General features: G+C 74.0%; 47 protein-coding genes and 2 pseudogenes. 21 read left to right on the plus strand and 28 right to left on the minus strand.

What is annotated here, in order from left to right; all coding sequences use genetic code 11:
* Nucleotides 1-57: 57 nt before the first annotated feature.
* Nucleotides 58-939 carry a manganese catalase family protein gene (locus ACUJ8O_RS09930; protein ID WP_036339510.1) on the minus strand — a complete coding sequence of 294 codons (882 nt, stop codon included), beginning with the start codon at nt 937-939 and terminating at the stop codon, nt 58-60.
* A 1,206-nt stretch (nt 940-2,145) separates the two neighbouring features.
* Here ACUJ8O_RS09930 and ACUJ8O_RS09935 point away from each other — a divergent pair.
* Nucleotides 2,146-3,216 carry a GNAT family N-acetyltransferase gene (locus ACUJ8O_RS09935; protein WP_010080043.1) on the plus strand — a complete coding sequence of 357 codons (1,071 nt, stop codon included), beginning with the start codon at nt 2,146-2,148 and terminating at the stop codon, nt 3,214-3,216.
* Nucleotides 3,217-3,240: 24 nt separating this feature from the next.
* On the opposite strand, the gene ACUJ8O_RS09940 is transcribed toward ACUJ8O_RS09935, so the two are convergent.
* The gene (locus ACUJ8O_RS09940; protein ID WP_012751104.1) at nt 3,241-4,116 is read right to left on the minus strand and encodes an ArgP/LysG family DNA-binding transcriptional regulator; all 876 of its coding nucleotides are present in this window, start codon (nt 4,114-4,116) and stop codon (nt 3,241-3,243) included.
* A gap of 71 nt (nt 4,117-4,187) precedes the next feature.
* On the opposite strand from ACUJ8O_RS09940, the gene lysE reads away from it, so the two are divergent.
* Nucleotides 4,188-4,802, plus strand: coding sequence for an L-lysine exporter (lysE, locus tag ACUJ8O_RS09945; RefSeq protein ID WP_036339513.1), 615 nt, complete (start codon nt 4,188-4,190; stop codon nt 4,800-4,802).
* 37 nt (nt 4,803-4,839) lie between these two features.
* Here lysE and ACUJ8O_RS09950 read toward each other — a convergent pair whose 3' ends face one another.
* From ACUJ8O_RS09950 to ACUJ8O_RS09975, 6 genes are all read right to left on the minus strand, one after another.
* Entirely contained in the window at nt 4,840-5,352 is a 513-nt protein-coding gene (locus tag ACUJ8O_RS09950) for a helix-turn-helix domain-containing protein (protein WP_012751105.1), read from the minus strand.
* Nucleotides 5,353-5,427: 75 nt separating this feature from the next.
* Nucleotides 5,428-5,769, minus strand: coding sequence for a luciferase domain-containing protein (locus ACUJ8O_RS09955; RefSeq protein ID WP_010080039.1), 342 nt, complete (start codon nt 5,767-5,769; stop codon nt 5,428-5,430).
* A gap of 195 nt (nt 5,770-5,964) precedes the next feature.
* Nucleotides 5,965-6,996 carry a methionine synthase gene (locus tag ACUJ8O_RS09960; protein ID WP_036339515.1) on the minus strand — a complete coding sequence of 344 codons (1,032 nt, stop codon included), beginning with the start codon at nt 6,994-6,996 and terminating at the stop codon, nt 5,965-5,967.
* On the minus strand, nt 6,993-8,039 hold the full coding sequence (locus ACUJ8O_RS09965) for a DUF1852 domain-containing protein (protein WP_012751106.1): 1,047 nt from the start codon (nt 8,037-8,039) through the stop codon (nt 6,993-6,995). Before ACUJ8O_RS09965 ends, ACUJ8O_RS09960 begins: the two co-directional genes overlap by 4 nt.
* Complete coding sequence (locus ACUJ8O_RS09970; protein ID WP_036339517.1) at nt 8,036-9,340, minus strand: cystathionine gamma-synthase; 1,305 nt, start codon at nt 9,338-9,340, stop codon at nt 8,036-8,038. The genes ACUJ8O_RS09965 and ACUJ8O_RS09970 overlap by 4 nt, the downstream gene beginning before the upstream one ends.
* Before the next feature lies 1 nt (nt 9,341).
* Nucleotides 9,342-10,691: an O-acetylhomoserine aminocarboxypropyltransferase/cysteine synthase family protein gene (locus tag ACUJ8O_RS09975; protein ID WP_036339520.1), complete on the minus strand. Its 1,350-nt coding sequence runs from the start codon at nt 10,689-10,691 to the stop codon at nt 9,342-9,344.
* Nucleotides 10,692-10,986: 295 nt separating this feature from the next.
* Between ACUJ8O_RS09975 and ACUJ8O_RS09980 the strand changes: the two genes are divergently transcribed.
* The 8 genes and pseudogenes from ACUJ8O_RS09980 to ACUJ8O_RS10015 all read left to right on the plus strand — a co-directional run bounded on the left by ACUJ8O_RS09980 (nt 10,987) and on the right by ACUJ8O_RS10015 (nt 15,643).
* Nucleotides 10,987-11,715 (plus strand): class I SAM-dependent methyltransferase, encoded by a 729-nt coding sequence (locus tag ACUJ8O_RS09980; protein WP_036339527.1) that lies wholly within the window; start codon nt 10,987-10,989, stop codon nt 11,713-11,715.
* A complete protein-coding gene (locus ACUJ8O_RS09985) occupies nt 11,712-13,037 on the plus strand; it encodes an MFS transporter (RefSeq protein WP_445373348.1) in 1,326 nt (441 codons plus the stop codon). Before ACUJ8O_RS09980 ends, ACUJ8O_RS09985 begins: the two co-directional genes overlap by 4 nt.
* Nucleotides 13,038-13,082: 45 nt before the next feature.
* Nucleotides 13,083-13,496 (plus strand): VOC family protein, encoded by a 414-nt coding sequence (locus ACUJ8O_RS09990; RefSeq protein ID WP_073117271.1) that lies wholly within the window; start codon nt 13,083-13,085, stop codon nt 13,494-13,496.
* A gap of 79 nt (nt 13,497-13,575) precedes the next feature.
* A pseudogene (locus ACUJ8O_RS09995) lies at nt 13,576-13,710 on the plus strand (GNAT family N-acetyltransferase); the annotation flags it as partial.
* 286 nt (nt 13,711-13,996) lie between these two features.
* Nucleotides 13,997-14,158 carry a hypothetical protein gene (locus ACUJ8O_RS10000; RefSeq protein ID WP_153239435.1) on the plus strand — a complete coding sequence of 54 codons (162 nt, stop codon included), beginning with the start codon at nt 13,997-13,999 and terminating at the stop codon, nt 14,156-14,158.
* Nucleotides 14,159-14,281: 123 nt separating this feature from the next.
* A complete protein-coding gene (locus ACUJ8O_RS10005) occupies nt 14,282-14,461 on the plus strand; it encodes a hypothetical protein (RefSeq protein WP_158184041.1) in 180 nt (59 codons plus the stop codon).
* A 61-nt stretch (nt 14,462-14,522) separates the two neighbouring features.
* On the plus strand, nt 14,523-15,095 hold the full coding sequence (locus tag ACUJ8O_RS10010; protein WP_049145701.1) for a DUF2812 domain-containing protein: 573 nt from the start codon (nt 14,523-14,525) through the stop codon (nt 15,093-15,095).
* The gene (locus tag ACUJ8O_RS10015; RefSeq protein ID WP_225348748.1) at nt 15,092-15,643 is read left to right on the plus strand and encodes a hypothetical protein; all 552 of its coding nucleotides are present in this window, start codon (nt 15,092-15,094) and stop codon (nt 15,641-15,643) included. Before ACUJ8O_RS10010 ends, ACUJ8O_RS10015 begins: the two co-directional genes overlap by 4 nt.
* A 52-nt stretch (nt 15,644-15,695) precedes the next feature.
* Here the strand turns inward: ACUJ8O_RS10015 and ACUJ8O_RS10020 are convergent, their stop codons facing one another.
* The 3 genes from ACUJ8O_RS10020 to ACUJ8O_RS10030 all read right to left on the minus strand — a co-directional run bounded on the left by ACUJ8O_RS10020 (nt 15,696) and on the right by ACUJ8O_RS10030 (nt 17,486).
* On the minus strand, nt 15,696-16,211 hold the full coding sequence (locus ACUJ8O_RS10020) for a GNAT family N-acetyltransferase (protein WP_049145708.1): 516 nt from the start codon (nt 16,209-16,211) through the stop codon (nt 15,696-15,698).
* Between the two features lie 140 nt (nt 16,212-16,351).
* On the minus strand, nt 16,352-16,792 hold the full coding sequence (locus ACUJ8O_RS10025) for a hypothetical protein (RefSeq protein ID WP_010080019.1): 441 nt from the start codon (nt 16,790-16,792) through the stop codon (nt 16,352-16,354).
* A gap of 124 nt (nt 16,793-16,916) precedes the next feature.
* Nucleotides 16,917-17,486 (minus strand): adenylate kinase, encoded by a 570-nt coding sequence (locus ACUJ8O_RS10030; protein WP_049145716.1) that lies wholly within the window; start codon nt 17,484-17,486, stop codon nt 16,917-16,919.
* Between the two features lie 59 nt (nt 17,487-17,545).
* Here ACUJ8O_RS10030 and ACUJ8O_RS10035 point away from each other — a divergent pair, with 59 nt between their 5' ends.
* Both ACUJ8O_RS10035 and ACUJ8O_RS10040 read left to right on the plus strand, forming a co-directional pair.
* Nucleotides 17,546-18,163 (plus strand): hypothetical protein, encoded by a 618-nt coding sequence (locus ACUJ8O_RS10035; protein ID WP_036341240.1) that lies wholly within the window; start codon nt 17,546-17,548, stop codon nt 18,161-18,163.
* Entirely contained in the window at nt 18,160-18,933 is a 774-nt protein-coding gene (locus tag ACUJ8O_RS10040) for a class I SAM-dependent methyltransferase (protein WP_010080016.1), read from the plus strand. The genes ACUJ8O_RS10035 and ACUJ8O_RS10040 overlap by 4 nt, the downstream gene beginning before the upstream one ends.
* Before the next feature lie 31 nt (nt 18,934-18,964).
* Here the strand turns inward: ACUJ8O_RS10040 and ACUJ8O_RS10045 are convergent, their stop codons facing one another.
* Nucleotides 18,965-19,429, minus strand: a complete 465-nt coding sequence (locus ACUJ8O_RS10045; protein ID WP_036341256.1) for an NUDIX hydrolase — start codon at nt 19,427-19,429, stop codon at nt 18,965-18,967.
* 99 nt (nt 19,430-19,528) lie between these two features.
* Here ACUJ8O_RS10045 and ACUJ8O_RS10050 point away from each other — a divergent pair, with 99 nt between their 5' ends.
* On the plus strand, nt 19,529-20,065 hold the full coding sequence (locus ACUJ8O_RS10050) for a DUF2243 domain-containing protein (protein WP_010080014.1): 537 nt from the start codon (nt 19,529-19,531) through the stop codon (nt 20,063-20,065).
* Nucleotides 20,058-20,891, plus strand: coding sequence for a cytochrome c oxidase assembly protein (locus tag ACUJ8O_RS10055; RefSeq protein WP_010080013.1), 834 nt, complete (start codon nt 20,058-20,060; stop codon nt 20,889-20,891). The genes ACUJ8O_RS10050 and ACUJ8O_RS10055 overlap by 8 nt, the downstream gene beginning before the upstream one ends.
* 97 nt (nt 20,892-20,988) lie before the next feature.
* Here the strand turns inward: ACUJ8O_RS10055 and ACUJ8O_RS10060 are convergent, their stop codons facing one another.
* Complete coding sequence (locus tag ACUJ8O_RS10060; protein WP_012751108.1) at nt 20,989-21,420, minus strand: MarR family winged helix-turn-helix transcriptional regulator; 432 nt, start codon at nt 21,418-21,420, stop codon at nt 20,989-20,991.
* Nucleotides 21,421-21,541: 121 nt separating this feature from the next.
* Here ACUJ8O_RS10060 and ACUJ8O_RS10065 point away from each other — a divergent pair, with 121 nt between their 5' ends.
* Complete coding sequence (locus tag ACUJ8O_RS10065) at nt 21,542-21,970, plus strand: organic hydroperoxide resistance protein (RefSeq protein ID WP_095347396.1); 429 nt, start codon at nt 21,542-21,544, stop codon at nt 21,968-21,970.
* On the opposite strand, the gene ACUJ8O_RS10070 is transcribed toward ACUJ8O_RS10065, so the two are convergent.
* On the minus strand, nt 21,952-22,413 hold the full coding sequence (locus ACUJ8O_RS10070) for a DUF805 domain-containing protein (protein WP_036341245.1): 462 nt from the start codon (nt 22,411-22,413) through the stop codon (nt 21,952-21,954). The two genes, ACUJ8O_RS10065 and ACUJ8O_RS10070, sit on opposite strands and share 19 nt — an antisense overlap.
* Nucleotides 22,414-22,495: 82 nt before the next feature.
* On the opposite strand from ACUJ8O_RS10070, the gene ACUJ8O_RS10075 reads away from it, so the two are divergent.
* From ACUJ8O_RS10075 to ACUJ8O_RS10085, 3 genes are all read left to right on the plus strand, one after another.
* Nucleotides 22,496-23,167 carry an SGNH/GDSL hydrolase family protein gene (locus tag ACUJ8O_RS10075; protein ID WP_036341247.1) on the plus strand — a complete coding sequence of 224 codons (672 nt, stop codon included), beginning with the start codon at nt 22,496-22,498 and terminating at the stop codon, nt 23,165-23,167.
* 160 nt (nt 23,168-23,327) lie between these two features.
* Nucleotides 23,328-23,897, plus strand: coding sequence for a hypothetical protein (locus ACUJ8O_RS10080; protein WP_233263221.1), 570 nt, complete (start codon nt 23,328-23,330; stop codon nt 23,895-23,897).
* A complete protein-coding gene (locus tag ACUJ8O_RS10085) occupies nt 23,897-24,121 on the plus strand; it encodes a hypothetical protein (RefSeq protein ID WP_233263222.1) in 225 nt (74 codons plus the stop codon). The genes ACUJ8O_RS10080 and ACUJ8O_RS10085 overlap by 1 nt, the downstream gene beginning before the upstream one ends.
* 238 nt (nt 24,122-24,359) lie before the next feature.
* Here ACUJ8O_RS10085 and ACUJ8O_RS10090 read toward each other — a convergent pair whose 3' ends face one another.
* The gene (locus tag ACUJ8O_RS10090) at nt 24,360-25,841 is read right to left on the minus strand and encodes a PQQ-binding-like beta-propeller repeat protein (RefSeq protein WP_036341253.1); all 1,482 of its coding nucleotides are present in this window, start codon (nt 25,839-25,841) and stop codon (nt 24,360-24,362) included.
* Nucleotides 25,842-25,983: 142 nt separating this feature from the next.
* Here ACUJ8O_RS10090 and ACUJ8O_RS10095 point away from each other — a divergent pair.
* Nucleotides 25,984-26,157: pseudogene (locus ACUJ8O_RS10095) on the plus strand (acyl-CoA dehydrogenase family protein); the annotation flags it as partial.
* A 40-nt stretch (nt 26,158-26,197) separates the two neighbouring features.
* Here the strand turns inward: ACUJ8O_RS10095 and ACUJ8O_RS10100 are convergent.
* Both ACUJ8O_RS10100 and ACUJ8O_RS10105 read right to left on the minus strand, forming a co-directional pair.
* Nucleotides 26,198-27,466, minus strand: a complete 1,269-nt coding sequence (locus ACUJ8O_RS10100; RefSeq protein ID WP_445373349.1) for an aminotransferase class I/II-fold pyridoxal phosphate-dependent enzyme — start codon at nt 27,464-27,466, stop codon at nt 26,198-26,200.
* A gap of 156 nt (nt 27,467-27,622) precedes the next feature.
* On the minus strand, nt 27,623-31,054 hold the full coding sequence (locus tag ACUJ8O_RS10105) for a DEAD/DEAH box helicase (RefSeq protein WP_170748169.1): 3,432 nt from the start codon (nt 31,052-31,054) through the stop codon (nt 27,623-27,625).
* 134 nt (nt 31,055-31,188) lie between these two features.
* Here ACUJ8O_RS10105 and ACUJ8O_RS10110 point away from each other — a divergent pair, with 134 nt between their 5' ends.
* Entirely contained in the window at nt 31,189-32,874 is a 1,686-nt protein-coding gene (locus ACUJ8O_RS10110) for an SDR family oxidoreductase (RefSeq protein WP_123243936.1), read from the plus strand.
* On the opposite strand, the gene crtX is transcribed toward ACUJ8O_RS10110, so the two are convergent.
* From crtX to ACUJ8O_RS10155, 9 genes are all read right to left on the minus strand, one after another.
* The gene (crtX, locus tag ACUJ8O_RS10115) at nt 32,859-33,668 is read right to left on the minus strand and encodes a C50 carotenoid glucosyltransferase CrtX (protein WP_123243937.1); all 810 of its coding nucleotides are present in this window, start codon (nt 33,666-33,668) and stop codon (nt 32,859-32,861) included. The two genes, ACUJ8O_RS10110 and crtX, sit on opposite strands and share 16 nt — an antisense overlap.
* The gene (locus ACUJ8O_RS10120; RefSeq protein WP_199727618.1) at nt 33,647-34,198 is read right to left on the minus strand and encodes a hypothetical protein; all 552 of its coding nucleotides are present in this window, start codon (nt 34,196-34,198) and stop codon (nt 33,647-33,649) included. Before ACUJ8O_RS10120 ends, crtX begins: the two co-directional genes overlap by 22 nt.
* Before the next feature lies 1 nt (nt 34,199).
* On the minus strand, nt 34,200-34,556 hold the full coding sequence (gene crtYh / locus ACUJ8O_RS10125; RefSeq protein ID WP_445373350.1) for a C50 carotenoid gamma-cyclase subunit beta CrtYh: 357 nt from the start codon (nt 34,554-34,556) through the stop codon (nt 34,200-34,202).
* Nucleotides 34,553-34,942 (minus strand): C50 carotenoid gamma-cyclase subunit alpha CrtYg, encoded by a 390-nt coding sequence (gene crtYg, locus ACUJ8O_RS10130; protein WP_049158405.1) that lies wholly within the window; start codon nt 34,940-34,942, stop codon nt 34,553-34,555. The genes crtYh and crtYg overlap by 4 nt, the downstream gene beginning before the upstream one ends.
* Nucleotides 34,912-35,796 carry a prenyltransferase gene (locus tag ACUJ8O_RS10135; RefSeq protein WP_036314900.1) on the minus strand — a complete coding sequence of 295 codons (885 nt, stop codon included), beginning with the start codon at nt 35,794-35,796 and terminating at the stop codon, nt 34,912-34,914. Before ACUJ8O_RS10135 ends, crtYg begins: the two co-directional genes overlap by 31 nt.
* Complete coding sequence (crtI, locus tag ACUJ8O_RS10140; RefSeq protein ID WP_063189945.1) at nt 35,793-37,493, minus strand: phytoene desaturase family protein; 1,701 nt, start codon at nt 37,491-37,493, stop codon at nt 35,793-35,795. Before crtI ends, ACUJ8O_RS10135 begins: the two co-directional genes overlap by 4 nt.
* Nucleotides 37,490-38,386: a phytoene/squalene synthase family protein gene (locus ACUJ8O_RS10145; RefSeq protein WP_063189943.1), complete on the minus strand. Its 897-nt coding sequence runs from the start codon at nt 38,384-38,386 to the stop codon at nt 37,490-37,492. Before ACUJ8O_RS10145 ends, crtI begins: the two co-directional genes overlap by 4 nt.
* A 1-nt stretch (nt 38,387) precedes the next feature.
* Nucleotides 38,388-39,464, minus strand: a complete 1,077-nt coding sequence (locus ACUJ8O_RS10150; RefSeq protein WP_445373351.1) for a polyprenyl synthetase family protein — start codon at nt 39,462-39,464, stop codon at nt 38,388-38,390.
* 161 nt (nt 39,465-39,625) lie between these two features.
* Entirely contained in the window at nt 39,626-40,174 is a 549-nt protein-coding gene (locus ACUJ8O_RS10155; RefSeq protein WP_063189941.1) for a hypothetical protein, read from the minus strand.
* A gap of 146 nt (nt 40,175-40,320) precedes the next feature.
* On the opposite strand from ACUJ8O_RS10155, the gene idi reads away from it, so the two are divergent.
* Nucleotides 40,321-40,950: an isopentenyl-diphosphate Delta-isomerase gene (idi, locus tag ACUJ8O_RS10160; RefSeq protein WP_036384334.1), complete on the plus strand. Its 630-nt coding sequence runs from the start codon at nt 40,321-40,323 to the stop codon at nt 40,948-40,950.
* A 30-nt stretch (nt 40,951-40,980) separates the two neighbouring features.
* Here idi and trxA read toward each other — a convergent pair whose 3' ends face one another.
* Together trxA and ACUJ8O_RS10170 are read right to left on the minus strand one after the other, a co-directional pair.
* On the minus strand, nt 40,981-41,421 hold the full coding sequence (gene trxA, locus ACUJ8O_RS10165) for a thioredoxin (protein WP_080772554.1): 441 nt from the start codon (nt 41,419-41,421) through the stop codon (nt 40,981-40,983).
* 199 nt (nt 41,422-41,620) lie between these two features.
* Nucleotides 41,621-41,792: integrase core domain-containing protein (locus tag ACUJ8O_RS10170; protein ID WP_445373352.1), on the minus strand; the 172-nt coding region annotated here is incomplete at its 5' end.

Raw genomic sequence — 41,792 nt, forward strand, 5'->3', positions numbered from 1 at the left:
ACGGGCCCGCCTGCCGGAGCAGACGGGCCCGTGCACTCCCTCATCGGGAAGGTCGGGTCACTCGCGGTGCAGCTTGTCCTGCACCGTGCCCGCCAGCTTCTCGACGCGGTTGGGCACCTCCGTGGTCCCGTAGAAACGGGAGTCCGGGTGGGTGGGCGGGGGCATGGGGACCCCCGCCGGCGGCTCGGACGAGTAGGAGAACTCGCCCTTGCCGTCCGGGGTGGGGCCTGCAGCCCACGAACCCTCCGCAGTGGCCTGACCGTCAGAGAACTCATAGTGCGTGTACGAGTGCTCCGTGGCCTCCTTCTTCTGCGGGAAGTTGCTCGGCACCGGCATCTCCTCCAGGCCGTCCTCCTGCAGCTCCTTCACAGCCGCCGCCCACTGGTTCTGGTGCATCGTGTCCCGGGCCAGCAAGAAGGAGAGCAACTCCCGGATGCCCGGGTCATCGGTCATGTGATAGAGCCGGGCCACCTGGGTCCGCCCCTGCATCTCCGCGTTGAGGTTGGCGGTCATGTCGGCCAGCAGGTTGCCGCTGGCCGTGACATACGCTCCGGTCCACGGATTCCCCATGCTGTCCACGGGGCGAGCACCGGCACCGGCCACGATGGCCTGCTGCAGATCGGTGCCCCCGATGACGGCGGCCACGGCCGGGTCATCCTGGATGGCGTCGGTGGTGATCCCCACCGGGGCCTTCTCCAGCAGCTGGGCCACCATCGTTGCCAGCATCTCGACGTGACCGAACTCCTCGGCCGCCGTGCTGAAGAGCAGGTCCCGGTACTTGCCCGGAATGTGGGCGTTCCATGCCTGGAAGCTGTACTGCATGGCCACGGTGATCTCGCCGTACTGCCCGCCGATCACCTCCTGCAGCTTGCGGGCGTAGACCGCGTCAGGCTTCTCAGGACTGGAGACGTGCTGGAGCTTCTGCTTGTGGATGTACATGAGAGGACTCCCCTCGATCAAGTCGGATGCGTGAAGGCCCGAGGGGCTCCACGCCGGACAGCATCGACGCTACGCGGGTCTGACCGACCCGTGTAGTGCTGACCCACGCCGGAACTGCATCGGTCACCACCCGCGCCATGGACGCCAGCCCCACTCGGGGGGTGAGCGCTTTCGCCATCCTCCGCGTGCGGATGCGGCGGGTAGGTGACTCTCAGAGGCACGCGGCTTAAACGGTCGTTTGTGGCACGCGCCCCAGATGTCTCCGGCAGTCTCCCCACGTCGCCTGCTAGGCGGTGTGACTTGCGCCGATGAATGTCCGGTATCTCGCACAGATCGCTGTCCGGCATAACCTCAGCTGGAGAAGTTGGGGCGGGTGAGTTGTTGCCCTCCGCCCTGGTGTCGGAACCGCATCATGCCGGATCGTGGGCGCATGAGAGTGACAGTCCGTGGAAACCGCTTGGTGAGCCTAGGGGCTCGAATCACTGTCGACGTCCCTGAGGGTCCGACGCCAGAGGTGCGGATTCACGCGCCGTTCTGCAGGCGAGCGATTCCCGTCTCGGAGATCTCCGACATCACTTCAGCCAGTGATGACGGCATGAACCACGGACTCCTCAACTGGTTCGTCACGGGCCGCGCTTCAGCCCCCGGCGGGGTCCGCATCAACAACGGCGGTCGGGCCCGCGTCACGATCCGGACCCGTGACGGGTCGCTCTTCAACGTCGTAGTGGACGATCACGACCAGGCGAGCCGCCTGGTTGAGGATGTCCGGTCGATCAGAGCACGCTCATCCGGCTAAATCGGTCGTTAGTGACGAGGGGCCCCGCCATGCGCCGTGTGCGCCACCTCCGGCCCTGCCCGCCCGCCGCACGGCTCGCCACAACCAACCCGCTAGAGCGGCAGCCGTCCGTACGTTTCGAGCGAGCCCTGGGGTGCGCGGGGGCGCCCACCTGGACACCCAGTGTCACGCCGACCGGATCCCGCCCGATACGCGAAGAGTCCACCGCGCGTCGTGTGGAACCTTGCCTGCATCTCGACAGCAAAGGCCCTTGCCCACCGATCCGCATCGTGACACAGTTCACCCCATGATGCAGCAGCAGTGACGCCGTGGGTCCGACGACCCACCACCGGCCTCCCCGCGCGCCCGTCTCGAGCACGGCTCGACGGGTGCCTCTGCGCCCACCCCTTTCTTCAGAAAGCAGTCACCGCATGCCTGACATCATCGAATTCCCCCTGCCCGTCTCGTCGGACGACCCCCACTGGCGGGCCTACTGCCAGCTCGGAGACGAGTACAACCACGAACTGATCGGCACGACCGAGTGGGACGAGACCCCCACGGACGCGCTCATCCAGGCCGCCGCCGAGACCGACCACACGCTGCGCCGCTACCTGGCGTACGTCGACGGCGAGGCGGTCGGCTACGCCCGCGTCCTGATCAACCAGGTCGACGACCCTGACGCGGCCGCCCTCAACGTCTACGTCCACCCGCGGCACCGCGGACGCGGCCACGGCCGGGCACTGGCCGAGCGGCTCGTCCTGGACACCGCCGGCCTCACCCGTTTCGAGACCTGGCCGCTGACGCCGCGGCCGGTGGCCGGGCAACGGACGCTCACCCCGCCCAACGGCGCCGGCGCGGTGTCCGCCGAACATCCGGGTGTGCGTCTCGCCCAGTCCTACGGCTTCGCGCTCGTCCAGATCGAGCGGGTGAGCCGGTATGACTTCGCCGATCCGGGGATCGACCCCGCCGTCGCCCTGGCCGAGGCCGAACGCGTCTCGTCGGACTACGAGCTCCACGCCTGGGAGGGCGCGGCCGACGCGTCCCTGCAGGACGACCTTGCCGTCCTCAAGGCCCGCATGGCCACGGACGTGCCCTCCGGGGAACGCACCGTGGTGGAGCAGGTGTGGGACGCGGCCCGCGTGCGTCGCATGGACGAGCAGATCCTCACGACCGGGCGCCTCTTCCGCGCGGTGGCGCGGCACCGCGCCACCGGTCGGATCGTTGCCCTGAGCGAGCTGGTGGCGCCCCGCTCGCGCCCGGACGGGCTCATCGACCAGTGGGACACCATCGTGCTGCCCGAGCACCGCGGCCACCGCCTCGGCATGCGCGTGAAGGCGGCGAACCTCATCGCCGTGCGCGACGCGCTGCCCGGGGCCCGCGCGATCATCACGTGGAACGCCGAGGAGAACCGGCACATGCTCGACGTCAACGAGGCGCTGGGCTTCCGGCCCGTGCTGGCCGAGGCGTCCATGGAAGCGCCGGCACCGCTGCGACGTCGCTGACGGCCCGCGACCCGCGGCGCCGCCTCACCCCCGCTCGAGCGTCCGCTGGGCCGCCTCCCGCACCGCCCGCGTGAGCCGCACCAGGCGCGTCACGGGCAGTGTGGCCGCCTGCCAGTACAGGGGCACGAGGACGTCGTCGAGCCCGGGCACGCGGACCAGCCGGCCGGCGCGCACGTCCTCGACGGCCTGGGCGTCCACGAGCATCCCCCACCCCAGGCCGGCCCGGACGGACCGGTGGAACCCGTCGAACGACGGCGCCAGGTGCGTGGGCGGGGCGACGTCCAGCCCGGCGCCGCTCAGCGCGAGGCGCTGCAGGTCGTCCTTCGCGTTGTAGCGCATCATGGGCATCGCGCCGAGGTCGACGACGTCGCCCGCCGCGTGCCGGGCGAGCAGGGCGGGCGAGGCGAGCGGGACGTAGCGCATGCTCCCCAGCGGCTCCGCCGCACACCCCTGCACCGGCTGCGGCTCCGTGGTGACGGCGGCCAGCACCTCGCCCCGGCGCAGCAGCCGGGCGCTGTGGTCCTGGTCCTCGACGTGCAGGTCCAGGACCGTGTCGTCCCAGTCGGCGGCCTCGGCCAGGACGGGCCCGAACCACGTGCCCAGCACGTCGGCGGGCACGGCCAGGGAGGTGACGCTGCGCCCGGCCGCCGTGCGGCCCAGCCCGGCCCACGCCTCCTGTTCGAGCACCCGCATGTGCCGGGCCACGCGCACCAGGCCGATGCCGGCCTCGGTCGGCTCGCAGGGTGTGCCGCGCCGGAGCAGCACCTGGCCCACCTCCCGCTCCAGGGCGCGGATGCGCTGGCTGACCGCGGAGGCGCTGACGCCGAGCTCGTACGCGGCCGCTTCGAACGAGCCCTCGTCGGCGATCGCACGTAGCGCCTGCAGCTGATCCAGGTTCATGAAGTAGAGCTTAGGCACCTGCAGTTCTCTTCGTTTGGCTCAGGCCCGGCCGGGCTCTAGCGTCCTCACCCATGTGGACCCTCGCCGGCACCGGCCTGCTCACCGGACTCGCCCTCATCGTCGCCATCGGCGCCCAGAACGCCTTCGTGCTCCGCCAGGGCGTGCGCCGAGAGCATGTGGGCGCCGTCGTGCTGGTGTGCATGGCCTCGGACGCCGTGCTGATCCTGGCCGGCACCGCCGGGGTGGGCGCGCTCGTGCAGGCCGTGCCGTGGCTGCTCGAGGTGCTGCGCTGGGGCGGTGCCCTGTACCTGCTCTGGTTCGCGGTCTCCTCCCTGCGTGCCGCGCTGCGCCCGCAGGGGCTCATGGCCGAGCAGGCGCCGCGCACCGCGGGTTCGGTCATCGCCACCACGCTCGCGCTGACCTGGCTCAACCCGCACGTCTACCTGGACACCGTGGTGCTGCTGGGCAGCCTCGCCAACCAGCACGGCCCCGACGCGCGGTGGGTCTTCGCCGCCGGCGCCGTCGCCGCCTCGGTCCTGTGGTTCACCGCGCTCGGCTACGGCGCGCGCCTGCTGGCCCGGGTGCTCGCCGACCCGAAGGCGTGGCGCGTGGTGGACGTGGTGATCGCGGTGGTCATGGCGGTGCTCGCGGTCCGGCTCATCGCCGGTTCCGACGTGTGGGACTGAGCCGGCAGACGCCGGAGCGCGCCTCCGGCACGAGCCACTACCCGCGCTCACCCCGGAGGTCGGCGCGAGCCTGACGCAACGCTTCGCGGTAGGACTCCGCCTTCTGGTCGTAGAGCCCCGCAGGCGAGGCCTCCCCTACGAGGTCGCTCAGCGAGGCACGCCGCTCCCCGCGTTTCCGCTGCTGATAGGACACGACGTCTTGGAGCCGGATGCGTCGGTGCCGACCACCGGTCGTCCTCTCGTACGGCAACGCGCCCTCCTCGAGCAGCCTCACCAGCGTGGGACGACTGATGCCGAGGAAGTTCGCCGCCTCCTGTGTCGTGAGCAGCTGGTCGACGGGTGCCACCGTGATGGCCTTGCCCACCCGCATCGCCTCGACGACGTCCCGCAGGACGTTGAAAGCCTCTGGCGGCAGGGGGACCTTCTGCCCATCAGGGCCGACCAGGGCGGCCGGCTGCGTCAGGCCGTCGAGGAACCTGCCGACGTCGAGCATCTCCTCGAGGTCCGTCGGCGGCAGCACCGTGTGCTTGTCATTCACCGTCGCAGTCATGGAACAAGACTACCCGCGAAAACGAAAAATTCGCAGTTTCCTCTCGCGTCCGCTTCCCCGCTCCGGGGCGCTGCGTCAACCGCGCGCGTAGGCGAGCGACTCCTCGATGATCCCGACGACGACTGCCAGCTCTGCCTCGTCCCGCGGACCGTAGAGCATCCACTCCGTGCCGAAGTCCGCGTAGCCATGCGGTTCGAGCCATCCGAGCTCGGCCAGACGGACGCCGCGCTCGGGCGCCAGGACGAGGTGCACTGACGTGTCGTCCACCCCATGCAGGTGCACCGGCTCCCAGCGCCGGCCTGGTGAGAGGTTGACCTCCGGGGTGCGCTCCTCCGGCCGGCCTGTCAGGTGGACGGCGCGCGACGTTGCTGGCGAGACGGTGCTGTGGCCCTCCTCGACGCCGTCGAGGGCGAACACCGCAGCGACCAGACGGCCCCACAGCTCCGGCGATGATCGCTGATCAAGCTGTCGGTGGGGCCCCTCGGTCGACGTCGCGGGACGACCGCCCGGCCGGGGATCGTCAGCGGTGAGCCGGACACGGGGGCTCGCATCAGGATCCATGCAGACGATCCAGACGGGGCCCCGCCGGCCAGGCAAGGCCACCAGGCCCCCTCACTCCCCGCCCAGCTCCTCCCGGAGGAGCCGGGCACCGGCCACGAGCGCCGCCGTCTTGTCCCGCGCCACCGAGCGAGCCAGCGGCGCCATGCCGCAGTTGGTGCTCGCGATCAGCTTGTCCGCGTCCACGAACTCGAGGGTCTCCCGGAGGGTCGCCGCGACCTCCTCGGGCGTCTCGATCTCGTCGCTCGCCACGTCGATCGCGCCGACCATCACCTTCTTGCCGCGCAGCAGGCCGATGAGCTCCGCCGGCACCCGGGAGTGGTGCCGCTCCAGGGCGATCGTGTCGATCGTGGACTCGCGCAGCAGGGGGAACGACGTCTCGTACTGGCGCCACTCCTCCCCGAGCGTGGCCTTCCAGTCGTTGTTCGCCTTGATCCCGTAGCCGTAGCAGATGTGCACGGCCGTCTCACACGTCAGGCTCTCGGCCGCACGCTCGAGCGTCGCCACGCCCCAGTCGCGGACGTCGTCGAAGAACACGTTGAACGCGGGCTCGTCGAACTGCACGACGTCGACGCCCACCGCCGCCAGCTCCCGCGCCTCCTCGTTGAGGATGCGCGCGAACTCCCACGCGAGCTTCTCGCGGCTGCCGTAGTGGCGGTCGGCGAGGGTGTCGATCATGGTCATCGGCCCGGGCAGGGTCCACTTGATGGGCCGGTCCGTCCGCGCGCGCAGGGCCTTCGCGTCGTCCACGAACACCGGCGCCGGTCGGCCCACCTCCCCGACGACGGTCGGCACGCTCGCGTCGTACCGGTCGCGGATCCGCACCGTCTCACGCCGGTCGAAGTCCACGCCGCCGAGGTGCTCGATGAACGTGGTGACGAAGTGCTGGCGGGTCTGCTCGCCGTCGCAGACGATGTCGACGCCCGCGCGCTCCTGGTCGGCCACGGCGAGGGCGAGCGCGTCGAGCTGGCCCTCGCGCAGCTGCTCCCCCTCGAGCTTCCAGGGCGACCAGAGCGTCTCCTCCTCGGCGAGCCAGCCGGGCTTCGGCAGGCTGCCGACGAGGGCGGTGGGGATCAGGGTGGTCATCGGGTCTCCTCGGTGTCTCGTGCGGCGTGGGCGGCGGCCCAGCGCTCCAGCAGGTCGCGGTGCGGGCCCACGAAGTGCTCCTGCGTGTACTCCCCCTGCTCCCGGCCGAGGCGGGCCCGCTCCTCGCGGTCGTAGGCGATCCGGGTCTGCGAGAAGTCGCCGTGGTCCAGGCGCGGCCGGTACACCTCGCCGGCCCCGGCGTTCGCGTTGTAGATCTCCGGCCGGTAGATCCGCTGGAAGGTCTCCATGGTGGCGATCAGCCCGGCCAGGGAGAGGTTCGCGTGGTCGTTGAGCAGGTCGCCCCGCGAGTAGAACGCCAGCGGCGCCACGGCCCCGCGCGGCAGGAAGCACCGGATCCCCAGGCCCATCCGGCCGAAGTAGCGGTCCGTGCGGGAGGCTTCGTCCTGGCGGTATTCGACCCCGAGCACCGGGTGCTCGTTCGTCAGCCGCCGGTAGGTGCGGCTCGTGGACACGCTGATGCAGATCACGGGCGGCTGCGGGAACCGATCCCGGTACGCCTGCGAGTCGAGCAGGTGCCGGAACAGCCGCCCGTGCAGGTCGCCGAAGCCGTCGGGCTCCTCGGTCCCCGGCGACGTCGCCGCGTGCGCGGGCAGCACCACGGAGAAGTCGTGGTCGCGGACGTAGGAGGAGAAGTTGTTCCCCACACTGCGGCCGAGCACGGCGCCCGTCGCGCGCTCGACCACCCGCACGTCGAGCATCTCCATGAGCGGGAAGTCGACGTCTGCGCCGTCGTCGGCGGTGAAGTGCACGTCGATCGAGACGATCTCGATCCGTGCCGTGTAGCGGTCCCGCTCCGGGTTGTCCCAGGGGGCGAGGTCGTTGAGGCGCCCGTCGATCATGGCCAGGGCGGCGCGCAGGTTCTCCCGCCGGTCCGCGCCGCGGGCGAGGTTCGCGAAGTTCGTGGTGGCGCGCGTGCTGGCGGCGGGCGTGTAGTCCTCGTCGAACGGCGTGGTGTGGATGCTGAACGTCAGGTCGTCCACGCGGGTGGGCACGGTGCTCGGGACAAGGGTGGCGTGGCTCATCGGGTCCTCTCCGGAGTGCGGGCGCGGGTGGTGCGGTGGTGGGCGGGACGGGGCACCGTGGACGACGACGGCGCCCCGCGGCCGGCGGCGACGCGTGCGGCGCACTCGAGGCCCGCCTCGAGGTCCGCCTGCAGGTCGGCCACGTCCTCGATGCCGACGGAGAGCCGGACCAGGTCCGTGGGGACGGCCAGGGGCGTGCCCCGCACGGAGGCGTGGGTCATCTCGGAGGAGTAGCAGAGCAGCGATTCGACCCCGCCGAGGCTGACCGAGAGCGCGAACAGCTCGGTGGCCTCGGCGAAGGCGCGGGCCGCGGCCTCTCCCCCGGCCAACCGGATGGAGACGATCCCGCCGAAGCCGTCCATCTGCCGCGCGGCGAGTGCATGGCCCGGGTGGTCGGGCAGCCCGGGGTAGAAGACCTGGGCGACCTCGGGGCGGCCCTGCAGCCAGTCCGCGAGCGCGGCGGCGTTGGCGCCGTGCCGGTCCATGCGCAGGCCGAGCGTCTTGAGGCCGCGGGCGGCGAGGTAGGAGTCCTGCGGGCCGGCGACCGCACCGGCGGCGAACTGCTGGTAGGCCACCGCCTCGGCCAGCGCCCGGCCGCGGAACTCGCGGTCGGCCACCACCACGGCGCCGCCGAGCACGTCCGAGTGCCCGCCGATGTACTTGGTGGTGGAGTGCACCACCACGTCCGCGCCGAGGTCGAGGGGCCGCTGGAGGTAGGGCGAAGCGAACGTGTTGTCCACGACCAGCAGCGCGCCGGCGTCGTGGGCGATCTGCGCCCAGGCGGCCAGGTCCGCGATGCCGAGCAGCGGGTTGGAGGGCGTCTCCACCCACAGCAGCGCGGTGCGGCCGGGACGGACGGCCGCGGCGACCGCCGTCGGGTCGGTGATGTCCACGGGGGTGTTGGACACACCCCACGGCTCGAGGACGGTGGTGATGAGGCGGTGGGTGCCGCCGTAGCCGTCGCCGCCCAGCACGATGTGGTCACCGGGGCGCAGCACGGCCCGCAGGAGGGCGTCCTCGGCGGCGAGCCCGGAGGCGAACGCGAACGCCCGGTCGCCGTGCTCGAGGGCGGCGAGCTGGGTCTCGAAGCCGTTCCGGGTCGGGTTGGAGCCGCGGCTGTACTCATGCCCGGCGCGCAGCACGTTGATGCCGTCCTGCACGAAGGTGCTGGTCTGGTAGATCGGCGGCACCACGGCGCCGGTCAGCGGGTCGGGCTCCTGCCCGGCGTGCACGGCGGTGGTGGTGAAGCCGCGGACGGCGGGACGGGACACGGAGCGGGTGGTGTGGTGGACGGCGGTCATCTCAGCGCACCTCCTGGGTGACGGCGGCGGTCTCGGGGACGGCGGGCGTGGTGGCGGGGACGGCCGGCCCGGCGGCGGTCACCACGGCTAGGGCACGGTCCAGGTCTGCGATCAGGTCGTCGGGACACTCCAGCCCGATGGAGAGCCGGACGGTGGTCTCGGCGATCCCGGCGTCCTCGCGCTGCTGCTGCGTCAGGCGACAGTGCGTCATGGTCGCCGGGTGGGAGACGAGGGACCGGGCGTCGCCGACGTTGACCACCAGCTGGAACAGCTCGAGCGCGTCGAGGAACGGGGCCACGGCCTCGGGGCCGCAGGCCAGGTCGAAGGAGAACACCGAGCCGACGCCGTCCGGGAAGTCGCGGGCGGCCAGCACCGCGCTGGGATGCCCGGCCACGCCGGGGTGGTGCACCCGCGCGACGGCGGGGTGCCCGGCCAGGTGTTCGGCCACGGCGAGGGCGGTGGCGGTGTGGCGGGCCACGCGCAGGTCGAGCGTCTCGAGCCCCTGGATGAACTGCGCCGCGCTCGCGGGGGCGAGGGTGGGGCCGAGGTCGTGCAGGAACTTGCTGCGGGCCAGCGTCAGGTAGGCGCCGCGGCCGTGCCGCTCGACCAGCGTCTGCCCGCCGTAGCGGGCCTTGGGCCGGGCCAGCTGCGGCCACCGGTCCGGCGCCGCGCCGTAGTCGAACGTGCCGCCGTCCACGATCGCGCCGCCGAGCACCGCGCCGTGCCCGCCGAGGAACTTGGTGGCCGAGTGCACGACGACGTCGGCGCCGTGCTCCAGCGGCCGGTAGAGGGCCGGCGTCGCGAGGGTGCTGTCCACCACCACGGGCACACCGGCCGCGTGGGCGAGGTCCGCGAGCGCCGGCAGGTCCGGGAGGGTGGCGAGCGGGTTGGTGATGGCCTCGAGGAAGAACGCGCGCGTGTCGGGCCGGACCGCGGCGGCCCACGCGGGCGGGTCCGCCGGGTCCGCGAAGGTGACCTCGATGCCGAAGTCCGCGAACGTGTCCGTCAGCAGGTCGACGGTGCCCCCGTAGAGCTGGCTGGAGGCGACCAGGTGCTTGTCGCCCTGCAGCAGCGCCAGCAGGGACAGCGCGACGGCGGCCTGGCCGGTGGCCGTGGCGATCGCGCCGATGCCGCCCTCCAGTGCGGCGAGGCGGTTCTCGAACACCGCGACGGTCGGGTTGCCCGTGCGGCTGTAGGTGAAGCCGGGGGTCTCGAGCCGGAACATCGATGCCGCCGTGGCGTGGTCCGGGAAACGGAACGCCGTGGTCTGGTGGATGGGCGGGACGACCGGCCGGTGGGGTGCGGCGGGCTCGTAGCCGGCGTGGACTTGCTGTGTGGCGTGACGGGGCATCTGCTCTCCTCCATCGGTCCTGGCGGTAGCACCGGGCCTGCCGTTCCCGGGGGTCCGGGTCCGGCGGGCGGGTTGCTGCGGCGTCGTCGAGCCAGATCTCTCGGCCGCTCTGGATGGGTGGTGAGCCCATCCCACGCGGTGGGCCGCCGCGAGTCCAGCGGGCGGCCGGCTCGCGCGTCACATGAGCCGCCACCGCGCCATCCAGGACCGGCCGGAGCCTCTCCGGGGCGCGGCGGGCCGTGGCAGACCCGTGTGACGGACCGGCGTGGAGGGGGGGTGTGTCAGACTCCCGGGCATGACGCAGAGCACACCGGGCGGACCGGCCACGGGCCTGCCCGACTTCCGTCCCTCGGGCAACCAGGGCGTGGACCCGGCGCTGTACGAGATAGAGAACGCGGCCATGGACCGTGAGGGCGCCCTCTGGGCGGCGCTGCAGGAGGCGGCGCCTTGGGCCGGGCGGACGCTGCTCGACCTCGGTGCGGGCACCGGCTTCTGGCTGCCCCGCTACGCCGACGCGGCCGAGACGATCGCCGTCGAGCCGGACGTGCGCCTGCTGGGGGCCGCCCGCGCCCGCCCCGGCGGGGCGCGCGTGCTGTACGGCTCGGCCGAGCAGATCCCGCTGCCGGAGGCGAGCGTCGACGTCGTGCATGCCCGGTTCGCGTACTTCTTCCCGCACCCGCGCTGGGACGTCCGACCCGGCCTGGACGAGGTCGCCCGGGTGCTGCGGCCCGGCGGCGCGCTCGTGGTGATCGACAACGACACCGAGCGCGGCCAGTTCGCCGAGCTGCTGCGGGCGAGCACGAACGCCGCGGCGCAGGGCCAGGACACGTACGCCCGCGAGTGGTGGGCCGGCGTCGGGGCCCAGACCCGCGAGGTCATGAGCTCGTGGACCTTCGACTCCCGCGCCGACCTCGAGGCCGTCCTGCGGCTGGAGTTCGAGCGAGGGGTCGCCGACGCGTGGCTCGCCGAGCACCCCGCAACGACGTCGCTGAGCTACGGCTACCTGCTCCACGTGTGGCGGTGAGCACGGACCCGCGTCGTCAGACGCCTGCCCCCCGCACCCCTGACGCTGAGACGCCCCCGCCGCCGGAAGGACGGGCGCGGTGGCTGGTCGCCTCCAACGCCCTCGACGCGGGTGGCCGGTCCGCCACGGACGTCGCCCTGGACGTCCTGGCGGTGCTCCTGCTCGGCGTGGGCGCCGACGGCATGGGCGTGCTGATGACGCTCTCCGGGTTGGGATTCCTCCTGCTCGGCGTGCCCATCGGCATCGTGGTGGACCGGCACCTCAGCCCGCGGCTGCTCGCGGCCACCGGCCTCGCCAAGGCGGCGGTGCTCGGCTCGCTCGTCGTGGCGTGGGCGTTCGACGCGCTCACGTTCGGTCACCTCGCCGCCGTCATGGCCCTGCTGGGCGTGCTCACGGTGCTGGCCGAGACCACCCAGACCGCGCTCGTGCCGCGCGTCGTGCCGGCCACCGCCGTCGCCCGCCTGACGGCGCGGCTCGAGTCCGCCGACGCCGCCCTCGTGTTGATCGTGCCCGCCGCGGCGGGCGTCCTCGTCGGGTCGCTGGGCGCGGGACCCGTGCTCGGCATCGCGACGGCGTTCCTCTTCGCGGCGGCGATCGTCGCGCTCCGGGTACGGCTGCGGCCCTCCGCCGCGGTGGACATTCCGGACGACGACGGGGACCCCGGCGTCGCGGACGTCCTGTCCCGCTGGGCCCGGTTCGGGAAGGACGCCGCGGAGGGGTGGACGGTGCTGCGGCGCACCCCGGTCCTGTGGCTGCTGACGATGGGGTCGGTGGCCGCCAACGTGGGCATGGCCCTCTTCGCCCCGGTCGAGGCGGTCTGGATCCTGACCGACCTGCGGCTCGGGCCGGAGTTCCTGGGCGTCCAGATCACCGCCGGTGCGGTCGGGGCACTGGCGGCCTCGTCCCTGGCGGGCCGGGCCATCGACCGCCTGGGCGAGCGCCGGTGCATCCTCCTCGGCTCGGTCGGCTGCGCCGTGGCCGTGGGGCTGCACCTGCTGGCCTACGCCGACCGCGCTCATGCCGGGCCGTGGCTGCTGGCCGGCGCCGCCCTCTGGGGGTTCATGGTCCTGCTCGGGAACATCACCCAGGCCGCCGTGACCGCCCGCGCCTGCCCCGAGGGCACACTCGGGCGGGTCACCGCGATGCGCCGCACCCTCACCCGGGGCTCCGTGCCGCTGGCGACCCTCGCGGGAGGTGCGCTCGGGGCGACGCTCGGGGTCGGCTGGGCGCTCGCGGGGTGGCAGGTCCTGGCGGTGGTCTCGCTGGCCGCCGTCGTGCTGGCCGCGCGGTGGGTGGATGCGGGGCGCGACGACGTCGACTGAGGCCGAGACGCTGACGCGGGCACCGAGGTTGCTTAATGTGTGGCCATGGTCACCCGCCCTGTGCTCCAGCAGCCGGTCGTCGACGCCGTCGACATCCGTTCCGTCGCGGAGTTCTACCGCGAGCTCCTCGGCCTCCACTACCGCACGGGCGACGAGCTCGCGGACGGCCGCGAGCCGGACAGCGCGGACTGGCTCGTGCTGCTGGACGACGACGGCCGCCGCGTCCTGACATTCCAGCGCACCGAGGAACTGAAGCCCAGCACGTGGCCGTCACCCGAGGTGCCGATGCAGCTGCACCTGGATTTCACCGTGCCGGACCGCGAGTCCCTCGACGCGGCCCACGACCACGCGCTGCGCCTGGGCGGGCGTCTCGTCCTGGACCGCTCCGACGACGAGGACGAGCCCCTCTACGTGTTCGCGGACCCGGCCGGCCACCCCTTCTGCGTCTTCGTGGGGTGAGCGCGGCAGACCGCGGGGGCGGTTTCACGCACATGTCGAAGACAAGAAGCCGGTTCAGTGCCGTCGGTAAGGTCGTCGGGTGATCCCGCAACCCACCGATCGACTCACGTTCCGGTGCATGACCGACGCTGACCTCGACGACATGTTCAGGCTCCTCGGAGACGCGGAGGTCATGCGCTACTACCCGCGAGCCAAGTCGCGCAACGAGGTGCAGCGGTGGACCCGACCCGGACGCGGCCGATCCGATGGGCCCGATGCCCCACGACCCCTCCTGGGCCGGCGGCGGGGACGACTCCCTGCTCCAGCGCGCCGCCGAGACCGCCCGCGACCTGCTGCCCGGCAAGGACTGACCCGGGGGCCTCCGGCAGGAGGGCCAGGGGTGGGCGTGTCGGCCTGACCCTTGGTTGACTTGCGACGACGTCGGCCCACCCCACCCCGGGCGCCGTCGGACAGGGGGCGCTCACCCGGCGCCCCTCCCACCACGCCTGAGGAGGGCACCCATGGCTGATCAGCAGATCCCCGAGACGAAGAACTCCGACGCCCCCGGCGACCAGGACCAGGCCGCGCAGCAGGCGCCCGCCGAGGTCGACGGCCTCGCGGCCAAGGCCGAGCAGTCCGAGAAGGAGACCGAGGAGAACGACGAGGGCGGCTACGGCCACTGACCGACCACCTCGTCCCACCGACGACGCCCCGGGTGCCGCGCGCATCCGGGGCGTCGTCGCGCCCGGGGGGGGGCGTCAAGGTCGGCATCCGATGCCCCATCCCCTTGCACCCACCGGCAGTCGATGACTGAGTGTCACTCAGAGATATATCCCTCAATGATTCTCGGGGAGTGGCGGGACCCCGATGATCCGCATCTCCACACCACGTTGAAGAAGCTCAGGGATGCCGGGTTCATCGAGGAGTTCGACGGCGACGACGCCCGACGCGTCCATCGCCTCACCCCCGGGGACGCGGCGTCCTGATGAGCGACATCGAGCGCCGGCGCGGAATCCTGGCGATGGCCGACCAGATCATGGAGACGACATGAGCACCACACGCATGAGCAGTGGGCCGGCCTTCACCCCGGAGAAGGACCTCGCGAGGTTCGAAGACACGGCCCGCCGCGGCCAGCGGCTGACCGGGTTCTCCCTGGCCGCCCACGGCTGGCGCTTCGAGGACGCCGAGCCCGAGGACGTCGTCTTCGACATGTCCTACGAGACCGACCCCGACGACCACCACTTCGACCTCTTCCGGGCCGCCGGCTGGACGCCCGCGCTCACCTACGGCCACATCCGCCTCTTCAAGGCCGCCCCCGGTACCACCCCCGTCCACACCGGCACGGAGTCACGACTCGAGGAGGCGCTCGGCAACCGCGCCCTGTTCCTGCGGTACACCGCAGTGACGATCGCCGCCGTGCTCCTGGTGGTGCTGGCGATGGCGGCCGCCGACTGGCCTCTTGCGGCGGTGCTCGCCACCGTCGCGGGCCTCTACGTCCTCTCCTTCACGGACCTCGAATGGCGAGGACTCATCGGCTGGGGGCTCTTGCTGCTGGGTCTGGCGTTCCACATCGTCCGGTTCGGGCTGAAGCCCCCGTCGGACCCGGACCGGCGCCGATGACCACCGCGCCGGCCGAGGCGGCGCGCACCGCCGTCGTCGAGCCGCCGCCCGGCTACGCGGTGCTGGGGTGGGCGTTGGTGTTCGTCACGGCGCTCCCCTTGGTCCTCTTGCTCGTGCTGGATCAGGCCCTACGGTCGGCGGGCATCCTCGTGATCGCCGCGGTGAGCCTCGGGCTGGTCGTGTGGCTGAGCCAGGTGGCGTTCCTGCGCGCCCGCATCGAGCTCGCGGCGGACCCCGCCGCCGGCGTACTCCGCCTCCGGGCCCCGCTGTACTCCCGCGAGCTGCCCCTGGACTCACTGGCCACGGTGGAGGTCCAGGACGACGTCGGCCCGGGCGTCGCCTACATCAACTGGCCGGTGACGGGGCGGGCCCGCTCCCGCCGCGGCGTGCGCCTGGACCTCGGCGGCCCCGCCGGGCTGGTCCTCACCACCCACGACGGACAGCGGTTCACTGTGGTGACCCCGGATCCAGAGACGGCCGCGGAGCTGCAGGCGACGGTGACCCAGGCGACGTCGAGCGGCGACGTCCGGAATCGACTGCAGAAGTGACCCCTCTGACGCCCGCTGACACCCCCAGAAGGGTCACTTCCGCAGTCGATTCTCAGGTGTGCGCGCGACGCCCGTCCGTCGCACCCGCCCCCGCCCGCCGCATCGGCACGTGCGGGATGCCGTCCTCGAGGAACTCCGGCCCGTCCGGCGCGTAGCCCCAGCGGGCGTACCAGTGCGCCAGGTGGGCCTGGGCGTCCAGCACGCTCGGCCGCCCGCCGATCCGGGCGACCGCCTCGTCCAGCAGCGCCCCGGCCAGGGCCCGGCCCCGCGCGTCGGGGTGGGTGACGACGCGGCCGATGCGGGCGACGTCGCCGTCGTCCAGCAGCCGCAGCGTGGCGACGGGCGTGCCCGCCTCGTCCTCGACCCACAGGTGGACGGTGGCCGGCTCGAGGTCGCGGCCGTCCAGGTCCAGGTAGGGGCAGTCCTGCTCGACGACGAACACCAGCGACCGCAGCTGCCAGAGGCGGTAGGCCGTCGTCCGGTCGAGCTCGTCGAAGCCCGCGGCATGGACGGCAGGGGCGGGGCCGGGTGTGGCGGCGGGCGGCGTGGGGGCGGGGCGCTCGGGCATGAGCCGATGGTGCCACGGGAGCGTCCGACGCCCGGCGCCCGACGTGCTCCTGAGTGCTCCGGCGTCGCCGAATCCACTGCGGAACTGACCCTTCTGGCGACCGCCACCGCCCTCAGAAGGGTCACTTCCGCAGCGGATTCTCAGCCGTCCTCGCGGCGCAACGGCACCGGGACCGGCTCGGGCTGCGGCTCCCCGGTGGTGGTGGCCGCGAGCACGCCGTGTGCCGCCGCGGTCAGCACGGCGGCGAAGAGTCCCACACCCAGCGCCGTGGCGGCCCCGTCCGCGAGCAGGGGGATCACCATGCCCGGCACGATCGCGACCCCCACCATCACCACCGCGAACCACGCCGTACTCCCCCGGCCGGCGTAGAACACCTGACGCCCCGCCTCCTCCTGGTCCACCCGGTGGTGCACGTCGCGCAGGGCGAGGGCCACGCCCAGGAGGCACGCCGTCAGCAGCCCGACCGCCCATCCCAGCCCCAGCTCGTGCCGCAGTCCGGACACGACGCCGGCGCATCCCACGAGCGCCGCCGCGACGGCGATCCGCACGTGCCAGACCTTCTCCCGCTCCATCCCGTCCATGGCCCCACCCTGTCAGAGCGCGGGACGAAGGGCGAGGCGGCCGCAGGACCTCCCCTTCTGCTCAGGACCGTGTCCTGAGGACGCGGTCCTGAGCACGACGTGAGGTCCGGAGGAGCAGCGTGCTTCAGGGAGCCTGCCGCCTGCCCTCCAGCCGGGCCAGCACCCACTCCCACTGCCGCGGCGTGCTCAGGCGCAGCACCGGCGCCCCCTCCGCCGCGGCCTCCCGCTCCCGGGCCCATGCCCGCTTGCGGTCGAACGTGGCGGCGTGCCAGCGCAGGATCGACTCCTCCCCGAGCACCCGACGCCAGGACTCGCGGTTGCCGTTGCACATCTCCCCCTGCCCCACCACCCGGCGGATCGTGCGCCGCACCAGGCGCGTGAAGGTCCGGGCCCGCGAGTAGTCCAGGGCGATGACGACGTCGGTCCGCTTCATGACCATCGGCCGGTAGAAGCCGTAGGCGGAGTCCAGCACCCAGGCCTCCCCCGCCGTGACCGAGTCCGCCAGGGCGGTCTGCTCGGCCTCCGGCCGCGGGACCCAGCCCGGCAGCCAGCCGAACTCCTCGTCCACGAGGGTGACCGGCAGGCCGAGCACAGCGCCGAGCCGCACGGCCGCGGTGGACTTCCCGGCCCCCGTGACCCCGTGGAACAGGACGCGGCGGGCCTGCCGCACGTGGTCGATCGAGGCGGAGGGCATGGGAGGAGGCTAACGGCCGTGACACGATGGCCCCGGTCGCACACAGCAGGAGGGGAACGATGACACAGGTGCACACAGGCAACGCTCACAGGCAGATCGTGGACGGCCAGCGCGTCCGCGGGATCAGCCGGGCGGGTCATCCGGTGGTCTTCGGCGGGCTGATCGGGGTGGTCGGCGGCATGGCCTTCCTGCTCGCCGGGATCGCCGGGTTGCCCGGCGACGCTCAGAGCATGCTCCGCAGTGCGGCGGTCGCCCTCGCCGTCTTCGCCCTCGCGGCGGTCCTGCTCCGCCGCCGGACCCTGCCCGCCCTGCCGCCCCCGGCGCCCGGGGCGCTGCGGGTGTACGGGGCCGCCGTCGTCGTGATGCTGCTGCTGTTCCCGGTGACCCGTCTGGTGGCCCGGGCCGCAGACGCGCCGACGGCGCAGATCGCCCTGGTGGCGGCCGTGGTGGGCGCGCACTTCCTGCCGTTCGCGCGCGCGTTCGGCGCGCCGGTGTTCCGGTGGATCGGCGGGTCGATGCTGGTCCTGGGCCTGGTCGGCGCCCTGGCGGCGATGCTCCGCGTGCCCGCCGCGGGACCGGCCGGGGCCGCGGCGGCCGGCGCGGCGATGCTGCTGATCGTGGCGGGGCAGGCCCTGCGGCAGGGGGCGCCCGCCCCGGGTGACAGACTGCGCGCATGACCGACGCCCCCTCCCGCGCCGAGGCCAACCGGCGCACCTACGACGACGCCCGCCTCGCCGCGATCTACGACGTGGACAACCCCGCGGGCGAGGACCACGCGTTCTTCCGCCGGGTCGCGGACGAGGTCTCGGCCGCGCGGGCCAGCACCCGCATCGTCGACCTCGGCTGCGGCACCGGCATCCTGACGGTGACGCTCGCGGGCCCGGGGCGGGACGTTGTCGGGATCGACCCGGCCGAGGCCATGCTCGCGGCGGCCCGCGCGCGCCCGGGCGGGGACGGCGTCGAGTGGCGACACGGGGATGCGGGGCTGATCGCGCCGGACTCCGCCGACCTGGTGGTGATGAGCGGCAACGTGGCCATGCACCTGGTCGACGACGACTGGCACGCGTCGCTGCGGCGCATCGGTGCGGGGCTCGTGCCCGGCGGCCGCCTGGTCTTCGAGACGCGCAACCCCGTCCGGCGCGCGTGGGAGGGCTGGCAGCAGGACCCCACGGAGCGCACGATGCCGGCCGGGCGGGTCCTCGAGTCGGAGCGCACCTCCGCCCCGGACCGGCACGGGGTGGTGACGATGCGCGTGCGCACCGAGTTCCTCGACTCCGGGGAGGTGTCCGAGGTGGACCAGCACCTGCAGTTCCGCTCCGCGGAGCAGGTGCGCGCGGACCTGGCCGCAGCGGGGCTGCGGGTGGAACGGCTCTCCGGAGACTGGCACCGCACGGCCTTCGACCCCGCCGAGCACCCGCTCATGGTGGTGGAGGCGGTGCGGGACTGACCGGGCGGTGGACGGCGAGCCCCTATGCCCCTCAGCCCCCGAACCCGACCGCCGTGTCCGGGGTGAGGTCGCCGTCGCGCAGGCCCTCCAGCACGAGCCGCTCGTAGTCCGGAATCGGGCTCGGCAACGAATCCAGGGGGAACCACTCCAGGTGGGGGGCCTTGCCGGGCTCGCAGATCCGCGGCTCACCCGCCCAGGACCGGCAGGCCCAGAACCAGTCCACGCGCTGCTCGCGCGGGGTGTCCGTGCCGTCCGTGCGCTGCATGACGGTCAGCAGCTCGAGGGCAGCAGGCTCGATCTCGACGCCGAGCTCCTCCGCCGTCTCCCGGACCGCCCCCTGCCGGGCCGCCTCCCCCGGCTCCACGTGCCCGGCGGCGCCCGCCACCCAGAACCCGTCCATGTACCCGGTGTGATGCCGGCGCTGCAGCAGCACCTCCCGTCCCCGCAGCAAGAGGACGTAGGAGGAGGGCACGAGGGCGAAGGAGTGGGCGGCCATGGGCACCATCATCGCCTCACGGGACCGCCACTGCGGCCGGTGCGTGGATGACGCCCGTGACCTGGGCATTCGCTGGGAACTGCCGCTAGCGTGGGCGCCATGGCCTCCCCCTCCGTCACGGCTCGGCCCGTCGGCCGCCCCGCCCCCGACCTCCACCGCCGCCTGCTGCTGTCCGGGATCCTCTTCGGGGTGGGCGTGGCCGCCTTCGTCGACGAGGTCGTCCTGCACCAGCTCCTGCACTGGCACCACTTCTACGACCTGTCCACCGCGGCCGTCGGCCTGGTCTCCGACGGACTCTTCCACGCCTTCGGCTGGTTCGCCGCCGTGGCCGGGCTGTTCCTCTTCGCGGACGTGCGACGCCGCGGCGGCCCCGGCGTCGGCCGGTGGTGGCCGGCGGTGCTGATCGGCGCGGGCGCGTTCCAGGCGTGGGACGGCACCGTCCAGCACAAGCTCATGAGGATCCACCAGATCCGGTACGAGGTCATCCCCACGGAGCTGCAGGGCACCGGCCCGTACGCGCCCGTGGACGACATCCTCGTGTACGACCTCGTGTGGATGGCCATTGCGATCGCCTTCCTCGTGATCGGCACCCTGGCGTGGCGGCGCGGCTCCCGCCGGGCGGCCGCCCGTGCATGAGCACCCCGGCGGGATCGGGGCGGAGCTCGGCGCCCAGGCGGCGAGCGCCCCGTTCCCGCTGGCCGGCGTCGTCATCGGCGGCGGACTCCTGCTGTTCCTGGTCGCCTATGCGGCGCTGGTCCGCGCCGGACGACGCCGGGGCCGCGCCTGGTCCGACGCGCGCACCCTGAGCGCGGCCGCGGGGGTGGTGGCCGGCGTCGTGGCGGTGGGACCGCTGGGGGTGCTCGGCCACCACGACTTCACGGCCCACATGTGGGGGCACCTGCTGCTGGGCATGCTCGCCCCGCTGCTGCTGGTGCTGTCCGCGCCGGTGACCGTGGCCCTGCGGGGCCTGCCCGTGGCGTGGGCGCGGCGGCTGTCCCGGGTGCTGTCCACGCCGTACGTGCGGGTGGTCTCGCACCCGGTGGTGGCGGGGCTGCTGAACATCGGCGGGCTGTGGCTGCTCTACACCACACCCCTGCACGCCTGGATGCATGCCTCCGCGGTGGGGCATCTGCTGGTGCACGTGCACGTGCTGCTGGCCGGGTGGGTGTTCACCGCCGCGATCCTGCAGGTGGACCCGGCACCGCACCCGCACGGACACCCGCTGCGGGCAGGTGTGCTCGTGGCGTTCCTCGCGCTGCACGCGATCCTCTCCAAGCACGTCTACGCGCATCCGCCGGCGGGCGTGGGCGTGGCGGAGGCCCAGGCCGGCGCCCAGCTCATGTACTACGGCGGCGACTGGATCGACCTCGTGCTGATCGCCGTCTTCTGCCTGGACTGGTACCGCCGCACCGCGCCAGTGCGGTCGGGGCGGGGCGGTGTGGTGGCCCGGGCGGCGTCCTGAGAAGACCGCTCGATGTGCTCAGGACCGCGTCCTCATGACGCGGTCCTGAGCACAGCAGGCGGTCGCGGGGATCCTGCGCCCCCGCCCGCGCCCCGGCTCAGTCGAGTCCCGCGGCCAGCTCGTCCAGGAAGGCCTTGAGCTCCTCCCGCTGTCCGGCCGGCCCGGGGTAGAGGTCGGCCATGCGTGCGGGGATGTCGGCGGCGGCCTCGCGCAGGTCCCGGCCGGCGGGGGCGAGGGAGATGAGGCGACGCCGCTCGTCGTCGGCGCTGCGGGCACGGGTGACCAGGCCGGCGTGGTCGAGGCGGCGCAGCAGCGGGGTGAGGGTGCCGCTGTCGAGTCCCAGGCGCGCGCCGATGTCGTTCACGCCCACCGGCCCGTCCTCCTGCCAGAGCACCAGCATCACGAGGTACTGGGGGTAGGTGAGGCCCAGCTCCTCGAGCAGGGGCCGGTAGGCGCGGGTCACCGCCCGGCTGGCGCGGTAGAGGGAGAAGCACAGCTGGCGGTCGAGGTCGAGGGGGGTGACGTCCACCCGGACAACCTACCCCGCAGACAACTGGATTGCACACAACCTGATCGCGGACTACCTTGGACCGTGGCCGCCGTCGAGCGGCCCCCGGCACCCCGGGCCAGACACCGTCAAGGAGCACACCGTGATCGAGATCGAGCCCCTCTACACCACCGAGGCCATCGCCACGGGCGGCGGCCGCAACGGCCACGTCCGGACCGCGGACGGCCGCGTCGACATGGACCTGGCGATCCCCGCCGAGATGGGCGGCAGCGGCGACGGCGCCAACCCCGAGCAGCTCTTCGCCGCCGGCTACGCCGCGTGCTTCCACTCCGCCCTGCAGAGCGTCGCCCGCCAGGCCAAGAAGAAGCTCGGCGACTCCTCCGTGGGCGCCCGCGTCTCGATCGGCAAGGCCTGCGAGGGCTTCGGCCTGGCCGTCACCCTCGAGGTCGTCATCCCGGACCTGCCCCAGGACGAGGCGCAGCAGCTCGCCGACGCCGCCCACCAGGTCTGCCCCTACTCCAACGCCACCCGCGGCAACATCCGCGTGGACGTTCAGGTCGTCGACGACTGACCGCTCGGCGCGGCGGCCTCCGCGGCCACCCGCGGATCCGAGGGCTGGAGCACCATCACCAGCAGGGCGATCGCACCGAGCACGGGCAGCAGCGCCAGGAGCAGCCAGGCGCGGCTGAGCCCGGCGTCGTGCAGGCGCCGGGCCGTCAGCGCCCAGGCGGGCACCAGATGGAGCAGGCCCCAGACCCCCGAGAAGGCCTGGTAGGCCTCGGTCATCGAGTCGACGGCGGGGACGCTGAGACCGCTGACCGCGAAGCCGGGGAACACGACGGCGGAGGGGGTGGCCGTCGTCGTGTCCGCCCCGAGGGCCCCGAACAGGAGGGTGATGCCGAGGGACGCGAGGGACAGGTACAGCACCACCCACCAGAACTCGGCGCGCCCGGCCCGGCCGCCGAACTGCGCGTAGCGTCCGTAGAAGCGGCCCACGGCCCGGAGGAACGTCATGGCCGGATCCTGGCCCATGAGGTGGCCCGAGTCGAGGCCCTCCCGCGTGTCCGCACGTCAGGGCGCCGGTAGCCTGGCGCGCATGCCCTCCCCCTCCGGCTGGCAGGCCCAGCACGACGCCGACTACCGCGCCCACTGGCACGCCCTCGCCGCCCGCGCGGACCCCGACGCGCTCACGTGGGTGGTGCTGGGCGACTCGGCCGCCGTCGGGATCGGGGCCGAGAGCGTGGAGCGCACGTACGTGGCCCAGGTGGCCGAGCGGGTGGCCGCCGAGACCGGCCGGCCCGTGCGGGTGGTGAACCTCGCCGTCAGCGGGGCCATGGCGAAGGACGTGCTCGCCGACCAGCTGCCCCTCATGCCGGCGAGCGGGGTGGACGCGGTGACGTGCGTCGTCGGCGGCAACGACGTCACCTGGGCTTGGCGGTTCCGCGAGGCCGCCTTCGAGGAGCCCCTCGAGGCGATCGCCCGCGCCCTGCCCGCCGGCGCCACGCTGGGCCTGGTCCCGACGTTCCGCATCCCGCCGTTCGAGGCTCGCGTGCGCCGGGCGAACACGGTGGTGCGGCGGGTGGCCGCCCGGCACGGCCTCGGCGTGGCGGACGTGCACGCGGCCACGTGGCGGCGGAATCTGAGGCACCAGGTCAACCGCCTGGCCCGGGACCTGTTCCACCCCAACGGCGCCGGCTACGAGGACTGGGCCGCGGCGGTCGCCCCCGAGGCGCTGCGGCAGGTGCGGGGTCAGGCACCGGCCGCCTGAGGACTCCTCCCCGCCGCGCGCGAAGCGCACATCCGGCGTCCCTCACACCGGGGGCTAGACGGGGACCCATGCGATGCATAGTCTCCCCTCACGCACTGCACGACGACCGGTCGGGCCGGCGTCCGGGAGCACGGGCTCCCCCGACCGACGGAGGTCCGCCATGACCCCCTCACCCCCTTCCTTCCGCTCCGCCCGCCATGCCCTCCCGGCCACGACGGCGGCCCTGACCCTGGCCCTCACGCTCGCCGGCTGCTCCGGCGGCGGGGGCCCAGCGACGGCGTCCGGCACCACACCCTCCCCTGCGGCGTCCTCCGACACGACGCCGTCCCCGTCGAGCACGTCCGAGACCACCACGCCGTCCGCGGGCGGGCCAGCCTCCGGCACCACGGCGCCGAGCACTCCGGCGCCGGCCTCCGGGAGCGCCACGCAGGGTTCGGGCGGCGGCTCCACCGCCGGTGCCGGGTTCGTGCCCGAGGGCGCCGATCCCGCCAGGAACGGGGCTCTGCCGTTGAGCGAGGGCTTCCTCGCCGCCCTCCCGGAGGCCGCCGTCACGCACCGGGCGGGCAGTCCGACGGAGGACCCCCTGGCCCGGGCCCTGGAGGGCGTCGAGCTGCCCGGCACGCCCACGACGGACGTCAACGTGATCGCCTCCGAGCTGCAGGGCCTCCAGACCCCCGGGGAGGGGGCGCGGCGATGGGCGGCGAACGCCCCGAGGGCACCCTGCGCCTGATGCTGCTGTGCGACGACCCGGACGCCGGCCCGTCCTCGGTGGGCATCCTCGGGGCGGACGGCTTCGCCGCCTACCAACCCCTGGGGTGGTCGGACCGCTGCGGCGGATACGTCGTCATGGTGCCGGAGTCGGACGCGGAGGACCTGGTGGTGAGCGCCGAGGTCCCCGAGGGCACCCGGTACCGCCTGAGCGTGATCACGGACCACGATCCGGTGGCCGACTGACCCCACCATCCCCGGGGCATCCTCTCCGGCAGGCCCTCCTGGATCCGGCAGGCCCTCCCGGAGCGGGGCCTGCGGACAGGCGGGCGGGGCCGCGTCCCCACGACGCGACCCCGCCCTCCTCCATCCACGGGCCGGCGGCAGGTGCCGGCCCTGGCCGTCAGCGTCCCCACGACGCCCCCGGCCGCCGACCGGGCACCCCTCCCCACGAAGGGCGCCCGGCCGGAGTCTCGTCACACGATCAATGGTCGTGCCCCTCGTGGCCCTCCGAGGGCTCGGCGCCGTGGTCGTGGCCCTCGTGGCCGTCGTCGTCGTGGTCCTCGTCACCGTGCGCGCCCTCCTCGGGCTTCACGGACTCGGGCTCGCCGGTGACCACGGCCATCTCAACCGGGGCGAACTCCAGGTCCTTCTCCAGGACGGTCTCACCGGTCTCCAGGTCGACGGCCACGAGCTTCTGGGCCTCCGCGTCGGTGACGTAGGCGGTGTTCCCGGCGACCTTCAGGATCGGGCCGGGCTCCTGCCACTCGTCCTTCTCCTTCCACGGCTCGATCACCGGGTACTCGGCGGTGACCTCACCGGTCTCCTCGTCGATCACGTTGACCTCGCCGTCGTAGGTCAGCACGACCGCGGAGCCGTCCTCAGCGCGGCCGAGCGAGCGGAACCAGTAGGACGAGCCGAGGTCCACGGTGGTGAGCTCATCGGTGCGGGTGTCGATGAGGGCGATCCCCGTGGGCCGCTCGACGGCCTCCGTCGGCTCCTCCTCGACCTTGTGATCACCCAGGACGATGGGCGAGTCGTGCAGCCCGAACAGGTTCCCGGAGCGCTGGTACTCGGTCTCGACCTCCACCTTGTGGAACTCGCCGTCCCGGTACACGACGGGCCCGTTCTCGCATCCCATCACGACGACGTCGCCCGCCTCCGTCGGCTGGGCCGCGGCCTCGCCGTGGCTGCCGGGGCAGTCGTCGGTCTCGGCCGTGACCTCGCCGGTCTTCGGGTCGATCTCCTGGAGCGTGTTCCGGGAGTCCTCGGTGCCCTGCGTGGTGAAGAGGGTGCCGTCGGAGAGCTCGAGCGCCACGCCGTGGTGCGGGTCCTCGGTCTCGGCCTCCGTCATGACGGGCATGAGGTCCGGGGTCGCCTTGTCCAGGTGGGTCGAGTCGAAGGTCCGGATCGCGCCCGTGCCGTCCGCGAAGAGGGTGGTCCTGCCGTTGTGGGTGACGACGTGGCCGGGGTGCTCACCCGGGAACGTCACGCCGGTCATGCCGGGTGCGGACTCGTAGTTGTGGACGTGATCGCCGTGGGCCTTGGTCTGGATGCCGGTGGAGAACACCTCCCAGCCGTTCCCGGTGGTCACCAGGACGTCCTTGCCGTTGCCGGCGTTGCTCAGCCGCGTGAAGCCCGGGACGTCCTGCTCCCTCACCACCTCCCCGGACTCGGCGTCGAGCAGCGTGAGCCCGCCCTCGTGGGAGAGCAGGATGCGCGGGGTCACCGCGGAGACCTCGGTGGTCCGGGTCGGGTCGACGCGGTCCCCCTCGGAGACGGAGGAGGCCGCCCTCGCCTCACCCGACGGCGACTCGGCGCCGTCCGCGGCGGGGGCGGGGGCCGACGTCGGCCCGGACGGGGCGGCGTCCGCGCCGCACGCCGTGAGGGCGATGGCCGCGGCGGCGAGGGTGGCGGAGAGAGCGGCGGTGCGCGCGGAACGGCGCTGCGGGGCGGAGTGGGACACGGGGAGCCTTTCACGAGGGCGGAAAGATGCGACTGATTCACAATAAGGACTGTTGCGGATGGTTCGCAATACGGCGGGGGCGTCTGCCCGTCATCCCGGCGGCGCCGACGGCGCGCCCCCGTCGCGGGAACCGGCACGTGACGCCCTCGAGCGCGCGGCGACCCGCCTGTTCGAGGTGGGCGGGGCCTCCGCGACCCTGCGCACACGCGGGCTGGACCGGCATGGGCGCAATGCGCGGGTGCTGGTCAGCCACAACCCGCTGATCTACCGCGCCCGACTGCTCGGCGACCGGGCCGTCACGGACACGCCGGTCGGGCGGCTGAGGCGTCGGGCGGTGCGGCGCGCGGCGGAGCCCGTCAGGCCAGGCCGCGCGCCGCATGCCAGGCGGCGATCCGCTCGAGCGCCTCGTGGACGGCGTCCGGGCCGGCGGCGAAGGAGAGCCGGACGGACTCGGGCCCGTGGACGGCGTCGAAGTCGTCGCCGGGGGTCAGCGCGACGCCGGCCTCCTCCAGCAGGGCGGCGCAGTAGCCGACGGCGCTGCCGAACTCCGCCAGCATGCCCGGGGCGAGACGGGCCCAGAGGTAGAAGGCGCCGTCGGCGGGGGCGGCGTCGGCCCAGCCGAGCCGGGGCAGGGCGGCCAGCACGACGCCGCGCGTTGCCGTGAAGCCGTCGGCCTGCTCCGCGCAGAACGCGTAGGACTCGTCGCTGAACGCGTGGACGGCCGCCTCCTGGGCCGCGGCGGGCGGGCAGAGGGCGACCGAGCCGGCGAGGCCGTCGACCGCGGCGGCGAGGTCGTCCGGCATGAGCATCCAGCCCAGCCGCCAGCCGGGCATGCCCCAGTACTTGGAGAACGAGCTGACCACGAGCGCGGTGCGGGAGGTGCGCCATGCGCAGGCGCCGGGCCCCTGCGCGTCCGTGTGCACGATGCCGTGGTAGATCTCGTCCGAGACGAGCCGCACACCGTGTTCCTCACACCAGCGGGCGAGCTCGGCGAGCTCGTCGGCGCTGACCATCGTGCCCGTGGGATTGGCCGGGGAGGCGAGCACGAGCCCCGCGACCGGGCCCTCCGCGAGCGCCGCCTCCAGGTGGGCGACCGTGGGCTGGTAGCGGGTGCCGGCGTCGACGTCCACGTCCACCACCTCCACCCCGAGCGCCGTGAGGATGTTGCGGTACGCCGGATAGCCGGGGCGCGGCAGGAGCACGCGGTCCCCCGGGGGGAACGCCGCGAGGAAGCCGAGCATGAACGCCCCCGAGGAGCCCGTGGTGATCGCGACCTGCTCGGGGCGCACGTCGAGCCCGTACCAGCGGCGGTAGTGGCCGGCGACGGCGGCCCGCAGCTCCGGCAGGCCCAGCGCCGGGGTGTAGGTGAGGGCACGGCCGGAGGCGTGGACGGCGGCGGCCGCGGCGTCGACGGCGGGCGGGGCGCCCCCGCCCGGCTCCCCCGCGCACAGGCTGACGACGTCGTGGCCGGCGGCGCGCAGTGCGGCGACCCGGCCAAGGATGCTCATCACCGTGAACGGTGGCACCTGAGACCGGGCGGACGGCGCGAAGGCGGGGGTGGCGGTGGGGGCAGGGGCGGCGGTGCTGGCGGGGGCGGCGGTGCTGGGCCGGGACGGGCGACGCATGGCCCGAGGCTACCCCCCGCTTTCGTTCGGGAAACGGCGCCCCGGGGACGACTTTCGTTGACGAAACGGGCGGGCGGGCCGCCGTTTCCCGAACGAAAACGTCGCGACACGCCGCCGTTTCCCGAACGAAAACGTCCGGCGCGCCTCGCGCGGCCCTCACTCCTCGGCGCCGAGCATCTCCCGGATGTCCTCGGCGGTGAGGGAGTCGGTGAAGGCGCCGGCTCCGGAGTCGTCGGACTCGTCCATGAGCGCGCCGAACAGCTCGGCCTTGCGCCGCTGCAGCTCGAGCACCTTCTCCTCGATCGTCCCCTCGGACACGAGCCGGTAGACCATCACGGTCCGCTCCTGCCCGATCCGGTGCGCCCGGTCCACGGCCTGCGCCTCCGCAGCGGGGTTCCACCACGGATCCATGAGGAACACGTAGTCCGCCTCGGTCAGGGTCAGGCCGAAGCCGCCCGCCTTCAGGGAGATCAGGAACACCGGCGCCTCGCCCTCGCGGAAGCCGCGGATCACGTCGGCGCGCCCGCGCGTGGAGCCGTCGAGGTACGCGTGCTCGATCTCCAGGTGGTCCAGCTCCTCGGCGATCACCCGCAGGAAGCTCGTGAACTGGCTGAACACGATCACGCGGTGCCCCTCGCCGATCACCTCGGTGAGGTCGTCGAGGAACCGCTCGAGCTTCGAGCTGGGCACGGAGGCGTACTGGTCGTCGACGATCTGCGGCGCCAGCGCGAGCATCCGCAGCAGCGTGAGCGACGTGAAGATGGTGAACCGGTTGCCGTCCATGTCCCCGAGCAGGCCCAACACCTTGCGGCGCTCGCGCTGGAGCACACGGTCGTAGAGCTTGCGGTGGGCCGGCTCGAGCTCCACCTGGAGGATCTGCTCCTGCTTGGACGGCAGGTCCTTCGCCACGAGCTCCTTGGAGCGGCGCAGCATGAACGGGCGCACGCGGCGGCGCAGGGCCGCCATCCGCTCGGGGTCCCCCCCGGTCTCGATGGGGGTCACGTAGGTCTCGCGGAACCGGCGGTGGCTCGGGAACAGGCCCGGCACGACGACGCCCAGCAGCGCCCACAGGTCGCTGAGGGAGTTCTCCATCGGCGTGCCGGTGATGGCCAGCCGGAAGGGGGCGCGCAGGTCGCGGGCCACCGTGTGCACCTTCGCGGCGCGGTTCTTCAGGAACTGGGCCTCGTCGAAGACCACCCCGCCCCAGTCCAGTCCGCCGTACTGGCCGGCGTCGATCCTCAGGAGCGTGTAGCTGGTGACCACCACGTCCGCCCCCGCCACCTCGTCCGCCACGGCGGTGCCGCGCTTGCGGGTGGTGGTGTCCAGGACGCGCACGTCGAGGTCCGGGGTGAACTTCTCGGCCTCGGCCGCCCACACGGACACCACGGAGCTCGGCGCGACCACGAGGAACGGCGGCCGCTCGGGCCGTGCCTGGCGTGCGTGGGCGAAGAGCGCGAGGGTCTGGACGGTCTTGCCCAGGCCCATGTCGTCGGCCAGGATCCCGCCGAGGTCCTGCTCCCACAGGAACGCGAGCCAGCGCAGGCCCTCCTCCTGGTAGGGGCGCAGGTCGGCCTTCAGGCCGGCGGGGCGCGGGGCCTCGGGGAGGCGCTCGACGGCGGCCAGACGCCCGACGGCGGCGGTCCACTCCGGGTCCTCGTCCACCTCGTCCGCGAGCTCCTTGAGGTCCTCCCAGAAGCCGACCTGGTGCCGTGAGACGGGGGTGTGCTCCGGGGTCCACTCCTGCAGGGTGGCGGCCTCGGAGAGCAGGGCGCGCAGCCGGTCGAAGGCGGGGTGGTCGAGGCCCAGGTAGGAGCCGTCCGCGAGGATCAGCGTGGTCTTGCCCTGCACGAGCGCGGTGAACAGCTCCACGAACGGCAGCACGTGCCCGTCCACGGAGACCTGCACGCCGAGGTCGAACCAGTCGTTCTGCGTGGCCTTCGTGCCGACCTCGATGCGCGGGGCGGCCTTCAGCTCGCGGTAGTCGGGGCGGTCGCCGGTGACGTCCACGCGCACGTGGTCCGCGCGCTGCAGCAGCGGCAGCACCTGCTCGGAGAACCGGGCGGCGCCCACGCCCTCGAGGACCTGCTCCTCCGCACGGCCGGCGCGCGGCCAGAGCTCGGCCACGGCGCGCAGCACCGCGTCCTCGTGCCGGGTGTCCCGCAGGGGGTCGCCGCCGGCGTCGAGGCCGAGTTCGCGGGGCGGGTCGAAGTAGAGCCAGGACCAGCGCAGCACGAGCTCGTGGCCGGGTCGGAAGTCGGCGCGCAGCCGCAGCACGGGCGGCTCGAACTCGGGCAGCTCCACGGAGGCGTCGCCGCTGGTCACCGGCAGGGCGCCACGCAGCCGCGGGTAGATCCGGCCGAGGAACTCCTCGCGGTCCGCGGCGGGCACGCGCACGGGCCCGCCGGCGAGCACGAGCTGCTGCACGGCCTCGGGGACGGGGCGTGCGGCGGGGATCAGGTGGAGCACGGCCTCCTCGTCCGTGAGCTCCACGCGGTAGAAGCCGATGCCTCCCACGGCGTGCACACCGCTCAGCCCGGGGCCGGGCGGGGCCGGGTCCAGGGACGGGGCCACGTCCAGACCGCCGTCGGGGGCGCGGGTGACGTCCAGCCCGACGGCGACGGGCGCCTCCAGCACCACGTCCGTCAGCAGCCCCAGCGGCACGAGCTCCACCCCGACCTCGCGGGCCTCCGCGAGCAGCTGCCAGATCCGCGGGGAGTCGAAGACGTGCAGACCGAACCAGGCGTCGCCCGGGTAGGAGTCCTCGGCCTGGACCTGACGCCAGATCAGGCGCATCGCCCGCTCCTGGGCGGGGGCGAACTCGGCGCGCGGGAACTGGAACGCCTTCCACGTCAGCCCGCCCTTGATCCACGTCCCCTTGGCCCCGCGCTTGAGCGGGCGCACGGTCACGTACAGCGGGCGGCCCTCGCGCACCTGCTCCTCCCCGGCGGTCGCCGGGCCCCACTGCTGGAACGCGTTGCGGGAGGACTCGGCCACGAGCTCCACGCCGATCGCCAGCGCGGGCGGCGTGCCCACCCGGCGCGGGCCGTGGAGTCCGGCCAGCGGCTCCATGACCCGTCGCCAGTCCAGGCCGGCAGGGGGTGGGGGTGCCGCCCCGTCCGCGGCCGGGGCGTCGAGGCCGGCCGGGCCGCCGCCGTCGTGGCCCCGGCCGGCGGGCGCGGGCAGCGCGTCCGCCGTGGTGACCATCTCGGCGAGCTTGCGGCGGGCGTCGTCGAGGGCCTGGTCGGCGTCGAGGCGGACCACCTGGTAGAGCGCGGCGGCCACGTGCTTGCAGTCCGTCCCGACCGGGCACGTGCAGCGCCCGCCCACCGGCTCCATGAGGGCGCCGGCGCCGTCCTCGGCGGCGTCGTCGTAGGCCTCCTGCAGCTGCACCTGCACCCGGTAGGGGCTGGGCGCGGTGCCCTGGACGGAGGCGCTCAGACGGCCGGTGGCGGCGTCATAGCGCAGGCGCCCCACGGCACCCGACGCGGCCACGGCGAAGCCGCGGTCCGCACTGGTGGGCCCGACGACGGCGCGGATGGCCTCGGTGCGCAGGTGCGGCAGGACGTCTCCGGAATCTGCAGTGGCCATAGCGAGCAGTCTTTCACGGACCGTGCCGGGCCCGCTCCGACCGACGCAGGTCCGGCGGCGTGCCCACTCACGGGCCCCGGGTCCGCACACCTGAGACCTTCAGCCCGACCCGCCCCGGACCCTAGAGTGCGCCCATGGCGTCCACACAGCCCTCCCCCGTCCCCGCCGGTGCCACGCCGGCGTCCCACACCTCCCCCCTCGGCCTGTCCCTGCCGGACGGCCGGGGCCGTCGCGTCCTCGTCACCGGTGCCACCGGTTACGTGGGCGGGCGCCTCATCCCCGAGCTGCTCGCCGCCGGCTTCGACGTCCGGGCCGGCGCCCGGAACCCCTCCGTCCTCGCGGACCGACCGTGGTCGGACAGCATCGAGGCGGTGGAGCTCGACCTCACCGAGGCGGACCTCGTCGAAGCCGCCATGCAGGACGTGCACACCGTGCTCTACCTCGTGCACTCCATGGGCGGGGGCGGCGACTTCGTGGCCCAGGAGCAGCGGATCGCGGACATCGTGGGCACCGCCGCGGACACGGCCGGCGTGGCCCAGCTCGTCTATCTCTCCGGCCTGCACCCGGACACGGTCCCCGTCGCGGAGCTGTCCGACCACATGCGCTCCCGCGCCCTCGTGGCCGAGCGTCTCGAGCGGGCGGCGACCCCGGCGCTGACGTTCGAGGCCGGGGTGATCATCGGCTCGGGCTCCACCTCGTTCGAGATGATCCGCCATCTCGCCGAGCGGCTGCCCGTGATGCCCGGCCCGTCCTGGCTGAGGAACCGGGTGGAGCCGCTGGCCATCCGCGACGTCCTGTACTACCTCCTGCAGGCCTGCGCCCTCCCGGAGCCCGTGCAGCTGAGGGCCCAGATCGGCAACGGACACCCCCAGTCGTTCGCGAGCGTGCTGGTGGACTACGCCAAGGCCGCCGGCCTGTCCCGACGCATCGTGATCCCCACCCCGTTGCCCTTGAAGACCCTGGCGGGCTTCTGGATCGGCATGGTGACCCCCATCCCGGTCGCGGTGGCCCTGCCCCTGGCCGCATCCCTCGCCGAGGAGGCGGTCGTGGAGGACCGCTCGGTCCGCGACCTCATCCCGGACCCGCCGGGCGGGCTGACCTCCTACATGGACGCCGTGCGGCTGGCGCTGAAGCGGGAGAAGGAGGGTCCCCTGGACGTCACCTTCGACGCGGACCTCCAGAGCTCCGCGGACCCGGCCGCCCCCCTGCCCTCGGATCCCGAGTGGGCCGGCACCACGGTCTACACGGACGAGCGCGAGCGCGAGTCCGACCTGCCCGCGCAGGAGGTGTGGCCGGTGATCGAGTCGGTGGGCGGCGCCAACGGTTGGTATTCCACCCCGCTGCTGTGGAAGATCCGCGGGCTGATGGACAAGCTGGTCGGCGGGCCCGGCCTGACCCGCGGCCGGCGGGACCCGGACCACCTGCGACGCGGCGACGCCGTGGACTGGTGGCGGGTGGAGGACATGGAGCCGGGGCGGCGGCTGACGCTGCGGGCGGAGATGAAGGCCGGCGGGCGGGCCTGGCTGCAGCTGAGCACCGAACCGCGGGAGGGCGGCGGCTCCGTCTACCGCCAGCGGGCGGTCTTCATGCCGGACGGCCTGCTCGGACGCGCCTACTGGACCGCCATCCTGCCCTTCCACGCCGTGGTGTTCCCGGAGATGGCCGCGAACATCCTGGCCGAGGCCAGGCGCCGGCACGACGGCGGCGAGCGTCCCCGCACCCGCGGCCTGCTGCGGCCGCTGGTGGACCGGCTGCCCCTGCGTCGCAACCCGTTGGACAGGCGAGCCCGCGGCGCCGGCGGCGCTCAGTCCCGGGACTGACCGTCGGGGCCACGCCCCCAGTGGGGCCGGGGGCGTGACCGGGCCGCCCGGCGCAGCCACCGCCGCCCGGGGGACAGCCGGGCCCAGTTGACCTGCAGGGTGGTGACCGCCATCCGGCCCTGCCGCACCCGCTGGCGCAGGGAGTGGAAGATGCGCCCGGCGACCTCCACCCGCAGGTCCGGATCGAACCGGATCCGGCGGCCGGCCAAGGCCAGCTGGAAGGACAGGTCCAGGTCATCGTGCACGTCCCCGCGCTCGCGGTGGACGCGGGTCCGCACAGCCTGCCACGCCTCGGCGCGCAGGGCGCAGTTGGAGCCCCAGACGGGGGTGGCCGCCACCGCGGCGCCCGCCCCCCAGCGGTACGCGCCGGTGTAGAGCGCCGCCCGCACCTGTCCCCGGAGGCCGGGCTGGTCGTGGAAGGTCCCCGGCCCGGTGAGGGCGTCGAGCCCGGGGTCGGCGTCGAACCGGGCCACGATCCGTTCGAGCCAGTCCGCGGGCATCCGCGTGTCGGCGTCGCAGCGCACCAGCAGCTCCCCGACCGCGGCGTCCAGGCCGGCGGCCGCCGCGGCCGGGACCCCGCGGCGCGGCTCGTGCACCACCCGCGCGCCGGCGGCGCGGGCGAGCACCGCCGAGTCGTCCACGCAGCCGTTGTCCACCACCACCACCTCCAGCGCCGGCCGGCTCTGGGCGGCCAGCAGGGCGAGGCACACGCGCAGGTGCTCGGCGTCGTCGAGCACCGGGACGACCACGGAGACCGTGGGGCGGGCCGGGGTCACCGGATGCGCTCCCGGCACACGGCGAGGGCGGCGCCGACCCCGGCGCCGACGAGATCGGCGGCGAGGTCGCCGATGGTGTCCGTGTAGCCCACACCGATCTCGGGGGTCACCGCCGTGTGCCCCCACCATTCGGCCAGCTCCCACACCACGCCCAGGGCCACGGCGGCGGCCGCGATCCCCAGCCCGGCCAGGCCCGGGCCGAGCAGCGCCACGGCCTGCCCGGCCTCGGTCCCCCGACGCCGGAGCCACGCCCCCACCACCAGTGCCGTCAGACAGGCGACCCCGGCGGAGGCGGCGGCGTGCACGAGCAGGTCCAGCCACGGCACCCGTGGGTAGAGGCCGATGACGCTCAGCCACCCGGCCAGCAGCAGGACCGCCTGCGCGGCCCAGTCCAGGGCGCCGCCCGGGGCGAGCCAGCGGGTGAGCCACTGGGAGCCGAACACGAGCAGCATCGCCGCCGCGGACGGCCATCCGGCGTGCACCGCCGCGACCGGGACGAGGATCAGGCCGAGCGCGCGCAACAGGTCTGCGGGGATCAGCGGCAGCATGTCAGCGATCGTCCGGGTGGGGGCGGCGTCCCGGCCGAGGGCCGCGCCGACCGGCACGACCACGGCTCGTCAGCAGCAGCCAGAGCGCCGGCAGCAGCAGAGCGGAGCCGAGCGGGTAGGCGAAGTCCTCCACGGGCGCCTGGCCCACGTAGACACCCAGCAGCAGCTCATGGCCGTAGTCGAAGAGCCCCGCGGCGATCATCACGTTGTCGAAGACCGCCGTGAGCACCCACAGGGCCACCAGGGTGGCCGCCACGGCCCGCAGGTGCCCGCCGCGCACGCGGCCGACGAGGGCGGCGCCCACGAGCACGGCCAGGGCGAAGCCCACGAAGACGAGGACGAGGTCGAGGAAGGTCACCGGCTCCCCCCGTCGGTCGGATCGGCCGGCGTCGCGGCACGTCCGTCACGTCCCCGGCCGCGCAGCAGGCGCAGCGCCCCGGTGAACAGCACCATCGTGATCTGGCTGAGGAAGAGCAGGAAGAACCCCTCCTCCAGGGGCAGCTGGGGAGCGAGCATCACCCCGGTCATGTAGGGCGACTGCCGGTGCAGGAACACGCCTTCGGCGATCCCCCACAGGTCCCAGGCGAAGAAGTAGGCCACCCCGGCGGCCAGCACCAGCAGCGCCGGGAGCGGGCGATGCCACAGGAACAGCTCGAAGCGCCGGTCCACCAGCAGCATGCAGCCGATGACACCCAGCAGGGCCAGCAGGTAGATCATGCCGCCGCCCCCCGGGTCAGCGCCCACCCGATCAGCAGCAGGGTCACGAGGAAGCCGGTCACGTAGTTCAGCGGAAGGAACAGCTGCCAGCCGCGGTGGGCCGCGCCCGAGGTGGCGTCCGTGATGCGGCGGAAGCGCAGGGTGTTCACCACGTAGGGCACGGCCAGCAGCGCCGCGAGCGGGCCCGGCGGGTCGGTGGCCAGCAGCAGCAGGCCCGCCGCCGCGTACAGGCCGGCGGCGAGCAGGACGGTGCGCCGAGCGCCCAGCACGGTGGCCACCGAGGCCAGGCCCCCCTCCCGGTCCGGCACCACGTCCTGCACCGCCCCGAACATCTGCGAGGCCATGCCCCACAGGAAGAACGCCCCCAGCAGCGCCGCCAGGGCGGGCGTGGGGGTCGCCCCGGCCAGCGCGAGGCCGTAGACCGCGGGGGAGACGAAGTGGGTGGCGGAGGTCGCGGCGTCCAGGAAGGGCCGCTCCTTGAACCGCAGCCCCGCCCAGGAGTACGCCACCACCGCGAACAGGCTCACCGCGAGCACCAGCACGGCGGCCCACTCGCCCCGCACGGCGGACCAGCCCGCGAGCACGGCCACGAACGGCACGGGCAGCAGCACCGACCACGCCAGCACCCGGCGGCGCACCGCGGGGTCGCCCAGCACGGAGCCCTCCACACCCCCCTTGCGGGGGTTGCGCAGGTCCGAGGCGAAGTCGAACACGTCATTGATGCCGTACATGGCCAGGTTGTAGGGCACCAGGAAGAACACGACGCCCAGGACCACCAGCCACGCGGGCAGCCCCCCGGTCAGGATCGCGGCGGCGGCGAACGGGTAGGCCGTGTTCACCCAGCTGACCGGCCGGGACGCCCAGAAGAGGGTGCGGATCATATGCCGCTCCCCCCGGGGCCCGCGGGCCGGACCCTGCGCGCGTCGTGGCGCAGTTCGTCCCGGACCACTTCGGCGGAGATCAGGCACATGGGCACCCCGATTCCCGGGCGCACCGAGGAGCCCGCGTACATCAGGCCGGCCACGTCCGCGTCCCGCACCGAGGGACGGAACATGGCCGACTGCGCCAGCGTGTGCCCGGGGCCCAGCAGCGAACCCCGCCAGGCGTGCACGTCCGCGGCGAAGTCACCGGGCCCGTAGGTGCGCCGCACCACGATGCGCTCGGCCAGGTCGGGGATCCCGGCCCAGCGGGCCAGCTGGTCGAGGGCCCGGTCCGCCACGGCCTCCACCTGGGCGTCCCCGGCGCGGTCCACCCGCCAGCCCTGGCCGTCACGGACCCGGATGCCGCCGCGCCCCCACCCCGGCTCGGCGGGGGCCGGGACGAGGATGAAGAGGTTCTCGTCGCCCTCCGGGGCCACGCCCGGGTCCGTGGCGGAGGTGCGCGAGACGTAGATCGACGTGTCCGCGGCGAGGTCCTCTCCCCGTTCGATGCGCCCGAAGTTGTCCTCCCAGTCCGCCGTGAACAGCAGGGTGTGATGGGCCAGCTGGGGCAGGGATCCGCGCACCCCCACGCACACGAGCACGCCGGAGGGGCCGGGGTCGCGCCGGTCCCACGTGGACTCCGCGACGCGCCGGCCGGGAGGCAGCAGACGGGTCTGCACGTGGTGCAGGTCCGCGGCGGCCACCACCACATCGGCGTCGAGGCGTCCCGCGGCGCCGTCGTCGGACCGCCAGGCGACGCCGGTCACCCGGCCCGGGCGGCGACGTCGGCCCTCGTCCCCGCGGGCTGCTCCCGGCCTGGGCAGGCGGGCGGCCAGGCGTCCGAGGCGGCCGGCGGGGGCGGGACGGTCCACGACCTCCACGGCGGTCGCCTCGACCCCGGTGCGGATCTCCACGCCGGCCTCGCGCACGACCTCCGCCATGGCGTCCACCAGGGCCGCGAAACCGCCGAGGGGGTACTGCACGCCGTCGGCGAGGTCCAGATGGGACATCAGGTGGTACATGGCGGGGGCACGGTCGGGGGACGTGCCGAGGAAGACCGCCGGGTAGCCCAGGATCTGGCGCAGCCGGGGGTCCTGGAAGCGGGCCGCGACGTGGGAGCGCAGGCCCCCCAGCAGCTGGGGCCCGAGGGCCGGCAGGGCGCGCAGGACGTCCGGGTGGGCCAGGGCGGCCGGCCGGCGGAAGTCCGTGTAGAGGAAGTGCTCCTTGGCGAGCCCGTAGATCCGGGACGCGGAGTCGAGGTAGGCCCGCAGCCGGCGCCCGGCGCCGGGCTCGAGGGACTCGAACAGCGTCTCCGCGTGGCCGGTGCGCACGTCCACGGGGGGCTCGTGGAGGTGCCCCTCGAAGTACACCCGGTAGCCGGGGTCCAGACGGCGCAGGTCCAGCCGTTCGGCGGCGGAGGTCCCCATGAGGCGGAACCAGCGGTCGATCACCTCGGGCATCAGGTACCAGGAGGGCCCGGTATCGAAGGTGAACCCCGCCTCAGACCAGCGTCCGGCACGGCCGCCCAGGACGGCGCCGCGCTCCAGCAGCGTCACCCGGTGCCCGTCGCGGGCCAACAGGCCCGCCGTGGCCAGTCCGGCGAACCCGCCGCCCACCACCACGGTGCGCGGGCCGAGAGCGGTGTCCCGGGCGCTCATCGGCGGCCTCCCCGGCGGCCCCGTGCCAGGACGCGGGCGGCGATCCGGGCCTTCTGATGGTCCGGCACCCGGACACGGCGGTGGGCCAGCTCGGCCGCCGGGGTCGCCTCGATCCGGTCCACCAGGGCCGCGAACAGTCCGTGCGCCAGGGCCACGGCGCGCCCGGCCCCGGGGTCCAGGACACGGATGCCGGGCAGGGCGGCGTCGAGGTCGGCGCGGACCTCGGCCACGAGCTCGGCCTTGCGGGCCTCGGTGAGCACGCCCGGTGCGGCACCGGGCAGGTAGGTGCGGCCCAGCTCGTGGTGGTCCGCGGCCAGGTCCCTGAGGAAGTTGACCTTCTGGAACGCCGCCCCCAGCCGGGAGGCCTGCGCGCGCAGCTCCTGCCGCTGGCCCGGGGTCCGGGCCCGCGTGCCGGGGAGGGAGAGGAAGACCTGCAGGCACATCAGCCCCACCACCTCGGCCGAGCCGTGGATGTAGGCGTCCAGCGACTCGGCGCCGTGCTCGCGGATCCCCAGGTCCGCGCGCATGGAGGCGAAGAAGGGACGGGTCAGCTCCGGGGTGATGCCGTGGCGACGGGCCACGTCGGCGAAGGCGTGCAGGACCGGGTCGGTGGCGAAGCCCGACGCCATCGCGGCCTCACACGCCCGCTCGTAGTCGTCCAGGGCGGCGCGGACCCCGGCCTCGTCGAGCCCGGCGGCCACCGCGACGCCGTCGACCACCTCGTCGGCGACGCGGACCATGGCGTAGATCGTGGCCACGTCCTGGCGTGCCTGCCGGGGCAGGGTGCGGCAGGCCCAGGAGAAGGACGTGGAGTAGCGGCGGATCACCTGGGCCGCTGCGGCGTGGGCCGTCCGCGTGTACAGCGCGGCAGGGCTCGGGGTGGGCGCGGCCATCTCAGGACCTCCGGGTCAGCACGGCGTGGCAGGCGTCGGCGAACTCCGCCCGGACCGTCTCGTCCAGGGGCAGGGCCGCGATGCGCTCGCGGGCGCGGACGGTGAGCTCGGCGGCGACGTCGAGGGCGTGCTCCCGGGCACCGGCCGCCTCGAGGGCGCGGCGGGCGGCCTCGATGTCCGCGGGGGTGGCCGGGCCCGCGTCGAGCAGGGCGCGGTCGGCGGGGATGCGGCGGCCGTGGGCGGTGAGCACGGTGGCCTTGCCCTCGCGCAGGTCGCCGTCGGCGGACTTGCCGGTCTCCCCGGGATCGCCGAACACGCCGAGGACGTCGTCGATCACCTGGTAGGCGGCGCCGAGGTCGGCGCCGGCCTCGCCCATCGCCCGGGCGAGGTCGGGATCCGCCCCGGCCAGGAGGGCGCCGGCGCGCAGGGGCGCGCCGACCGTGTAGTGCGCCGTCTTGAGCCGTTGCATGGCGAGGATGCGGTCGGGATCGGGCTCCTCACCGGTGTGGCGGGACAGCCCCAGGAGCACGTCTTCGAGCTCGCCGGCCGCGGTCACGGCGGCGGCGTCGAAGACGACGGCGGCGGCCTCGGCGGCCCGGGCGGTGTCGGCGGCACAGGTGGCGGCGAGCCGGAACGCCTGGGTGAGCAGGACGTCCCCCGCGATGAGGGCGACGGCGACCCCGGCGTGGGCGGCGTCCGCGGCGGGCACCCCGCGGGCCTCGAGGCGGTGCCGGGCGGAGGCGTGCACGGCGGGCTGGCCGCGCCGCAGCACGTCCCGATCGATGACGTCGTCGTGGACGAGCAGCGCGGTGTGCAGCAGTTCGAAGGCGGCCCCGAGTCGGTCGACGGCAGCGCGGCCGGACGGAGGGACCGGGTCGGCGGTCGCCAGGCGCCAGCCGAGCTCGACGAGACGGGGGCGGATGAGCTTGCCGGCGCCCACATGGACGTGGAGCGAGTCGAGCAGCTCGGCGAAGGCGGCGGATCCGGGTGCCTGGGCCGCGGCATGTCGGAGCGCGGCGTCCAGCTCGGCGGTCACCCCGGAGAGCGCGGCCTCGCCGCCCGTCCTCGCTTCACCCATGGCGCCTCCTCGGTGGCGGACACGACGCGGCACCGACCGCCGCATCTGTTCGACCGTCTAACTTCTGGACGCAGAAGACACTACGGGCCTCGCCGGTCCCGCGTCCATGCGCGGCGGTCCCGGGCGGCGCGATCTCACGACGCACGGGGCCGCCGTCGGGATCAGGCGTCGGCGGACGCCGTCTCCAGGGTGATCTCCGGGTCCACGATCTGACCCTCCCACTCACCGGAGACCCCGTACACGACGCAGTGCTTCTCGTCGGTGCCGTAGTTGCCCAGCTCGGAGGAGGTCAGGACGGCCCCGTTCAGCTGGTCCTCCTTCTCCTCGCTCAGGCGCTGGGCCTGGGCGGTGCAGGTCTGGGCGGCGGCCGGGTCGGCCTCCTCGCCCTCGGCCACGGCCGGCACGGCCCACAGGTACTCCGCGGTGTGGGCGCCCTCGCAGTCGGTGGTCTCGAAGGAGGACAGGTCACGGGCGCCGAGCGGGGCGGTGAAGCACGTGCCGGCCTCGTAGTCGGCCGGGGCCGCGGACAGCGACGACGCCGAGGCGGACGACGACTCCACACCCTGCGCGGACGCGGAGGCGGGCGCCGTCGTCGAGGCGGACGCGTCGGCGTCGGACGAGTCCTGACCGCCGCACGCGGTGAGGGCCAGCAGCGCGGCAGCGGACAGGCCGGCAAGACGGGCGGAACGGGACAGGGCGGCGAAGGCCATGGGGGTGCTCTCCTCGAGTGACGTGGGACGCGCCGGGGTGTGGCGCCGACCTCAGCACTCTAGCCACGCCCGGCCGTCGGGATCGGACTGAGGTGACGTGGCCCACATCTGATGGGTGGCCCGGCTCGCCTGCCACACTGAGAGGCATGCAGACCCCGGCCACGCCCTCCCCGCCCGACCGCCCCTCCCCCGTCGCCCGACCGTGGTTGGCGGCCTCGGACGTCCCGGTCGCAGGCCCCGACGACGTCGAGCGCGTGGTCCTGCTGTCCCCGGAGGGCGAGGCCGTGGGCACGGAGGCCAAGGCCACGGTCCACCGCCGCACCGAGGACGGCGGCACGCCCCTGCACCTGGCCTTCTCCTGTCACGTGTACGACGAGGCCGACCGGTTCCTGCTCACCCGCCGGGCGCTGGGCAAGGCGGCGTTCCCCGGGGTGTGGACCAACGGGTTCTGCGGGCACCCCGGCCCCGGCGAGTCCCCCGCGGAGGCCGTGCTGCGCCGCGCCCCGCAGGAGCTGGGCGTGGAGGTGTCCGACGTCGTCGAGGTGCTCCCCGACTTCCGCTACCGGGCCGCGGACGCCTCCGGCATGGAGGAGCACGAGATCTGCCCGGTGTTCCGTGCCCGGATGCACGGCGACCCCGCCCCGGAGCGGGACGAGGTCGCGGAGTGGTGCTGGGTGGAGCCGGCCGATCTGGCCGCCGCCCTGGCCGCCGTCCCCCGGGCGTTCAGCCCGTGGCTCGTGGAGCAGTGGCAGCAGGGGGCGTTCGACCCGCGGTGAGCGGCCGGCGCGGCGACGCCGCGCGGGCCGTCAGCGGCCGTTGACGTCGTCGAGGTGGGCGGCGGTGGACTGCACGGCATCGTCCTGCCCCGGCTCGGCGTCGCCCTGCTGGCCCTGCTGCTCCTCGGCCAGGCGGCGGACCTCCGCGATGTCGAGGCCCTTGACCTGGTCGAGCAGCTGCTCGAGCGCGGCGCCCGGCAGGGCGCCGGCCTGGGAGAACACGAGCACGCCGCCGCGGAAGGCCATGAGCGTGGGGATGGAGGTGATGCCGGCCATCGCCGCCAGCTGCTGCTGGTCCTCCGTGTCGACCTTGGCGAACACGACGTCCTCGTGCTTCTCCGAGGCGGCCTCGAACACGGGGGCGAACTGGCGGCACGGGCCGCACCAGCCGGCCCAGAAGTCCACGAGCACGGTGTCGTTCTCGGCGACGGTGGAGCCGAACTCCTCGAGGGTCAGGTCCTTGGTGGCCACGGCGGGTCCTTTCGTCAGCGGGGCCGACGCGTTCACGCCGGCGATCATCCTGCCGACCACAACGGACACCCCGCCGCACCTATTCCGCCCCACCCCGCTTTCGTTCGGGAAACGGCGGCGTGTCCCGGCACTTTCGTTCGAGAAACGGGCGCCTTCCACGCACTGTCGCGGCCGAGACGGGAGCCGTCGTCGTCGCTTCCTAGATGTAGGAGGGCATGACGTTGTTGACACGCACCGGGGCCAACGAGGCCGGAGGAGCCTCTCCGCAGGAGGTATGCGGCCGATGGTAGTTGTAGTGATTCACCCACACCTGCAGGGCCTCACGCCGAGCCCGCTCTGAGGAGTACGGGCGGGCGTAGAGGACCTCGTCG

The organism is Micrococcus sp. EWR3.9.1 (assembly GCF_052615555.1).

What these genes read in the sequence shown, in the direction of transcription:
- ACUJ8O_RS09930 (WP_036339510.1), bottom strand. Translation starts at nt 939, where the DNA reads ATGTACATCCACAAGCAGAAGCTCCAGCACGTCTCCAGTCCTGAGAAG.
- ACUJ8O_RS09935 (WP_010080043.1), top strand. Translation starts at nt 2,146, where the DNA reads ATGCCTGACATCATCGAATTCCCCCTGCCCGTCTCGTCGGACGACCCC.
- ACUJ8O_RS09940 (WP_012751104.1), bottom strand. Translation starts at nt 4,116, where the DNA reads ATGAACCTGGATCAGCTGCAGGCGCTACGTGCGATCGCCGACGAGGGC.
- lysE (WP_036339513.1), top strand. Translation starts at nt 4,188, where the DNA reads ATGTGGACCCTCGCCGGCACCGGCCTGCTCACCGGACTCGCCCTCATC.
- ACUJ8O_RS09950 (WP_012751105.1), bottom strand. Translation starts at nt 5,352, where the DNA reads ATGACTGCGACGGTGAATGACAAGCACACGGTGCTGCCGCCGACGGAC.
- ACUJ8O_RS09960 (WP_036339515.1), bottom strand. Translation starts at nt 6,996, where the DNA reads ATGACCACCCTGATCCCCACCGCCCTCGTCGGCAGCCTGCCGAAGCCC.
- ACUJ8O_RS09965 (WP_012751106.1), bottom strand. Translation starts at nt 8,039, where the DNA reads ATGAGCCACGCCACCCTTGTCCCGAGCACCGTGCCCACCCGCGTGGAC.
- ACUJ8O_RS09970 (WP_036339517.1), bottom strand. Translation starts at nt 9,340, where the DNA reads ATGACCGCCGTCCACCACACCACCCGCTCCGTGTCCCGTCCCGCCGTC.
- ACUJ8O_RS09975 (WP_036339520.1), bottom strand. Translation starts at nt 10,691, where the DNA reads ATGCCCCGTCACGCCACACAGCAAGTCCACGCCGGCTACGAGCCCGCC.
- ACUJ8O_RS09980 (WP_036339527.1), top strand. Translation starts at nt 10,987, where the DNA reads ATGACGCAGAGCACACCGGGCGGACCGGCCACGGGCCTGCCCGACTTC.
- ACUJ8O_RS09990 (WP_073117271.1), top strand. Translation starts at nt 13,083, where the DNA reads ATGGTCACCCGCCCTGTGCTCCAGCAGCCGGTCGTCGACGCCGTCGAC.
- ACUJ8O_RS10000 (WP_153239435.1), top strand. Translation starts at nt 13,997, where the DNA reads ATGGCTGATCAGCAGATCCCCGAGACGAAGAACTCCGACGCCCCCGGC.
- ACUJ8O_RS10005 (WP_158184041.1), top strand. Translation starts at nt 14,282, where the DNA reads ATGACTGAGTGTCACTCAGAGATATATCCCTCAATGATTCTCGGGGAG.
- ACUJ8O_RS10010 (WP_049145701.1), top strand. Translation starts at nt 14,523, where the DNA reads ATGAGCACCACACGCATGAGCAGTGGGCCGGCCTTCACCCCGGAGAAG.
- ACUJ8O_RS10015 (WP_225348748.1), top strand. Translation starts at nt 15,092, where the DNA reads ATGACCACCGCGCCGGCCGAGGCGGCGCGCACCGCCGTCGTCGAGCCG.
- ACUJ8O_RS10020 (WP_049145708.1), bottom strand. Translation starts at nt 16,211, where the DNA reads ATGCCCGAGCGCCCCGCCCCCACGCCGCCCGCCGCCACACCCGGCCCC.
- ACUJ8O_RS10025 (WP_010080019.1), bottom strand. Translation starts at nt 16,792, where the DNA reads ATGGACGGGATGGAGCGGGAGAAGGTCTGGCACGTGCGGATCGCCGTC.
- ACUJ8O_RS10030 (WP_049145716.1), bottom strand. Translation starts at nt 17,486, where the DNA reads ATGCCCTCCGCCTCGATCGACCACGTGCGGCAGGCCCGCCGCGTCCTG.
- ACUJ8O_RS10035 (WP_036341240.1), top strand. Translation starts at nt 17,546, where the DNA reads ATGACACAGGTGCACACAGGCAACGCTCACAGGCAGATCGTGGACGGC.
- ACUJ8O_RS10040 (WP_010080016.1), top strand. Translation starts at nt 18,160, where the DNA reads ATGACCGACGCCCCCTCCCGCGCCGAGGCCAACCGGCGCACCTACGAC.
- ACUJ8O_RS10045 (WP_036341256.1), bottom strand. Translation starts at nt 19,429, where the DNA reads ATGGCCGCCCACTCCTTCGCCCTCGTGCCCTCCTCCTACGTCCTCTTG.
- ACUJ8O_RS10050 (WP_010080014.1), top strand. Translation starts at nt 19,529, where the DNA reads ATGGCCTCCCCCTCCGTCACGGCTCGGCCCGTCGGCCGCCCCGCCCCC.
- ACUJ8O_RS10070 (WP_036341245.1), bottom strand. Translation starts at nt 22,413, where the DNA reads ATGACGTTCCTCCGGGCCGTGGGCCGCTTCTACGGACGCTACGCGCAG.
- ACUJ8O_RS10075 (WP_036341247.1), top strand. Translation starts at nt 22,496, where the DNA reads ATGCCCTCCCCCTCCGGCTGGCAGGCCCAGCACGACGCCGACTACCGC.
- ACUJ8O_RS10080 (WP_233263221.1), top strand. Translation starts at nt 23,328, where the DNA reads ATGACCCCCTCACCCCCTTCCTTCCGCTCCGCCCGCCATGCCCTCCCG.
- ACUJ8O_RS10085 (WP_233263222.1), top strand. Translation starts at nt 23,897, where the DNA reads ATGCTGCTGTGCGACGACCCGGACGCCGGCCCGTCCTCGGTGGGCATC.
- ACUJ8O_RS10100 (WP_445373349.1), bottom strand. Translation starts at nt 27,466, where the DNA reads ATGCGTCGCCCGTCCCGGCCCAGCACCGCCGCCCCCGCCAGCACCGCC.
- ACUJ8O_RS10105 (WP_170748169.1), bottom strand. Translation starts at nt 31,054, where the DNA reads ATGGCCACTGCAGATTCCGGAGACGTCCTGCCGCACCTGCGCACCGAG.
- ACUJ8O_RS10110 (WP_123243936.1), top strand. Translation starts at nt 31,189, where the DNA reads ATGGCGTCCACACAGCCCTCCCCCGTCCCCGCCGGTGCCACGCCGGCG.
- ACUJ8O_RS10120 (WP_199727618.1), bottom strand. Translation starts at nt 34,198, where the DNA reads ATGCTGCCGCTGATCCCCGCAGACCTGTTGCGCGCGCTCGGCCTGATC.
- ACUJ8O_RS10135 (WP_036314900.1), bottom strand. Translation starts at nt 35,796, where the DNA reads ATGATCCGCACCCTCTTCTGGGCGTCCCGGCCGGTCAGCTGGGTGAAC.
- crtI (WP_063189945.1), bottom strand. Translation starts at nt 37,493, where the DNA reads ATGAGCGCCCGGGACACCGCTCTCGGCCCGCGCACCGTGGTGGTGGGC.
- ACUJ8O_RS10145 (WP_063189943.1), bottom strand. Translation starts at nt 38,386, where the DNA reads ATGGCCGCGCCCACCCCGAGCCCTGCCGCGCTGTACACGCGGACGGCC.
- ACUJ8O_RS10150 (WP_445373351.1), bottom strand. Translation starts at nt 39,464, where the DNA reads ATGGGTGAAGCGAGGACGGGCGGCGAGGCCGCGCTCTCCGGGGTGACC.
- ACUJ8O_RS10155 (WP_063189941.1), bottom strand. Translation starts at nt 40,174, where the DNA reads ATGGCCTTCGCCGCCCTGTCCCGTTCCGCCCGTCTTGCCGGCCTGTCC.
- idi (WP_036384334.1), top strand. Translation starts at nt 40,321, where the DNA reads ATGCAGACCCCGGCCACGCCCTCCCCGCCCGACCGCCCCTCCCCCGTC.